Origin of the sequence: Thioclava sp. SK-1, assembly GCF_001705665.1 — a bacterium.
Classification (GTDB): domain Bacteria; phylum Pseudomonadota; class Alphaproteobacteria; order Rhodobacterales; family Rhodobacteraceae; genus Thioclava.
On record NZ_MDHA01000051.1, the window covers coordinates 1 to 55,541 of the forward strand.

General features: G+C 55.6%; 56 protein-coding genes, 1 tRNA gene, 1 pseudogene and 1 other annotated feature (1 of these 59 running past the window's edge). Of the genes and pseudogenes, 32 read left to right on the plus strand and 26 right to left on the minus strand.

All coding sequences use genetic code 11. The features are described 5' to 3' along the window. Positions 1-344 (minus strand): annotated as a pseudogene (locus BFP70_RS12230) (IS3 family transposase); the annotation flags it as partial. A gap of 23 nt (positions 345-367) precedes the next feature. On the opposite strand from BFP70_RS12230, the gene BFP70_RS12235 reads away from it, so the two are divergent. Then, positions 368-697, plus strand: a complete 330-nt coding sequence (locus tag BFP70_RS12235) for an integrase core domain-containing protein (protein WP_083217488.1) — start codon at positions 368-370, stop codon at positions 695-697. A gap of 246 nt (positions 698-943) precedes the next feature. Here the strand turns inward: BFP70_RS12235 and BFP70_RS12240 are convergent, their stop codons facing one another. From BFP70_RS12240 to BFP70_RS12265, 6 genes are all read right to left on the minus strand, one after another. Continuing rightward, positions 944-1,768, minus strand: a complete 825-nt coding sequence (locus tag BFP70_RS12240; protein WP_066011913.1) for a DUF1217 domain-containing protein — start codon at positions 1,766-1,768, stop codon at positions 944-946. Then, positions 1,765-2,172 (minus strand): flagellar biosynthesis repressor FlbT, encoded by a 408-nt coding sequence (flbT, locus tag BFP70_RS12245; protein WP_066011915.1) that lies wholly within the window; start codon positions 2,170-2,172, stop codon positions 1,765-1,767. The genes BFP70_RS12240 and flbT overlap by 4 nt, the downstream gene beginning before the upstream one ends. After that, entirely contained in the window at positions 2,169-2,546 is a 378-nt protein-coding gene (gene flaF, locus BFP70_RS12250) for a flagellar biosynthesis regulator FlaF (protein WP_066011917.1), read from the minus strand. Before flaF ends, flbT begins: the two co-directional genes overlap by 4 nt. An 85-nt stretch (positions 2,547-2,631) precedes the next feature. Then, entirely contained in the window at positions 2,632-3,456 is an 825-nt protein-coding gene (locus BFP70_RS12255; RefSeq protein ID WP_066011918.1) for a flagellin, read from the minus strand. Between the two features lie 228 nt (positions 3,457-3,684). Continuing rightward, a complete protein-coding gene (locus BFP70_RS12260) occupies positions 3,685-4,029 on the minus strand; it encodes a hypothetical protein (RefSeq protein WP_066011920.1) in 345 nt (114 codons plus the stop codon). Further along, a complete protein-coding gene (locus tag BFP70_RS12265) occupies positions 4,026-4,328 on the minus strand; it encodes a rod-binding protein (protein WP_066011922.1) in 303 nt (100 codons plus the stop codon). Before BFP70_RS12265 ends, BFP70_RS12260 begins: the two co-directional genes overlap by 4 nt. 112 nt (positions 4,329-4,440) lie before the next feature. Between BFP70_RS12265 and BFP70_RS12275 the strand changes: the two genes are divergently transcribed. Continuing rightward, on the plus strand, positions 4,441-6,492 hold the full coding sequence (locus BFP70_RS12275) for a flagellar hook-length control protein FliK (RefSeq protein WP_083217489.1): 2,052 nt from the start codon (positions 4,441-4,443) through the stop codon (positions 6,490-6,492). A gap of 12 nt (positions 6,493-6,504) precedes the next feature. Next, the gene (locus BFP70_RS12280; protein ID WP_066011927.1) at positions 6,505-7,191 is read left to right on the plus strand and encodes a flagellar hook capping FlgD N-terminal domain-containing protein; all 687 of its coding nucleotides are present in this window, start codon (positions 6,505-6,507) and stop codon (positions 7,189-7,191) included. Between the two features lies 1 nt (position 7,192). Here the strand turns inward: BFP70_RS12280 and ubiB are convergent, their stop codons facing one another. Both ubiB and ubiE read right to left on the minus strand, forming a co-directional pair. Beyond that, the gene (ubiB, locus tag BFP70_RS12285) at positions 7,193-8,719 is read right to left on the minus strand and encodes a 2-polyprenylphenol 6-hydroxylase (protein WP_066011929.1); all 1,527 of its coding nucleotides are present in this window, start codon (positions 8,717-8,719) and stop codon (positions 7,193-7,195) included. A gap of 1 nt (position 8,720) precedes the next feature. Next, a complete protein-coding gene (ubiE, locus tag BFP70_RS12290; RefSeq protein WP_066011930.1) occupies positions 8,721-9,473 on the minus strand; it encodes a bifunctional demethylmenaquinone methyltransferase/2-methoxy-6-polyprenyl-1,4-benzoquinol methylase UbiE in 753 nt (250 codons plus the stop codon). A gap of 84 nt (positions 9,474-9,557) precedes the next feature. Between ubiE and mutM the strand changes: the two genes are divergently transcribed. The 9 genes from mutM to gyrB all read left to right on the plus strand — a co-directional run bounded on the left by mutM (position 9,558) and on the right by gyrB (position 19,482). Then, entirely contained in the window at positions 9,558-10,403 is an 846-nt protein-coding gene (mutM, locus tag BFP70_RS12295; RefSeq protein WP_066011933.1) for a bifunctional DNA-formamidopyrimidine glycosylase/DNA-(apurinic or apyrimidinic site) lyase, read from the plus strand. 84 nt (positions 10,404-10,487) lie between these two features. Beyond that, on the plus strand, positions 10,488-11,264 hold the full coding sequence (locus tag BFP70_RS12300) for an enoyl-CoA hydratase (RefSeq protein WP_066011935.1): 777 nt from the start codon (positions 10,488-10,490) through the stop codon (positions 11,262-11,264). 175 nt (positions 11,265-11,439) lie between these two features. Next, positions 11,440-11,706 carry a 30S ribosomal protein S20 gene (gene rpsT, locus BFP70_RS12305; protein ID WP_066011936.1) on the plus strand — a complete coding sequence of 89 codons (267 nt, stop codon included), beginning with the start codon at positions 11,440-11,442 and terminating at the stop codon, positions 11,704-11,706. Positions 11,707-12,196: 490 nt separating this feature from the next. Then, entirely contained in the window at positions 12,197-13,564 is a 1,368-nt protein-coding gene (gene dnaA, locus BFP70_RS12310; protein ID WP_066011937.1) for a chromosomal replication initiator protein DnaA, read from the plus strand. A 125-nt stretch (positions 13,565-13,689) separates the two neighbouring features. Further along, complete coding sequence (dnaN, locus tag BFP70_RS12315) at positions 13,690-14,808, plus strand: DNA polymerase III subunit beta (protein WP_066011939.1); 1,119 nt, start codon at positions 13,690-13,692, stop codon at positions 14,806-14,808. Between the two features lie 31 nt (positions 14,809-14,839). Continuing rightward, the gene (gene recF / locus BFP70_RS12320) at positions 14,840-15,898 is read left to right on the plus strand and encodes a DNA replication/repair protein RecF (protein ID WP_066011941.1); all 1,059 of its coding nucleotides are present in this window, start codon (positions 14,840-14,842) and stop codon (positions 15,896-15,898) included. Then, positions 15,895-16,335 carry a VOC family protein gene (locus BFP70_RS12325; RefSeq protein ID WP_066011942.1) on the plus strand — a complete coding sequence of 147 codons (441 nt, stop codon included), beginning with the start codon at positions 15,895-15,897 and terminating at the stop codon, positions 16,333-16,335. Before recF ends, BFP70_RS12325 begins: the two co-directional genes overlap by 4 nt. Continuing rightward, positions 16,332-16,952, plus strand: a complete 621-nt coding sequence (locus BFP70_RS12330; RefSeq protein WP_066011944.1) for a LysE family translocator — start codon at positions 16,332-16,334, stop codon at positions 16,950-16,952. Before BFP70_RS12325 ends, BFP70_RS12330 begins: the two co-directional genes overlap by 4 nt. 79 nt (positions 16,953-17,031) lie before the next feature. After that, positions 17,032-19,482 (plus strand): DNA topoisomerase (ATP-hydrolyzing) subunit B, encoded by a 2,451-nt coding sequence (gyrB, locus tag BFP70_RS12335; RefSeq protein WP_066011945.1) that lies wholly within the window; start codon positions 17,032-17,034, stop codon positions 19,480-19,482. A 400-nt stretch (positions 19,483-19,882) separates the two neighbouring features. On the opposite strand, the gene BFP70_RS12340 is transcribed toward gyrB, so the two are convergent. Both BFP70_RS12340 and BFP70_RS12345 read right to left on the minus strand, forming a co-directional pair. Further along, a complete protein-coding gene (locus BFP70_RS12340) occupies positions 19,883-20,737 on the minus strand; it encodes a universal stress protein (RefSeq protein WP_066011947.1) in 855 nt (284 codons plus the stop codon). An 11-nt stretch (positions 20,738-20,748) separates the two neighbouring features. Further along, positions 20,749-22,236 (minus strand): SulP family inorganic anion transporter, encoded by a 1,488-nt coding sequence (locus BFP70_RS12345; protein WP_066011949.1) that lies wholly within the window; start codon positions 22,234-22,236, stop codon positions 20,749-20,751. Between the two features lie 67 nt (positions 22,237-22,303). After that, positions 22,304-22,361 (minus strand) — a sequence feature (sul1 is cis-regulatory element that is thought to sense ions involved in sulfur or methionine metabolism; They are found in Alphaproteobacteria). A gap of 183 nt (positions 22,362-22,544) precedes the next feature. Here BFP70_RS12345 and BFP70_RS12350 point away from each other — a divergent pair. After that, positions 22,545-23,393 carry a YihY/virulence factor BrkB family protein gene (locus BFP70_RS12350; RefSeq protein ID WP_083217490.1) on the plus strand — a complete coding sequence of 283 codons (849 nt, stop codon included), beginning with the start codon at positions 22,545-22,547 and terminating at the stop codon, positions 23,391-23,393. Positions 23,394-23,426: 33 nt separating this feature from the next. Here the strand turns inward: BFP70_RS12350 and BFP70_RS12355 are convergent, their stop codons facing one another. After that, positions 23,427-24,260, minus strand: coding sequence for a methyltransferase domain-containing protein (locus BFP70_RS12355; protein WP_066011951.1), 834 nt, complete (start codon positions 24,258-24,260; stop codon positions 23,427-23,429). Here BFP70_RS12355 and BFP70_RS12360 point away from each other — a divergent pair. The 6 genes from BFP70_RS12360 (at position 24,259) to BFP70_RS12385 (ending at position 27,456) form a co-directional block, all read left to right on the plus strand. Next, positions 24,259-25,029, plus strand: a complete 771-nt coding sequence (locus tag BFP70_RS12360) for a ComF family protein (protein WP_066011952.1) — start codon at positions 24,259-24,261, stop codon at positions 25,027-25,029. The two genes, BFP70_RS12355 and BFP70_RS12360, sit on opposite strands and share 2 nt — an antisense overlap. Before the next feature lie 89 nt (positions 25,030-25,118). After that, the gene (gene grxC / locus BFP70_RS12365) at positions 25,119-25,376 is read left to right on the plus strand and encodes a glutaredoxin 3 (protein ID WP_066011953.1); all 258 of its coding nucleotides are present in this window, start codon (positions 25,119-25,121) and stop codon (positions 25,374-25,376) included. A gap of 38 nt (positions 25,377-25,414) precedes the next feature. Further along, the gene (locus BFP70_RS12370) at positions 25,415-25,873 is read left to right on the plus strand and encodes a MarR family winged helix-turn-helix transcriptional regulator (RefSeq protein WP_066011956.1); all 459 of its coding nucleotides are present in this window, start codon (positions 25,415-25,417) and stop codon (positions 25,871-25,873) included. Positions 25,874-26,006: 133 nt separating this feature from the next. After that, positions 26,007-26,082, plus strand: a tRNA-Thr gene (locus tag BFP70_RS12375). A gap of 187 nt (positions 26,083-26,269) precedes the next feature. Then, positions 26,270-27,004 (plus strand): monofunctional biosynthetic peptidoglycan transglycosylase, encoded by a 735-nt coding sequence (mtgA, locus tag BFP70_RS12380; protein WP_066011958.1) that lies wholly within the window; start codon positions 26,270-26,272, stop codon positions 27,002-27,004. 140 nt (positions 27,005-27,144) lie between these two features. Beyond that, on the plus strand, positions 27,145-27,456 hold the full coding sequence (locus BFP70_RS12385) for a hypothetical protein (RefSeq protein WP_066011960.1): 312 nt from the start codon (positions 27,145-27,147) through the stop codon (positions 27,454-27,456). A 25-nt stretch (positions 27,457-27,481) separates the two neighbouring features. Here the strand turns inward: BFP70_RS12385 and kdsA are convergent, their stop codons facing one another. Next, on the minus strand, positions 27,482-28,315 hold the full coding sequence (gene kdsA / locus BFP70_RS12390) for a 3-deoxy-8-phosphooctulonate synthase (protein WP_066011961.1): 834 nt from the start codon (positions 28,313-28,315) through the stop codon (positions 27,482-27,484). Between the two features lie 24 nt (positions 28,316-28,339). Then, positions 28,340-29,293, minus strand: a complete 954-nt coding sequence (locus tag BFP70_RS12395) for an SIS domain-containing protein (protein WP_255356695.1) — start codon at positions 29,291-29,293, stop codon at positions 28,340-28,342. Between the two features lie 163 nt (positions 29,294-29,456). Between BFP70_RS12395 and BFP70_RS12400 the strand changes: the two genes are divergently transcribed. Beyond that, the gene (locus BFP70_RS12400) at positions 29,457-30,467 is read left to right on the plus strand and encodes a DUF2793 domain-containing protein (RefSeq protein ID WP_066011965.1); all 1,011 of its coding nucleotides are present in this window, start codon (positions 29,457-29,459) and stop codon (positions 30,465-30,467) included. Positions 30,468-30,645: 178 nt separating this feature from the next. Next, complete coding sequence (locus BFP70_RS12405) at positions 30,646-32,394, plus strand: sugar phosphorylase (RefSeq protein ID WP_066011967.1); 1,749 nt, start codon at positions 30,646-30,648, stop codon at positions 32,392-32,394. A gap of 19 nt (positions 32,395-32,413) precedes the next feature. On the opposite strand, the gene BFP70_RS12410 is transcribed toward BFP70_RS12405, so the two are convergent. Next, on the minus strand, positions 32,414-33,634 hold the full coding sequence (locus BFP70_RS12410; RefSeq protein ID WP_066011969.1) for a glycosyl transferase: 1,221 nt from the start codon (positions 33,632-33,634) through the stop codon (positions 32,414-32,416). Then, positions 33,635-34,411: a mannosyl-3-phosphoglycerate phosphatase gene (locus tag BFP70_RS12415; RefSeq protein ID WP_066011971.1), complete on the minus strand. Its 777-nt coding sequence runs from the start codon at positions 34,409-34,411 to the stop codon at positions 33,635-33,637. A gap of 276 nt (positions 34,412-34,687) precedes the next feature. On the opposite strand from BFP70_RS12415, the gene BFP70_RS12420 reads away from it, so the two are divergent. Further along, a complete protein-coding gene (locus BFP70_RS12420) occupies positions 34,688-35,275 on the plus strand; it encodes a YfbR-like 5'-deoxynucleotidase (RefSeq protein WP_066011976.1) in 588 nt (195 codons plus the stop codon). A gap of 1 nt (position 35,276) precedes the next feature. Here BFP70_RS12420 and BFP70_RS21070 read toward each other — a convergent pair whose 3' ends face one another. Beyond that, positions 35,277-35,441 carry a hypothetical protein gene (locus BFP70_RS21070; protein ID WP_176715560.1) on the minus strand — a complete coding sequence of 55 codons (165 nt, stop codon included), beginning with the start codon at positions 35,439-35,441 and terminating at the stop codon, positions 35,277-35,279. Positions 35,442-35,537: 96 nt separating this feature from the next. Here BFP70_RS21070 and BFP70_RS12425 point away from each other — a divergent pair, with 96 nt between their 5' ends. The 3 genes from BFP70_RS12425 to BFP70_RS12435 all read left to right on the plus strand — a co-directional run bounded on the left by BFP70_RS12425 (position 35,538) and on the right by BFP70_RS12435 (position 38,527). Further along, positions 35,538-36,452: a LysR family transcriptional regulator gene (locus tag BFP70_RS12425; protein WP_066011978.1), complete on the plus strand. Its 915-nt coding sequence runs from the start codon at positions 35,538-35,540 to the stop codon at positions 36,450-36,452. 255 nt (positions 36,453-36,707) lie between these two features. Next, positions 36,708-37,544, plus strand: a complete 837-nt coding sequence (locus BFP70_RS21400; RefSeq protein WP_066011980.1) for a hypothetical protein — start codon at positions 36,708-36,710, stop codon at positions 37,542-37,544. Positions 37,545-37,645: 101 nt separating this feature from the next. Then, positions 37,646-38,527 (plus strand): endonuclease/exonuclease/phosphatase family protein, encoded by an 882-nt coding sequence (locus BFP70_RS12435; protein ID WP_369820205.1) that lies wholly within the window; start codon positions 37,646-37,648, stop codon positions 38,525-38,527. Here the strand turns inward: BFP70_RS12435 and BFP70_RS12440 are convergent. Then, positions 38,491-39,447 (minus strand): epimerase, encoded by a 957-nt coding sequence (locus tag BFP70_RS12440; protein WP_141693188.1) that lies wholly within the window; start codon positions 39,445-39,447, stop codon positions 38,491-38,493. The genes BFP70_RS12435 and BFP70_RS12440 overlap by 37 nt on opposite strands. 317 nt (positions 39,448-39,764) lie before the next feature. Between BFP70_RS12440 and leuB the strand changes: the two genes are divergently transcribed. Then, positions 39,765-40,871 carry a 3-isopropylmalate dehydrogenase gene (gene leuB, locus BFP70_RS12445; RefSeq protein ID WP_066011986.1) on the plus strand — a complete coding sequence of 369 codons (1,107 nt, stop codon included), beginning with the start codon at positions 39,765-39,767 and terminating at the stop codon, positions 40,869-40,871. A gap of 187 nt (positions 40,872-41,058) precedes the next feature. On the opposite strand, the gene BFP70_RS12450 is transcribed toward leuB, so the two are convergent. Then, positions 41,059-42,012, minus strand: a complete 954-nt coding sequence (locus BFP70_RS12450; RefSeq protein WP_066011987.1) for a hypothetical protein — start codon at positions 42,010-42,012, stop codon at positions 41,059-41,061. Beyond that, a complete protein-coding gene (locus tag BFP70_RS12455) occupies positions 42,009-42,425 on the minus strand; it encodes a phage holin family protein (RefSeq protein ID WP_066011989.1) in 417 nt (138 codons plus the stop codon). The genes BFP70_RS12450 and BFP70_RS12455 overlap by 4 nt, the downstream gene beginning before the upstream one ends. 305 nt (positions 42,426-42,730) lie before the next feature. Here BFP70_RS12455 and BFP70_RS12460 point away from each other — a divergent pair, with 305 nt between their 5' ends. From BFP70_RS12460 to rnr, 3 genes are all read left to right on the plus strand, one after another. Continuing rightward, complete coding sequence (locus tag BFP70_RS12460; RefSeq protein WP_066011990.1) at positions 42,731-42,904, plus strand: DUF1328 domain-containing protein; 174 nt, start codon at positions 42,731-42,733, stop codon at positions 42,902-42,904. Between the two features lie 276 nt (positions 42,905-43,180). Beyond that, a complete protein-coding gene (guaD, locus tag BFP70_RS12465) occupies positions 43,181-44,455 on the plus strand; it encodes a guanine deaminase (protein WP_066011991.1) in 1,275 nt (424 codons plus the stop codon). Between the two features lie 54 nt (positions 44,456-44,509). Next, the gene (gene rnr, locus BFP70_RS12470) at positions 44,510-46,771 is read left to right on the plus strand and encodes a ribonuclease R (RefSeq protein WP_066011992.1); all 2,262 of its coding nucleotides are present in this window, start codon (positions 44,510-44,512) and stop codon (positions 46,769-46,771) included. On the opposite strand, the gene BFP70_RS12475 is transcribed toward rnr, so the two are convergent. The 3 genes from BFP70_RS12475 to BFP70_RS12485 form a co-directional block, all read right to left on the minus strand. Then, positions 46,763-48,247, minus strand: coding sequence for a phosphatidylserine/phosphatidylglycerophosphate/cardiolipin synthase family protein (locus tag BFP70_RS12475; protein ID WP_176715561.1), 1,485 nt, complete (start codon positions 48,245-48,247; stop codon positions 46,763-46,765). The genes rnr and BFP70_RS12475 overlap by 9 nt on opposite strands. Before the next feature lie 200 nt (positions 48,248-48,447). Beyond that, positions 48,448-49,368 carry a manganese-dependent inorganic pyrophosphatase gene (locus BFP70_RS12480; RefSeq protein WP_066011994.1) on the minus strand — a complete coding sequence of 307 codons (921 nt, stop codon included), beginning with the start codon at positions 49,366-49,368 and terminating at the stop codon, positions 48,448-48,450. Between the two features lie 158 nt (positions 49,369-49,526). Further along, on the minus strand, positions 49,527-50,552 hold the full coding sequence (locus BFP70_RS12485; protein WP_066011995.1) for a TraB/GumN family protein: 1,026 nt from the start codon (positions 50,550-50,552) through the stop codon (positions 49,527-49,529). Positions 50,553-50,856: 304 nt separating this feature from the next. Here BFP70_RS12485 and BFP70_RS12490 point away from each other — a divergent pair, with 304 nt between their 5' ends. From BFP70_RS12490 to BFP70_RS21075, 3 genes are all read left to right on the plus strand, one after another. Then, a complete protein-coding gene (locus tag BFP70_RS12490) occupies positions 50,857-51,144 on the plus strand; it encodes a co-chaperone GroES (RefSeq protein WP_066011996.1) in 288 nt (95 codons plus the stop codon). Positions 51,145-51,206: 62 nt separating this feature from the next. Then, on the plus strand, positions 51,207-52,862 hold the full coding sequence (gene groL / locus BFP70_RS12495; RefSeq protein ID WP_066011997.1) for a chaperonin GroEL: 1,656 nt from the start codon (positions 51,207-51,209) through the stop codon (positions 52,860-52,862). Positions 52,863-53,035: 173 nt separating this feature from the next. Then, positions 53,036-53,185 carry a hypothetical protein gene (locus BFP70_RS21075; protein ID WP_176715562.1) on the plus strand — a complete coding sequence of 50 codons (150 nt, stop codon included), beginning with the start codon at positions 53,036-53,038 and terminating at the stop codon, positions 53,183-53,185. 24 nt (positions 53,186-53,209) lie between these two features. On the opposite strand, the gene BFP70_RS12500 is transcribed toward BFP70_RS21075, so the two are convergent. From BFP70_RS12500 to BFP70_RS12510, 3 genes are all read right to left on the minus strand, one after another. Further along, on the minus strand, positions 53,210-54,133 hold the full coding sequence (locus BFP70_RS12500) for an electron transfer flavoprotein subunit alpha/FixB family protein (RefSeq protein ID WP_066011998.1): 924 nt from the start codon (positions 54,131-54,133) through the stop codon (positions 53,210-53,212). Then, on the minus strand, positions 54,133-54,891 hold the full coding sequence (locus BFP70_RS12505) for an electron transfer flavoprotein subunit beta/FixA family protein (RefSeq protein WP_066011999.1): 759 nt from the start codon (positions 54,889-54,891) through the stop codon (positions 54,133-54,135). The genes BFP70_RS12500 and BFP70_RS12505 overlap by 1 nt, the downstream gene beginning before the upstream one ends. A gap of 166 nt (positions 54,892-55,057) precedes the next feature. Then, positions 55,058-55,541, minus strand: the 3' portion of a protein-coding gene (locus tag BFP70_RS12510) for a cob(I)yrinic acid a,c-diamide adenosyltransferase (RefSeq protein WP_066012000.1). The gene runs 89 nt beyond the window's last position; only the last 484 of its 573 coding nucleotides appear in the window; its start codon lies off the right edge, out of view; its stop codon occupies positions 55,058-55,060.

Genomic DNA, 55,541 nt, shown 5'->3' on the forward strand with positions numbered 1-55,541 from the left:
GGCACCACGGATGCCGATCTGTTTCATCAGGCGCTCCACCGTGCAGCGTGCAAGCGTAAAGCCCTCGCGTTTCAGCTGATGCCACGCCTTGCGGACCCCGTAGACCTGATAATTCTCATCCCAGACACGTTTGATCTCCGGGCGCAGCTCCGTATCCTGCTGATGCCGGGCTGAAGCTTTGGCCGGATCGGCTTGGTGCCAAGCGGTGGTAATATGTTGACGGTGCAAATGGCCGCTATCGCGCCCGCTTGCGTTTCATATGAACCTTGATGTTCAAACACCATCCGGACCGCCCGCGCGCGAACTTCTGGCGAGTAGCGATTTGCCATTTTGCTTTTTGTCATAACCATCATCCTTACTTAAGTTGATGGTCTCCGACAAACTCGGGGCGATTCACACCGATCAAGGATCGCAGTTCACTGGTGCGGCCTGGATCACCACTTTGACTGAAGCTGAAGTCAAAATATCGATGGATGGGCGTGGCCGTTATCTCGACAATATCTTCATTGAACGGCTGTGGCGGTCCCTCAAACAGGAGGCCGTGTACTTGCATGAATTGCACGACGGGTTCCAAGCCAAACGCGTGATTAAAGATTGGATCAGCTTCTACAACATTGAGCGGCCTCACACCGCTCTCGACAAACGATCACCCAACGACGCATTCTTCACAACAGAACAGACGCAAAAGGCCGCATGAAACCAACCAGATTACATCTTAGCTGAGCCGAAAAATTGTCCAAATAAGTGGGACCACCTAATCTCGGCCCTCGGCGGGGCCGAAATCGAGGCCATTACCTGAAAGGTAACAGGAAAGGGGATCGTTCGTCCGATCAGTGATTTACTCAACAACGCCACTTCTGGCGACCCGGAAGACAGGGACGGATTGCTTACACCATACGCCCGAACGGAGGCAGTGTAATTTCAGCTCAGATATCGAAAACATCTAGAATAAAGCTGAAAATGAAGAAGAATTCCCCATGTTTTGCAATAAGGTTAAAGCGGTTGCCCCCTTTGTTGTAGAGCTGTAGCCGCCGCTTTCGATCTGCTCTCGCAGCAAGTAGTACTTAATAAGCTTATCAACTTTTTCGGAATCTGTGAACTGTGCAGGGTCGCTCGACCCGAAGACGGCTTCGGCCTTTTGTGCATAGGCTTCAACTTGCTGATCGACATCCAAACTTGAAACACTCGCAGGCAGACCAAGCCCGGTACGCACAGCAGTTGCCATAGCCTCGTTGCCAATGATTGAAAACCATTTCGTTCTTTCAGAGCTCTCTTCAGCCGCGAGGTCGGGCAATTCACGTTGTAAATTCAAAGCAATTCGCATTGAGGAATCTACCTCACCGATAGCCGTTTCAAAAGATCTCTCTTCATATTTTGCTATGATGTCATCAGAGAACGATGATAATACTGTATTTGGTGGGGTGAAATCAAACCCAAAGGCTTCTGAGAGTTCAAAGTATCTTTTGTCAGACAGCTTATTCGCTAAGCTATCGTCTTCAATGGTACCTTCTTCCAGAACCTTTTGAATAAAGAATTTTGACCCAATGTCATCTTCTAATCCGAATGCGGCTAAGGATACCTTTAGAAGGCGGTAATCCTTCACCAAGTCTTCGGGTGACTCTATGTTGCTTATATTTTCTCTGAAATATGCTTCATCGGATTGAACTTGCGCAGAGGCGGAGAAAGCCGCCTGCTGCGTTTCCATCGTTCGTTCTAAGAATTTCCAACCTGCAAAACCGGCTAATGGAACGATGGGTTGATAGGTCATTGCGCACGTCCTGCAGCTAAAAGACGCTCCTCTCGAGGAAGAAGTGCCCGAAGTGATTTCAAGGCTTGATAGTGCTGATCATCAATTACTGCCTTTGTTGCAGCTGAGAGCTGTGTCCGGCTATCATGATCTGTTAGAACTTGGCTTAGCTGTTCAATACCGCGCAATAGCTGTAGCTTGCTATTTTCTGTGTCAGTATCCCCAGAAAGAACAAGTTGTGCAATGTAGCACACGCGCCTAACTGGCGTGTTCGCTTCTTCCGGATGGATAGCATCACGCAGGCGCAGAATGTTCGCATTTGGCGTCATAATAGCGAGGCGGGAACGACGTTCGCCATTTTCGATAACGGCACCGTTGATGAGCACACGCTCTTTTGGCGCAAGCTTTAAAACAAGTCCGCTCATGCTGCTTCCCCTTTGCGGCGAAGTCCACGCATGATTGCTGTATTGATCTCAATTAATGGATCTACAGAAGCAGATTGCTTTAAAACTTTACCGCTATGCTGTTGCGTAAACTTATTAAGATAGTAAAGGCGAGCTCGTAGAGCTTTCGGCAAGCCATTTTCATCGGATGAAACATCAGCAGAAATAATCGACCATAGCTTGCGATTTTCATAGACTGCTGCTGCAAGTTCGGGAAACCCGTCTTTTCCCTTCGCAGCAGAATTACGCAACCGGCTTGTAATCCGTGCGAAAGCATCGAACTCGATGTCGCGCTCTGTTCGGATTGATTGTGATGGGTTGGCATAGGCCGTTTTGGCCATGGCATAAGCGTTCACTGGAAGCCCTTCCTGTGGCTGTAAACAACATTACGCGGATTTTCCGCGAAAATTGGGGACGCTATGCGCGCCCCCAATCAATTTATTAACGGAACAGCGACAGGAGCTGCTGCGGTGCCTGGTTTGCGATCGATAGTGCCTGAACGCCCAACTGTTGCTGGACCTGCAGGGCCTGGAGACGAGCAGACTGCTCTTCCATATCGGCATCAACGAGCGAGCCAATACCAGAGGTTACCGAGTCACTCAGCTTCGAGATGAAGTCTTTCTGATCAGCGATACGAGCCGCCGACGCACCCAGTGCGGCTGCGCCATTGGTTGCTGTATCGATCAACAGTTCGATATCGTCGATGGATGCTTCTGCGGTGGCCGAGTCGGTCATATCGACCGTGGACAAGTCAAGGCCTGCTTCGAAATCCACCGACGTGACGGTGATGTTCGATGCGGTTACCGCACCAGCAGCGTCACGGTCAATCGATGACAGAACTGTGATATCACCACCGGCGGTATTCAACAGGTTTGCACCGTTGAACTGCGATGCACCAATGATCGAGGTGATTTGCGCTTTAAGCTCGTTAACGTCAGCTTCAAGTTTGCTGTTATCAACGTTTTCACCGGAAGCTGCGACGACCTTTTCTTTGATCTCTTTCAGCTTTTCCACGATCTGTTCGGCACCCGTAGATGCGACGGCAACGGTGGATTCGCCCAGTGCAAGCGAATCTTCTACGGCATTAAAGCCTGCAACATCAGATTCCATCACTTTGGAGATGGCCCAGATGGCCGAGTTATCTTTCGCAGAAGCAATCTCTTTACCGGTCGAGATTGCGCCCTGAGTGGTGCCCAAGTCAGAGTTGATCGACTTGAGCGTCTGCAGGGCAACCATTGCGCCGTTGTTTGTCAGAATGCTGGACATGTTTTGGGTCCTCAGATTGCAGCGCCTTTTGCGCTGAGTTTTCTATAAAGCGCTCAGAACGTCTCTGAGCGAATGGACACGTCCTTTCTGACGCCTGCAGGTTCCGAGTTTTCCGAAATCCGCGCCACCACTGTTGGTGCAAGATGCAATCTGCATCAAATCTCCTAACGGAATCCTAAGGCCGGCACTTTGGCCGGCCTTAGATAGATCAACTTTAATTAAAATGGTTTACGCCCGTTTTTCTACAGATCCGGATTGGCCGGAAATTTTTTGCCCGCGCCCCATTGCGTCATAACTTTGAAAACTGCGTGCAGTTTGCTGAATGACCGAAAGTCGTGACTGCGCGGCGCGAATTCCTTTCAAAGCGGCCTCCAATAACCGCTGATTGGCCAAGGACATTTCCTTTATGTGGCGAATCTTTATTAGCGGAAGCGATCGAATTCCCTCAATCGCCGCTTCTTTTCGCGCTATCAGTATTGCCATTTTCGGAAAGTCAGCGTCGCGGATAGCTGCGCGTTCTTGCCGCAAGATATCAACTACCTGCTCAATCGCAGCATCATCTTTAGTCTTCATGTTTCGATCCTTTTAACCATCGCATTGAAGATTTGTTCTGCAAGCCCAATTCCACCGGCTTGCGCCATTGCCTTCGCCTGTTCCTGCCGAAGGAATGACGAAAATTGCTCTTCCCCGATACCACCAGAAAATTCAGATTCCATTTCGCCCAACCCAGCTTGTTGTAACATTTCCGCCAGAAAGCTGGCTTCAAGGTCGATGGCGGCTTTGCGCAGTTGCTCTAGTTTTTCGGGTGATGCAGCGTCTTGCCGCACCAAAGGCGCCGGAATCGACGATGAATTTATGGGGTAAGAGGTCATAACATCATTCCAATTGAGTGGATTTTTTTCAACTTGCCCCAAGACCGGTAAATATTCCGGTAACCTCAATCTGCCATGTTGAGGAAAATCACAGACAGAAGTCGTGGGGATCATGGACCTATTTAATTTACAAACAGCACAGTCCTTCTTGAACACTCAAGGTAAGCCCGCCGACGCGACCGCGAAAACGCCAACCGCGCCGTTGTCGGAAACGGCGACAAATGCAGAAGATGCATTTTTTGTGAGTGTTTCTGGCACATCAACGCCAAGAGTAGACGCGCGATTTAAGGTGTCTGACCTGCCTTCGGCCTCGTCTACGCCCAGATTCTCTGGCACTGATTTCCTAGCTTGGAGCCATGAGGCCAGTACTGATGATGCCATGGTTGAATATGAACAAACAGGCGAAGACATGCCGCTTGCCGAGGGCGCAGTTGCGGTTCAAATGTCGGTCATACGCGTTCCAGATGCACCGCCAGAGGTCGAAGTAAATCAACAGCTAAATGTAGGCGCCCCAAGGAAAGAATCGTCTAAGGACGAGCCGTCAAAGGGGCGTGAGGCGGACGTTGTGGGGGATAGCGGTACGACAAATAAGCCTGGTATTTCGGCGCAAGTCGGCATCTATGATACGCGTATGGCGGAAGTTGCTGTTGTTGCCCGTGATGTGCCCGGGGCCGTTAATTCAAGTGTAGCCGAGCCTTTATCCGTTTCGACCTCACCGCGTGATGGTCAAAAACCGACCATCACTGATCCTGCCCTGCCGACTCAGGTGACATTCAAGACCGATAGCACCGCGGCGACCGTGGACGAAACATCGCCATCCGTGACGTCGGCGCCGATCTCCAAAGAGGCTATGCCCGCAAAAATGCCTTCAATGAGTGATCGCGAATTTGCGGCACAGGAACCGGCTGCAAAAGCACAGGCTCTGATGACTGGATCGACAGTGCCAGCAGCGCCTACGGCTGCACCTGTTCTGGACGTTTTCCGCAGCGATAATTCTGTTTTGGCCGGATTGGCGCCCAAAGCAGATGCGGCTGCGACTCAACGATTCGTAAGCGCCGTGAAAGCGGAGAGCGCCCAACCCATAATGGGTAAGGCTGCGCAAGATGATGGCGTTGAGCCGCGCGCAAATCGACAGCAATCTTTGGAGGCCACGTTAAAAAGCGTATCACAAGTGTCCATTGGCCAGCAGCCCAATCAGAGTGATCGTCCCGCGACACCACCTGTGACATCGGCTTCGGCTATGACGCCCAGTACCAGCGATTCCACGGCGGCAGTTAAACCAACCAGCTTGGAGCGTAACACTACGGCGCCTGCTCAACCCACCTCCCCGACGCCAGATGCGCCGAAGGCCACGTTGCAAGACGATGCTATGCAAACGCCGCCGCAAGTCAGTCCACGTGTATCTGCGGGCTCGATCACGGATGGCTCACCACGCGTTGATATGCAGGCGGCACCCTCATCCAAGGCCGTTCCAGACAGTCAGGCGGGACAACGCCCACGAGAGCAGGTGCCCGAACAGATTGTCGCGCCGCAAACACAGGCGCAGAATCCGTCAAATGCAGTGACGGCAACCGTTGCAACATCCCAATCCGCGCTTATCACTAAGCTGGCGGCGCCGTTGAATGCAGCGACTGAACTTCAAACGACAACAGCGATGATAGACGAATCGCCATCTGTCGGCTTTGCACTGACCTCCCCTGCAGCGCCCGTTACACATGACGGTGCCACGCACACGGCAACCACCACCCTTGCGCAATCCGTCAGTCAGCAGGTGACCGCAGCTGTAAAAACGCTTCCAGATGGGCCCGTTGAAATCAGTCTGTCACCTGAGGAGTTGGGAAAGGTGCGTTTGGTGCTGCAGTCATCCGACTCGTCAATGACTGTTTTGGTGCAAGCAGAGCGGCCTGAGACCTTGGACCTGATGCGGCGCAATATCGACCAATTAAGCAAGGATATGCGCGCACTTGGTTATTCAGACGTCAGTTTTTCGTTCTCCGATTCGAACCAGAATCGTCAGCGTTCGGCTGAAGGCTGGTCGCGACTGCAAGATGTTGTATCTGCAGGGGCAGGAGATCTTGACCCGCGCCGAGCGAGCACCGCTGACCTACCCACGCAATCCCCGACCCGTGCCACAGGCCTGAGCGGGTTAGATCTTCGTATGTAAGGAGTGTCCAGAATGGCCACCGTTAGCGCGGCAACCAGTGCCGCAACCACTACCACCACCGCATCAAGCACCGCCACAGCAGACGCGACCGAGAACTCTGCCTCTGCAATTACCTCTGATTTTACAACATTTTTGCAGATGTTGACTGTGCAGATGCAAAACCAAGATCCGTTGAACCCGATGGATTCTACGGATTTTGCGGTGCAATTGGCGACGTTCTCTGGCGTTGAACAGACAGTGCAAACCAATCAGCTTTTGGAAACCCTGATTGGGAAAGTCAGCGGATCTGGCATTTCCGAGTTAGCAAGCTGGGTGGGAATGGATGCGCGCACGGATCAGCCCGTCTACTTTTACGGTGACCCGATCACTGTGGCGACGGATGCTGCTTCAGATGCCGATTCGGCAAAGCTGTCAGTTTATAACGCCGGTGGCACCAAGATTTATTCAGCAACTGTGGATGTTACTGAGGATCTTGTGCAATGGGATGGCACGAACAATGCTGGCACTACGGTTGCAGCGGGCAGCTATACGTTCAAATTGGAATCCTATTCCGGGGACGATCTGTTGTCGACAAATACGGCAGAAGCCTATGGCCGCATTGTCGAGGCCCGCGTTGCAGATGGCGGAACCGAGCTGGTGATGGCGTCAGGCGCCACTGTGAACAGCAGCGCCGTGACAGCCTTGCGCAGCCCATCATAGATTACAAGATGGTGCCAACGGCTGCCCCTGCCGCGAACACCGCGACCAGCGCTGCCGACCAAATGACGGGATGCAGCGGCTTTACGGCCGGTGGTGGTGGTGCGGCCGCTTGGCGCTGGATCGAAGCTTTCAAAAGGTCGGGCAATTGCGGGCTAAAATGATGCAGCACTTTGGCAGTGCGTTGCAGATCCCTTAGAACGGCTTTGGGGCCAAGTGTGGTGCGAATATAGGTTTCCACAACAGGGCCGGCCGTTTGCCACATATTAATCGACGGGTTCAGGGATCGCGCGACACCTTCTACCACGACCATAGACCGTTGAAGCAATATCAGCTCGGTGCGGGTTGGCATGCCGAACCGTTCTGTGACTTCAAACAAATAGGACAGCAGCCGTGCCATAGAAATGTGACTGGCATCCATCCCAAAGATGGGTTCGCCCACAGCACGCAAGGCTAGGGCAAATTCGTTCACATCGCGGTCGGCGGGAACATAGCCTGCTTCAAAATGTACCTCCGCAACACGATAGTAATCGCGCTGAATAAAGCCGATCAGGATTTCCGCATAGACACGGCGGGTATATTCATCAATTTGTCCCATGATTCCAAAATCATAGGCCAAAATATCCCCGTTTGACGCTACCTTCAGATTGCCTTGGTGCATATCCGCATGGAAATACCCGTCACGCAAAGCGTGGCTAAGAAACAACTGCAAAACGCGTTCAGAAATTTCCACAAGGTTGTGTCCGGCGGCGGCAATCGCGTCGGGTTCGCCCATCGGGGCACCGTCGGCCCAGCCCATTACCATGACTGTTTTGCTGGACATGCCCCAAACGGGCTCGGGCACATCAAAACCCGCATCACGCGCAGTATTGGCAGAAAATTGAGATGCACGCGCGGATTCCATCCGCAGATCCAGCTCTCCCAACACGGTATTTTGGAAATGATTGACGACATCTGAGGGTCGCAACCGACGTGAAGATGGTGATATGAATTCAATCAGCCCAGCCGCGAAATGAAACGCATCCAGATCTTTGCGGAAAGCTTTTTCGATCCCTGGCCGCAGCACCTTCACAGCAACGCGTTCCCCGGTATCGGCGCGGATTGCACTATGCACCTGTGCGATAGAGGCCGCGGCGACGGGCTCTGAAAACTCCGAGAACAGCTCGGAGATCGGGCGCTCCAGCTCGGCTTCAATCATTGTCTTGGCGATCTCAGTCGAAAACGGCGGCAGCTTGTCTTGCAGCACGCGCAATTGATCGGCCACCTCTACGCCCACCACATCAGGCCGCGTCGATAAGATCTGACCAAATTTGATATATGCTGGTCCAAGTGCCGTGATTGCACGGGTAACCGGCGGCAGCTTGGGATCGCCCTTATATCCCAACCACGCGAAGGGCGCGGACATCGCATAGGCGACAGCGCGCAATCGTGGCGGGGCATTCATCGCGTCCAATGCGTGATGCATCGCACCAGAGCGGATAAAGGTCGCGCCGGTGCGGATTAAACGCCAGATATTATGCGGACCGCGCATCTTAAATCTTCCAACCAGAGTGCAATGCCGCGATGCCCATAGTCATGTTCCGATAGCTTGCCTGTTCAAATCCTGCCTTACGGATCATGCCCAAAAACGTATCCTGGTCGGGAAATTTTCGAATAGATTCCACCAGATATTGATAGCTGTCCCGGTCATTCGCCACAATCTGCCCCATCACGGGGATGATATTGAACGAATAGAGGTCATAGGCTTTCTGCATCAGCTCATTCGGGATCTGGCTAAATTCCAGGACCATCAACCGACCTCCGGGTTTCAATACGCGATAGGCCTCGTTCAGCGCATCTTGCACGCGGGTCACGTTTCGGATCCCAAAAGAGATCGTGTAGGTGTCGAAACTATTGCTTTCAAACGGCAAAGCCATCGCATCGCCTACAACCCAATCAAGACGTTGCGCCATATCTTCGGCTTCGGCGCGCTGTTGCCCAGCGATCAGCATCGATTCCGTCATATCGCACACAGTTGCGGTCGCGCCGGGGGCACGGTTAAGGAACCGAAAGGCCACATCGCCGGTCCCGCCCGCAACATCCAGCAGCTTTTGCCCGGGCCGCGGCGCAAGCCAATCCATCATCGCATCCTTCCAGATGCGGTGAATGCCGACGCTCATCAGATCATTCATAATGTCGTATTTCGAGGCCACTTTCGAAAAAACGCCATGCACCATTCCAGCTTTGGCATCTTCATCCACAGTCTGAAATCCGAAATGCGTCGTCTTGCTTTGGCTGTCGTTCATTTTTTCTACGGCCTCTTGAGGTTTAGCAAACACTCCCCTTCTTATAGGGGCCGTTTTGCCCATGACAATGCGACAGGAGTCACAATGCCCGAATTGCCCGAAGTTGAAACCGTCCGGCGGGGCCTTTTGCCCGCGATGGAGGGCAAGGTGATTATGCGTGCCGACATCAATCGCCCGGACCTGCGATGGCCGCTTCCGTCCCGGATGAAAGAACGGCTGGAGGGGGCGAGGGTGCGTCAGCTGCGGCGGCGGTCAAAATATATCCTAGCGGATCTGGACAGCGGCGAAAGCCTGCTGGTCCATTTGGGCATGTCAGGGCGGATGCTGGTGTCAGGTGTGGCAGTGGGCGATTTCCATTTGGATCACCCTGCGGCGCAAAAGCACGATCATGTTGTGCTGCATATGGAAGGCGGTGGGCGCGTAACATTCAATGATGCGCGCCGCTTTGGTGCGATGGATCTGGTCCGCACCGATCGCGAAGCGGCGCATTGGCTGCTGCAAGGGATCGGGCCAGAGCCGTTTGGCAATAATTTCGATGAAGACTATTTGGTCAATGCCGTGAAAAACCGCGCCAGTCCGATTAAAACCGTGCTTCTGGATCAAAAAGTTGTTGCCGGATTGGGTAATATTTATGTCTCAGAGGTCTTGTTTCGCGCCGGCATAGACCCGCGCAGGCAGGCAAAGAGGATCTCGGCAGCGCGTCTGGCGCGCCTTGTGCCGATTGTTCGCGATGTCTTGTCAGAAGCGATTTCTGCAGGTGGGTCAAGCTTGCGGGATCACCGCCAAGCCGATGGAGAGCTTGGATATTTTCAACATGTCTTTCGGGTTTATGATCGGGAAAGCACGCCCTGTGCCACATGTGCGACGCCGATCAAACGGATCGTGCAATCCGGCCGCTCCAGTTTCTTTTGCCCGACATGTCAAAAGTAACGGCGGCTCACGCCGATGAAAGGTGACTTGATATCTAGGGCCACCCTGATAGGACTCGGCTAACACAAGGAAAGGCACTGCCGCATGGCCTACGAGACCCTGCTCGTCGAGATCGAAGACAATGTCGCCCTGATCCGGCTGAATCGTCCAGAGGCGCTGAACGCCCTGAACAGCAAGCTGCTGACAGAATTGACCGCTGCGTTGGGGTCGCTGGATGCGAATGACAAGGTGCGCTGCATCGTCATCACTGGCACTGAAAAGGCCTTTGCGGCCGGTGCCGATATCAAGGAAATGTCGGAAAAAAGCTTTGTCGACATGTATGCGTCGGATTTCTTCGGCCCAGCGGCTGACAGCTTCATCCGCACGCGCAAACCCGTGATCGCTGCCGTGTCAGGCTATGCGTTGGGTGGTGGGTGTGAATTGGCGATGATGTGTGACTTCATCATCTGCGCCGACAATGCCAAATTTGGTCAGCCAGAGATCAATCTGGGCATCTGCGCCGGTATCGGTGGCACACAGCGACTGACGCGATTCGTCGGTAAATCGAAAGCGATGGATATGCATCTGACTGGCCGCTTTATGGAGGCCGAAGAGGCGGAGCGTTCGGGGTTAGTAAGCCGCATCGTGCCGGCGGCCAAATTGGTGCCTGAAGCCATGGCGACAGCTGCGAAAATCGCGGAGAAATCGCAGATTGCGACGATGACTGCGAAAGAAGCTGTGAACCGGTCCTATGAAACGACCCTGGCGGAGGGGCTGCTGTTTGAACGCCGTGCGTTCCATGCGCTATTCGCCACTGAGGACCAAAAAGAGGGCATGTCGGCCTTCTTGGCTAAGCGCGAGCCGCAGTTCCGCGACAAATAAACATCCCAGAAAAGAGGGGGGCACGCGGTTTTCCTCTTTCCTTTTTTGGCGTTTCCCCGTATTAGAACCGCTGACATGCGCGTGGAGCCCGCTTAGGCTAGAATCATTCCGGTTCACTGGATCCGGGCTTTTGCGCAAATTATTTTGTAATTGACCCGGAAAGTGAGAAATCACCATGGCAAACACGCCCCAGTCCAAAAAGCGCGCCCGCCAGGCCGAGCGTCGCAACGACATCAACAAAGCACGCCGTTCGCGCATTCGTACATACCTGCGCGGCGTTGAAGAAGCTATCACGTCGGGCGAGTATGATGCCGCACGCGCAGCCTTGTTGGCAGCAGAGCCAGAATTGATGCGTGGTGTCACCAAAGGCGTTGTTCATAAGAACACAGCCGCGCGTAAAATTTCGCGTTTGACCGCGCGTGTTAAGGCCCTGAACGTCTAAGTCGATTCGACCTTAAAAATCTAATAAATATTAGGGCGCCTTTGGGCGCCCTATCGTTTTTCTTGAACATATTCAATGCCTTATGTCGGATGTTGTAGTTTTGCTGGCTGTGGACAGATTCGTTTCACGCACATGCGAGTCAAGCGTGAAGTTCTATTGCGACTCGACCACGGACCGGGCTAGCTTCCCCGAGCGAGCTAAGTCGCCTCGGGGGACATGCCGCATCAGTCAAAACCGGAGCAGGTCTAAAAGTCTGCCACGACAACGAAAAAGGACCGAGCACTTCGGTTGCCTGATGCGAATCCGATGACATAGGGGGGCTGCCACCCCCTTTCAACGGCGAATGCCGAACCCGTTTTTCGGGGGCGGTGTTTTGTGTTCTTTAGAAATACACCACCCAAGCTGGGCGATGTTCATCGTCCTGACGAGGGAGTATTTTCGAGTGCGTGGTTTGCGGCAGATTTGGTGTGTGTAAACTGGGCAAAAAAAAATGACCGAAGAAACCTGGGGGCGGGTGTGCAATGAGCTTGAGAAAACTGTTGGTAAAAACAATTACCTGACATGGATCGCGCCGCTGCGCGTCATCACGGTCGACGAAGGCATAGCTGCCTTTGAAGTGCCGACAAAATTCATGCGCGACTGGGTGCAGCGGAATTTTGCGGAATCGATCCTGCGAGAGCTGCGCAAAGCCGGTATCACCGTGGAGCGAATTGACCTGAAGGTGGCGCATGCGCGACCGGCTGCCAATATCGCTGCGCCGCGTTCTGTGCCGCCGCAATCAAACGTCCGCCGCGCGGCTGTGCAAGAAGACGTTGATCTGCCCGGTGCGCCGTTGGATGCGCGGTTTACTTTTGACCGCTTCGTGGTTGGAAAGCCGAACGAGCTGGCGCATGCTGCCGCGCGCCGTGTCGCAGAAGGTGGTCCCGTCACGTTCAACCCGCTGTTCCTATATGGTGGCGTGGGCTTGGGCAAAACGCACCTGATGCATGCCATAGCGCATGAATTGCAGCAGGGCCGCCCGGATCTTCGCGTTTTATATCTGTCGGCAGAGCAGTTCATGTATCGCTTCGTACAGGCCTTGCGTGAACGTCAGATCATGGACTTCAAAGAGATGTTCCGCTCGGTCGATGTCTTGATGGTGGATGATGTGCAATTCATCGCCGGAAAAGATTCCACGCAGGAAGAATTCTTCCACACATTCAACGCGTTGGTCGATCAAGGTAAGCAGATTGTCATTTCAGCAGATCGCGCCCCGGGCGAGATCAAAGAACTGGAAGACCGGATCAAGTCGCGGCTGCAATGTGGTTTGGTGGTCGATTTGCACCCGACGGATTACGAACTTCGTTTGGGCATTTTACAGACCAAAACCGAAAGTTATCGCTTGCAGTATCCGGGATTGGTGCTGGCCGATGGTGTGCTGGAGTTCCTGGCGCATAGGATCTCGACCAACGTGCGTGTTTTGGAAGGCGCACTGACGCGTTTGTTCGCCTTTGCATCGTTGGTTGGGCGCGAAATCACATTGGATCTGGCGCAAGAATGTCTGACCGATATTTTGCGAGCATCGGACCGAAAGGTCACGATTGAGGAAATTCAGCGCAAAGTGGCAGAGCATTACAACGTGCGTTTGTCGGATATGATCGGGCCGAAGCGCGTGCGCACCATCGCCCGTCCGCGGCAGGTCGCGATGTATCTGTCCAAGCAGCTGACCACGCGGTCATTGCCTGATATCGGCCGCCGGTTTGGTGGGCGTGATCACACGACGATCATGCATGGCATCCGCAAGATCGAAGAGCTCAAAGGCGATGATCGGCAACTTTCGGAAGATATTGACCTGTTGCGTCGTCTCCTCGAAAACTAAGACTGTTGCTGCAATGCACTTCGGACCCTTGACGCCTCTGTGAAAGCGGTGAAGGGTCCGAAAAACGCTTGTCGCCGGGGAGGATAGTGTTAAATTCCCACTCCCGGAAGCCGTGAGGGATTGATATGAAAATCAGCATCGAACGCGCCGCGCTTCTGAAAGCAGTGGCTCAGGCGCAATCCGTCGTGGAGCGCCGCAATACGATACCGATCTTGGCGAATGTGCTGATCGAAGCCGAAGGCGATACGGCATCCTTCCGTGCCACCGATTTGGATATTGAAGTGGTGGACAAAGCCGCAGCGGTGGTTGAACGCGCCGGGGCAACGACTGTCTCTGCTGTGTTGCTGCATGAAATCGTGCGTAAATTGCCCGATGGCGCGCTTATCCAGCTGATTGATGATCCTGCAGCCGGGCGCCTGACGGTGGAAGCCGGTCGCTCAAACTTCAACCTTGCGACATTGCCGCGTGAAGATTTCCCGGTCATGGCCAGCTCGGATTATGCTGCGAATTTCACGGCGCAGGCCGGAACGCTTAAGCGTCTTTTTGAAAAGTCTCGCTTCGCGATTTCGACCGAGGAAACACGATATTACCTGAACGGTGTGTATCTGCATGTTGCTACCGGCGAAGATGGTCAGGCCCTGCGCGCCGTGGCAACCGATGGGCACCGGCTTGCGCGCATCGATGCGCCCTTGCCCTCTGGTGCCGAAGCCATGCCGGGCGTGATCGTTCCACGCAAAACCGTCGGAGAACTGCGTAAGCTTTTGGATGATGATGAGGCGCAGATCGCCGTCTCCGTATCGGAAACCAAGGTGCGTTTTGCAACGCCGACCATCTCATTGACGTCGAAGGTCATTGACGGAACATTCCCCGATTACACCCGCGTCATTCCGATGGGAAATACCCGGCGCCTGGAAGTCGATGCCAGCGAATTTGCCAAGGCGGTGGACCGTGTGGCGACCGTGTCATCGGAACGGTCACGTGCCGTGAAGCTGACGCTGGATACTGATAAGTTGGTATTGTCGGTCAATGCGCCCGATGCGGGGGCCGCGGAAGAAGAGCTGGTCGTTGCCTATAATGACGAGCATCTTGAAATTGGCTTTAACGCAAAATACCTTCTGGAAATCGCCAATCAGGTGGACCGTGAAAATGCCGTTTTCATGTTCAACTCCTCGGGTGATCCGACATTGATGCGCGAAGGCTCTGACACGTCAGCTGTCTATGTCGTCATGCCGATGCGCGTTTGATTTCAAACAGTTTTAGACGGAAATTACGCCGATGCTGACCGAGCTGACTCTTTTGCAGTTTCGGTCGCATCGGCGTATTTCATTGGCGCTAGATGCCCGTCCGGTGGCGATTTTTGGGCCTAATGGGGCAGGCAAAACCAATATCATTGAAGCGGTGTCCATGTTGTCGCCGGGGCGAGGATTACGCCGCGCCAACACACAGGAGCTGATGCGCCGCCATGAACAGGTGGGCTGGAAGCTGCGTGCAACGGTGGACGGGCATCAGGTGGAAACCTCTGCCTTGCCCGGTGCCAGTCGTACGGTGCAAATTGATACAAAAACAACGCCGCAAACCGCGCTTGCCCGGCTGATGCGCGTATTGTGGCTGGTGCCGTCGATGGATCGGTTGTGGATTGAGGGCGCCGAGGGGCGCAGGCGATTTTTAGACCGCATGACTTTGTCCTTCGCCCCCGATCATGCAGACGCGGCGCTGGCATATGAAAAGGCCATGCGTCAGCGTAATCGCTTGCTGAAAGATCAGGTGCGCGATCCGCGTTGGTATGACGTGCTAGAGACCCGTATGGCAGAGTCCGGCCTGGCGATCCGCACCAATCGTGCGCAGGCGCTAACGCAGATCGGCATCGCCCAAGATGACGCGCAAACCGCCTTTCCTACCGCGCAATTGTCGATTGGTCAGGATGGGCCAGAGGATCTGCGGGCGGCCTGGGCCCAAAGCCGCAGCCGCGATATGGCCGCCGGACGCACGTTGGAAGGCCCACATCGCGCCGATCTGATGGCGCGCTACGCGGCCAAGAATGTGCCAGCCGCACAATGTTCAACAGGGGAGCAGAAAGCCCTGCTGATCTCATTAATTTTGGCCAATGCGCGGGCGCTGCGCGGTTTGCCGGTTATGCTGCTGCTTGATGAGGTCGCAGCGCATCTGGATGTCACGCGGCGTGCGGCGCTGTATGATGAAATCTGCGCATTGGATGCTCAGGTCATGATGACTGGCACGGATGCAAATCTATTCGACAGTCTGGGGCGACGCGGGCACTATATGGCGGTGTCAGATACGGATGGCACGTCCCAAATTGAGGAAATATCCCGATGACCCTTCCAACGCAGCGGGTGACATTGATTACGCTTGGTGTCGCGGATCTTGAACGTGCGAAACGGTTCTATGGCGCATTGGGATGGAAGCCGGCAGCACAGCAATCTGGCGTGGCCTTTTATCAAATGAACAGTTTGGCCCTGGGGCTGTTTGGGCGCGACGATCTGGCCAAAGATCAGGGCCGCGATGGGGCGACACTGGGCACTGGTGCCATGACGCTGGCGCAAAATTTTGACACCAAAGCGCAGGTTGATGCCGCTTATTCATTGGCGCTGTCCGCCGGGGCACAGCCGCTTAAACCGCCACAAGACGTTTTTTGGGGCGGGTATTCCGGCTATTACGCTGATCTTGACGGGCATGTATGGGAACTGGCGATGAACCCGTTCTGGCCCCTTGCCGCAGATGGGTCGCTGACCTTGCCGAAAGATGATGTATGACACTGACACTCTCGCAGCTCGCACTTTATACCGGCGCGTTATTCGTGTTGTTCCTGACCCCCGGCCCGGTGTGGCTGGCGCTATTGGCGCGCACGCTGACGGGTGGCATGGCAGCGGCCTGGCCTTTGGCAGTGGGCGTCGCGTTGGGCGATGTGTTTTGGTCCGTGTCTGCGATCCTTGGGGTTTCAGTCCTGTTAGAGCTGTATGGCGGGCTGTTGGATCTGCTGCGCTGGGTCGCGGTGATTATGTTCTTGGTGATGGGCGGATTGCTGATCCGCCATGCCGATACGAAAATCGACCAAAATAACCGGCTGACGCGGCCTGGTATTTGGGCGGGATTCATTGCTGGGATCGTTGTGATTATCGGCAATCCAAAGGCCATTTTATTCTATATGGGGCTGCTGCCAACTTTCTTTAATCTGGACCAAATGACCGCCGTTGATATCGGTGTTATCGGGGCGATATCTGCGATTGTTCCGCTGATCGGTAACCTGATGATCGGCGCCTGCGTCGAGCAGATGAGACGGTTTTTCGCCCAGCAGCATGCTGTCGCACGGTTAAATCGGATTGCGGGTGGGCTGATGATTGCCGTTGCCCTGCTGATCGCAGTGACCTGACGCTAAATCTTGTGGCTATCGCGTGACAAACCCGCGCTAAGACACTATAAATCCTGCAACAAAGACAGGATGAACTGGCATGACCGCAGAGCAACCGAATAAATCCGAATACGGCGCAGATTCTATCAAGGTTCTCAGGGGCTTGGAGGCTGTCCGTAAGCGCCCCGGTATGTATATCGGGGATACGGATGACGGGTCCGGCCTGCATCACATGGTTTATGAGGTCGTGGATAACGGCATTGACGAAGCTTTGGCCGGCCATGCCGACTATGTTCGTGTAAAAATTCACGCAGATTCGTCGGTTTCCGTGCGCGACAACGGGCGCGGCATTCCGGTGGGGATCCATGCCGAAGAAGGTGTTTCGGCAGCCGAGGTCATCATGACCCAGCTGCACGCGGGCGGCAAATTTAACAACACCGACGATGATGGCAATGCCTATAAGGTGTCGGGCGGTTTGCATGGCGTGGGCGTCTCGGTCGTCAACGCATTGTCAGATTGGTTGGAACTGACCGTCTGGCGCGATGATAAGATCTATAAGGCCCGTTTTGAAAAGGGCGAATGCGTGGAACATGTGCGCATTGTCGGGGATGCGCCTGGTGAAAAAGGGACCGAAGTCCGGTTCTTGGCCTCGAATAAGCTGACAGACCCGGAAGGCACGTTTTCAAACCTTGATTTCAGCTTTGCGACCTTGGAAAAGCGCCTGCGCGAATTGGCGTTTTTGAACTCTGGCGTGCGTATTCTGATCGAAGATGAACGGCCCGCCGAACCGATCCGCACCGAACTGCATTACGAAGGCGGTGTGCGTGAATTCGTCAAATATCTTGACCGCTCCAAAACCCCGGTGATGGATACGCCCGTCTATATGATCGGTGAGGTTAACGGGATCGGCGTTGAGGTGGCGATGTGGTGGAACGACAGCTACCATGAGACAGTGCTGCCCTTTACCAACAATATCCCGCAGCGCGATGGTGGCACCCATATGGCCGGTTTCCGCGGCGCGCTGACCCGGACGATCAACAACTATGCGCAATCGTCTGGGATTGCGAAGCGTGAAAAGGTCAATTTCACTGGCGATGACGCCCGCGAAGGCCTGACCTGCGTTTTGTCGGTGAAAGTGCCCGATCCGAAATTCTCTAGCCAGACGAAAGATAAGCTGGTGTCGTCGGAAGTGCGACCGGCTGTTGAAAACCTGGTCAATGAAAAGCTGGCCGAGTTCTTTGAGGAAAACCCGGCAGAGGCCAAGCAGATCGTCGGTAAAATCATTGAAGCCGCATTGGCACGCGAAGCGGCCCGTAAGGCGCGTGAATTGACGCGGCGCAAAACGGCGATGGATGTGGCCTCGTTGCCCGGCAAACTGGCCGATTGTCAGGAAAAAGATCCGGCTTTGTCCGAAGTCTTTATTGTCGAGGGTGACTCGGCAGGCGGATCGGCCAAGCAGGGCCGCTCGCGGCAAAATCAGGCGGTTTTGCCGCTACGTGGTAAGATTTTGAACGTGGAGCGCGCACGGTTTGATCGGATGCTATCGTCGGATCAGATTGGCACGCTGATCACAGCTTTGGGCACCGGCATTGGCCGTGACGAATTTAACATCGATAAACTTCGCTACCATAAGATCGTCATCATGACTGATGCGGATGTGGATGGTGCGCATATTCGGACATTGCTGTTGACGTTCTTCTTCCGGCAGATGCCGCAGCTGATCGAACACGGCTATCTGTATATCGCGCAGCCGCCGCTGTATAAGGTTAGCCGGGGCAAGTCAGAGGTCTATCTGAAAGACGAACCGGCACTGGAAGATTACCTGATTGAGCAGGGGATTGATGGGGCCAGCCTGCGCCTTGGCACGGGCGAGACAATCATCGGCCAAGACCTGCTGCGCGTCGTCGAAGAGGCCCGTGTTGTGAAGCGGATTTTGGCCAGCTTCCCAACATATTACCCACGTAATATTCTGGAACAGGCGGGGATCGCAGGCGCGATGGTTCCCGGTGTTCTGGATGGCGATGCGCAAGGCACTGCCGATCGTGTGGCAGAGCGTTTGGATCTGGTCGCGCTGGAATATGAACGCGGCTGGCAGGGGCGTCAGACCCAAGATCACGGTCTGCGGATGACCCGCGTGCTGCGCGGTGTTGAAGAGGTCCGCACCTTGGACGGCGCTGTCATGCGGTCTGGCGAGGCGCGTCGTTTGGCGCAGCACACCGAGACGCTGCGCGAAATCTATAAATCTCCGGCGCAGCTGCATCGCAAAGAACGTCATCAGCTGATCCATGGCCCCTTAGAGTTGCTGGACGCCATCTTGCAAGAGGGCGAAAAGGGTCTGTCCCTGCAGCGCTATAAAGGATTGGGCGAGATGAACCCTGAACAGCTTTGGGAAACCACGCTGGATCCTTCAGCGCGCACCTTGCTGCAGGTGCAGGTGGATGATGTCGCTGAGGCCGATGACATCTTTACCAAGCTGATGGGCGATGTTGTTGAACCCCGCCGCGAATTCATTCAGCAAAACGCATTGACCGTTGAAAACCTTGATTTCTAAGGTTGTGTTGGATCGCGCATATGTTTGCGCGATCCCCATAGGGTCCCGCTCTGGGGACGTCGTGCCGCACTGATGTTCCGAAAAACCCATGTGACTGAGGCGGCGTAAAGCTTACCGCTTTAAGATCACTGTCGTGACCTGCCTTGAAGGGCTGCCAGCGATAAAGTGACGAATGGGATCCGTATCGACGCCGCAGATATGATCATCACTATGCCGTTGGACCCGGCTCTAAGGTTGCCAACCTGCGTATAGCGTTGAGCTGCAAGGGCTTGGCAGCGTTTGCGCGGATAGTGGTTTAGGTGATTACCCTAGGGTGGCACAAAAACAGGATAGGTTCAAAAAAGACCCACCGCGCGATGCGCGACAGGTCTTTTTCAGTTTCATGACTGCTGCGGTGCAATTAGCGCATCAGCAAAATCGGCACGCGGCAGGCCCGGATCATTGCGGTGGTGGTTGATCCGATGATCAGTGAACGGATCCGCGAATGCCCATGCGCCCCCATAACGACCATGTCAAAATTTTCGGCTTCGACAAATTCGCCCAGGGCGGTTTCCGGGTCGCCGGCGATCATTTGCACGCGGGCCTCAATGCCGGCGGCTTTCAGCATTGCCTTGGCATCTTCCAATCCTTTGCGGCCAAAGGACGTTTCGGTTCCTACGGTTACGATATGCACCTCCAGGCCGACAAAGATAGGCGAGCGCGACAGCACATCCATCGCTTTGAGCGCGGATTTACCACCATCATAGGCGATGCAGATCTTTGAAATGGGGCTGAAACCATACGAGGCCACCAAAACCGGCTTCTGTGTCGCGCGTAATACGCGTTCCAGATTGGATCCCAGGTGGCCTTGCGCACGATCATGCTCATCGCCGCGTTTGCCGATCACCACCAGATTGGCATCGCCTTCACGGTCTTTGAGCGTTTCGATCAAATCGCCCTGGCGCAGATGTGTCTGAACCGCCTCAATGGCGCCATCACGCAGGATCTTTTCCGCATCCTCCAAGATGGCGCGGCCACGATGGGCCACCAGCTTGGCGCGTTGCTCATCCAGATCAGATAGCTCTTTCATAAGGGCTGTCCGCGCCCCCAAGGCGATTGATCCAGACAGATCTGCCGATTGCGCTCCGCTATTGCGATCCAGCACATGGATCAGATCGACCGATGCGTTCAGCCGGCCTGCCGCCCAAACCGCGTGATCACAGGTGGACGCCGCATAGGGAGACCCATCCACAAAGGCGATAATTTTCTTATCCATCATCTTGCTCCTTAGTGATCCATCATCGCGTCAAGCGCGCCGGGCTTATCCGCCTGACCGAATTTATCGACCAATGTCTCGGACGCCGCGTTCAGGCCTATGACCTCCACCTGCGCGCCATCGCGGCGGAATTTCAGCACAGCCATATCCAGCGATGAAACCGCAGAAATATCCCAAATATGTGCACGGCTGACATCAATCGTGACACGGTCCAGCACCTCATGAAAATCGAAGGACTTCATGAAGTCCTCGGTCGAGCCATAGAACAGCTGACCTTCAACCGCATAGCTGCGCGCGCGGCCATCTGGCGAAAGGGTGGATGTGACACGGAAATACCGTGCGATTTTTGCGGCAAAGAAGATGCCCGACAGCAGCACGCCGACCAGAACACCAATCGCCAGGTTATGTGTCCAGACCACGACGATCACAGTGGCCAGCATCACCGCGCTAGAGGTTTTGGGATGGTGCTTGAGATCCCGGATCGACGACCAGCTAAACGTCCCGATCGAAACCATGATCATGATCGCGACCAAAGCGGCCATCGGGATCTGGCTGACCCAGGGGCCAAGAACCACACAGAAGATCAACAACATGACGCCTGCAGCGAAGGTGGACAAACGGCCACGGCCGCCGGATTTCACGTTGATCATGGACTGACCAATCATCGCGCAACCCGCCATGCCGCCGATAAACCCGGTAGCAGTATTGGCCAGACCCTGACCGATGCATTCCTGATTGCGGTCTGATGTTGTGTCCGTCAGATCATCAATCAGGTTCTGCGTCATCAGGCTTTCCAGCAGGCCAACAACGGCCACGGCCAGCGCATAGGGGAAGATGATCGCCAATGTTTCAAAATTCAGGGGGATATCCGGGATCAAGAACACTGGCAGCGTGTCGGGCAATGCGCCCATATCGCCCACCGTGCGCACATCCCACCCCAATATCATTGAGGCAGCTGTCAACACGATGATCGCCACGAGTGGCGATGGCACGGTTTTGGTGACACGTGGCAATAGATATATTATCGCCAAAGCGGCCACGATCAGCGGATAGGTCAGCATTGGCACTGCGGCCGGGTCCATCTCTGGCAATTGTGCCATGAAGATCAAGATGGCAAGCGCGTTTACAAAACCGGTCATGACTGATTTGGACACGTAGCGCATGACGAAGCTGATCCGGCTGATCCCGACAGCAATCTGGATCAAACCGGCTAGAACCGTGGCCGCCAATAAATATTGCAGCCCGTGATCGCGCACCAATGTCACCATCAAAACGGCGGTTGCCGCGGTCGCCGCGGAGATCATACCGGGACGTCCCCCCGTGATCGCGCAAATCACCGCAATTGAGAAACTGGCATATAGCCCCACTTTGGGATCAACGCCCGCAATGATTGAAAAGGCAATCGCTTCGGGAATGAGCGCAAGTGCCACGACCAGACCTGACATCAAATCCGGGCGGATATTGCCAAACCATTGTTTGCGATAAGTATCGAAATTCATGTGATGTTATTTCCTGTCCGTAAGCGTCGGAGCGGGCCTACCGGACCCTTTTTGACTGACGTTTGTCGGTTTTCCGGCGGATCGGCGGCCGGACTAGCCTTCTGGGAGTCACACCCAGAACCTTGTGATTGCGTATTGATTACGCAACCGTGACCAAAAGAGCAATCCTACAGCCGCGCTGTGGCAGCGATCACAAGGGTCGATATGCCTTGCCATTTGTAATAAGTATCACATTTGATAACAGATGGGCGAGTTTTAGGCGCCACAAACAGGACCACCCGTTGAGTCGCGGGGAGGATGGGGGTTGCGTGAATAAGCTTTTCAAATTTGGGCTGGGGCTAATGGGGCGCTTGGGTGATGCCAATATCGGGCTGACTGCAGCTGGCGTTGCGTTCTATTCCATGCTTGCGGTATTTCCCGGCATTTCCGCCGTGATCGCGATTTGGACGGCCTTTGCCGATCCCGCGGGTATTCAGGCCTATCTGGCTGTAGCGGATGATTTCATTCCACCAGAGGCCTATCAAATCTTGAATGAACAAATTCAGATGTGGCTGTCACAGCCCGATACCTCGATTGGGTTCGGAACTGTGGTGTCACTGGCCTTCACGCTGTTTTCAGCCCGTGCCGGTGTTGGTGCATTGGTGCTGGGGTTGAATGTGATCCATGGCACTAAGACGCGCAATACGATCTGGTCGATCCTTTTTGCATATTTTATGACGTGCTCGTTGGTCGGGGTCATGCTGACCGCGCTGGCCACGATTGTCATTGTGCCTGTGGTGGTGAATTTTCTACCGTTTCACGCGGTGACCGATCTGATGCTATCAGGCTTGCCCTGGGTGGCGATGTTGCTGCTGATGCTATCAGCGTTGGGTATTTTGTACCGCTATGGCCCGAACACCAAAACGGAAACCCGCGAGCCCTTCTTCACCTACGGTGCGCTTGTGGCCGCGTTGGCATGGGGTGTGGTGTCATTAGGGCTGACATTTTATCTGTCGAATTTTGCAAATTATTCGGCGGTGTACGGTTCTATCGGGGCCGTTATCGCGCTGTTGATGTGGCTGTATCTGTCGGCGCTTGCTGTTCTTTTGGGCGCAGCCTTTAACGCCCAGCTTGCCGAACACCGGGCGCAGTCCAATTCGGCCAACACTACCAAATAGCCTGAGGCTGGTGCCGTCCTGCATGGGCGTCCGTCAGATGGGGCGCTCTCCGCTAGGGTATTCTTGTGTGCCCAACGCATCGGCCAATCGCTGCTGAGCAGAGCCGGGGCGGAGCGGCTTTTGTTGGCTGGTATGGGGTTTCCAGCCAGTCAACCACACCATATCAAAGGTGGCTGTGACCCTACCTTGGTCATCACAATGGGCATCGACATAGCGTTGTAAGGCCTCGATCAGCACCGTTCGGCGGGTGAAATGTCGGATACGGCCGTTCAGCGCGTTACCTTCCCCCATATGCCGCAAATCACGCAGCAGCGTCATCGGATCGCTATATTTCACATGGCGGGTCACGGTATCGGCTACAGGCAAAGCCAGCCCAACACGCTGAATTAAGGCGCCCAATTCGCGGATTTCACCCATTGGCAATACACGCGGGCTTAGCCCGCCGCTGACGGCAATCTCGGCCTCTGCGAGGCAGGCGCGCAGCTCGGACAGGGTCCGCCCGCCAAACATCACGCATAAAAACAGCCCATCTGGTTTCAACGCCCGGGCGGCTTGCACCATTTGTCCGACGGGATCATTGGCCCAATGCAGGCACATGGCATGAACAACAAGGTCATGCGCCCCGTCCTCCAGATCTAGCCGGTCTGTATCGGCCACCACTTTGGCACCGGGCAGCACATCTGCGAAAACAGATGGGAAAGGGGTGATTAGGGCTGGAGATGTAAACTCCTTATTAACCTCAAGCAGTCTTTCCTGAAGCTCGACCGCCGCATCCTCGTGCAAGAACAGTTCCGGCCCGGCGCGTAATGCGCGGGCGCGTTGGCGGGTCAGCATATCTCGATCTGATAGAAGCGGAGGCTGTGACATGATAGGGGGCGACCTTACACTAAGTTCCAACGCGCTGCGGCACAGGGTGCGTCGTGGCATCCAAACCGGGCTTAGGCTGATTTACCCGCCACGTTGCATGGCTTGCAATGCCCATGTGACCCAAGACGGCGCGTTATGCCCGATCTGCTGGACCCAGACGCCGTTTCTGGCCGGGCTTGGCTGTGACGCGTGTGGTGCGCCACTGCCGGGCGGATCAGATCGTGCAGAGCTGTGTGATGATTGCCTTATGACACCGCGACCTTGGTCGCAGGGGCGCGCGGCATTACGCTATGATGGGCCCGTAAGGCGCATGATTTTGGCATTCAAACACGGGGATCGCACGGATCTCGCGCGGCCCTTTGCGGCGTGGATGGCGCATGCAGGGGCTGATTTGTTCACCGCTGATGCGGTATTGGTGCCGATCCCACTGCACCGGCTACGGCTGATTCACCGCCGCTATAATCAGGCTGCGCTGCTTGCCGCGGAATTGGCTGGGATGGCTAAGATATGTCATATGCCAGACCTGTTTACCCGCCGCCGCACAACCACCCAAGAAGGTAAAAACCGCACACAACGCTTTGCCAATCTGACCGGGGCGATCCAGCTACGCCAAAATCGGCAATTCAGCGTGGTGGGGCGGCACCTGATTTTGATCGATGATGTGATGACCTCTGGCGCGACGTTTCATGCCGCAACCGATGCAGCCCTTGAAGCCGGTGCTGCGCGTGTCGATATCCTAAGCCTTGCACGCGTTGCCAAGCCGGGCTGACTTCGTATAGTTCCACATGAAACATTCCGTGCTTACCGCAACAATTTTACAATGCGATAAGCGGCACGCCCCAGAATAGGATCACGAAGATGACCACTCTTGAAATCTATACCACCAAAACCTGCCCATTTTGCGTCGCGGCCAAGCGGTTGCTGGACAAAAAAGGCGTCACCTATACCGAAATCGATGTGGGGGCGGCGCCTGAAATTCGTCAGGCGATGACCAAACGCGCAGGCGGTCGCACATCTGTGCCACAGGTGTTTGTCGGCGATATCCATATTGGCGGATGTGATGATCTGCACGCGGCCGAAGACAACGGCACGCTTGAAAAGCTTTTGGCTGCTTAAGGACGGACCCCTTATGCCCCGCGCGCGCGAAAACTGCCATGAATGATTCCGTTGATCCGTTAGCCGGTGCATTGTTCTCTGAGGTTTTTATGGCCGACCAGTTGGCACGAAACCTGGTCAGCCGGACCTTGCCCAAAGGGATGGAGATCTCCCATTTTTCTGTGCTGAATCATCTGGCGCATTATGGGGAAGAACGCACACCGGCCCAATTGGCGGCGGCGTTCCATGTCACGCGCGGGGCGATGACAAATACTTTGTCCAAACTGGTTTGGGCCGGGCATGTGCATATCCGGCCTGACTGGGATGATGCCCGGCGTAAATTCGTAGCAATCAGCCCGGCAGGCCGGGCGGCACGTGATACTGCCGTGGCTGCGTTCATGCCGGCAATCACCGAAATCGTGCGTGATATTGGCTCTGATAAGATAAAGTTGGCCTTGCCGGTTCTGCGCGAATTACGGCTTAAGCTGGAAAATTCGATGCTGGTGAATACGCGCTGATATCGTGTCAGTTTTTCTCTTGCGCGGTTATGGCAGAGCCTTTAAAGACCGTTTCGCATAGTCCAATCGACTCAGTTCTGACCGGCGTATGAAAGCCGTGTTGCGATCGGGCGTAGCGGCCAATGCACAGGATGCCGGTGTAGCTCATCAGGTAGAGCACATCATTCGTAATGATGGGGTAGTAGGTTCGAGTCCTATCACCGGCACCACTTTTCCTTAGGCGTCAAGTTAATCCATTGCGATATAACGATATTACCCTGTGATGTCCCTGCCAGATGCATCTGTTTTCGGCCGGGCACCTTGCGTATGGCGGGGATTGTGCCGTGCATCCTTCACATTTCAACACGTGGCGTTGCGGGGCTTGACCCTCCCCCCCGTGCCGTGACTTATACCGCTATGGCGATACGAACAGGCAAGAAAAAGAAGGCGGCACAGCGCAGCAAAAAGCCCCCGATGCTGGTGCGTTGGGTGGATTGGCTGTGGCATTGGGCATGGCGCATCGGGCTGGGGGTTGCGGCAGCGATTTTGGCGCTTGTGGTGTTGTTCAACGTGATCAACCCACCGATTACATTGACAATTTTGCACGAAATACGCCGCCTTGGCAGTGTGGATCGGCAATGGACTGCCGTGGATGAGATTGCGCCAGTGATGCTGCGTTCTGTCGTGGCGGCAGAGGATGCGAATTTTTGTCAGCACTGGGGATTTGATATGGGCGCGATCCGGCAGGCGATTGACACTGGGTCATCGCGCGGCGCGTCGACTTTGTCGCAGCAGGTCGTGAAGAATGTGTTTTTGTGGCAAGACCGTAGTTGGCTGCGCAAGGCGCTAGAGGCGGCGATTACCCCCGTTGGTGAAGCGATTTGGTCCAAGCGCCGTATTTTGGAGCTGTATCTGAATATTGCAGAGTTTGATGAAGGCGTGTTCGGAATTAATGCGGCAGCGTTTCGATATTTCAGAACCACGCCAGATCAACTGACACCGCGCCAAGCCGCCCTTTTGGCGGCGATTTTACCGGATCCCAAGGGACGAAATGCGGCCAGCCCGTCGGGCTTTGTGTCTCGCCGTGCGGCTGCGATCATGGATGGGGCAGAAACCATCCGCCGCGATGGCCGTGCGGATTGCTTTGAATAAACGCAGGCTTTATGTGGCAGTGCTGGAATGCGTCGTGTGACGTGTAAAATTGCAATAACTCTCCTTTTGGTTGTTAAGGTTTCGTTTTCTCACCCTCCTTAGGTTGTTGTCAGGGACGCATTACAGCACAGGAGGTTGGGATGAGTATGGAACGCCCAGAACGCGGCCAAACACAAGGCGATAATGTGATGGACGCCGCGACCACGGCATCGACGGCAGCTTCAACCGCTGCGGCAGCGATGACGGCGGACGAATTCTATTTTGTTAGCTTCGACGAGGCCCCAAGCATGGCAGAAGATGCTGCTTTTTGGGAAGCCATCGCCATGTCGACGGAAGAACCGCCAAATGAACTGGATGCGATTTTCGAGAATTATTCCAGCCATCCAGAGGATTTCTCGATGGATGACGCGGTGGAATATAGCGAAGTGTCAGAGGGCGATCCGGGGATGTAACCCCCCGGATTGCCACTTTGGATGGTCAACCTTGTGCCTTACGTAGGGCATCAAATGCGGCAAGGTCTGAAATCAGCGCCTGCATCTGTGTGATCGGGATCATATTGGGACCATCGGAGGGCGCATTATCCGGGTCTTCGTGGGTCTCGATAAATAATGCTGATACACCAACGGCACAGGCTGCCCGCGCCAGTACCGGCGCGAATTCACGTTGTCCGCCGCTTGTGGTCCCTTGTCCGCCCGGCTGCTGTACCGAATGCGTGGCATCAAAAACTGTGGGATATCCGGTCTGTGCCATGATCGGCAATCCGCGGAAATCCGACACAAGCGTGTTATAGCCAAAGGATGTGCCGCGATCGCAAAGCATGATCCGTTCGTTCCCGGTGGAAGCAATCTTTGCGGCCACATTGCCCATATCCCAAGGTGCCAGGAATTGGCCCTTTTTCACATTGATCGCACAGCCGGTCTTGCCCGCCGCCAGCAACAGATCGGTTTGCCGACATAGGAACGCGGGAATTTGAATGACATCGACAGCTTCGCCAACGGCGGCGCATTGACCAGCATCGTGAACATCGGTGATCACCGGAACGTTAAATTCGCGCCCGATCGTTGACAGTACGTGCAGCCCTTCGTCCATTCCCATGCCGCGCTGTGTCCCCAAGGAAGAACGATTGGCCTTATCATAGCTGCCCTTAAAGATAAATTTGATGCCCGACGGCGCGCAGGCTTCGGCAATTTTCTCGGCCATCATCCGGGCGTGATCCAGGCTTTCCAACTGGCAGGGTCCGGCAATCAAGGCAAAGGGCTGTTGCCCGCCTACACGAATATCGCCAATTTCGATGATTTTTTGATCGGTCATTTTTGCTCCCCTTTACAGGTCAATTTACATTACACCGCTGCGCAGGAAATCATGAACATGCAGCACACCAAGCGGCTTGCCTTGATCCGCCACCAGCAAGGCCGTGATTTTCTTTTGGTTCAGGATCGCCAGCGCTTCGGCGGCAAGCATGTCAGGACCCACAGTGATGGGTGTTTTATTCGCAACCTGTCCCGCACTCGCCTGCATCAACCCATCCATATTGCGCCGTAAGTCACCATCTGAAATGACGCCGAACAAAGCCCCATCTTGCATGACGATCGCAAGCCCCAAACCTTTGGATGTCATTTCCAGCAGCACCTCGCTCATCGGGGTGCCCGTTTCAACAAAGGGCAAGGATGCGCTGCCATGCATCATTTCAGACACGCGGCGCATCTGCGCACCCAGCTTTCCGCCTGGATGAAACACGCCAAAATCGGTGCTTTTAAAACCACGTTTTTCCATCAGCGCCACGGCCATCGCATCGCCCAGCGCCAATGTCAGAGTTGTCGAGGTTGTGGGGGCCATGCCAATCGGGCATGCCTCTGGCAGCTTTGGCAACGCCAATTTATAGGTGGCTGCTTGCATTAAAGTGCTGTTGGCATTCGATGAAATGGCAATCATCGGGATTGAAAATCGCTGCGTATGGTAGATCATATCGCGCAGTTCCGCCGTCTCGCCAGAGTTTGAGATCAGAACGCACATATCGGCCTCGGTCACCATGCCCAAATCCCCGTGGCTCGCCTCGGCGGCATGGACAAAGAAGGACGGCGTGCCGGTCGACGCAAGCGTTGCCGCAATTTTGCGCCCGATATGACCTGATTTCCCAATGCCGCAAATGATTACACGGCCTTTAATCCGCAAAATATGCTCCAAGGCAGGAACGAAATCTGCGGGCAAATGTGTTGCCAAATGCGTCACCGCTTCTCCCTCCAGGGTCAGGACATGGCGCGCGGCAGCTATCATCTGATCATCGGTCATCTTGGGCCTCATCGTGATCTGTGTTGCGCCCGATTACCACGGCAACGCGGGCAAAGCCATCGACAGACGCAGGAAAGCCGCAACACAGCGCACGCCCGCGCGACGTCTTGCTAATGCATCGCAGCCTAGCGTCACACGATCCCTTAACCTGGAGCCAACACCGATGCCCGATCGCTCAGATAACCTATCGCTGCCGTATATTCAGCCCTCACAAGCGCAAAAACATGTCACTCATAATGAGGCCGTTCGCCTGCTGGATGCGCTGGTTCAATTGGCTGTTGAAAGCCTTTCATTGTCCGGCCCGCCGGCCGTGCCGCAAGCGGGCCAACGGTTTATTGTTCCAGCAGGTGGCACGCAGGCCTGGGCTGGTCAAGACCACAGGATTGCGATTTGGCAAGACACGGCATGGGCATTTTTGACCCCGTCAGAGGGCTGGCAAGCCTGGGTCGTCGATGATGGGGCGGTTGCGGTGTATCATGACGGGCAGTGGCAGCCGGTTACCGCGCGGTTAAATGTGTCGTTACTGGGGGTAAATACTGCCGCTGATGCCACAAACCGTCTGGCCAGCGCGGCTGATGCGACCTTATTAACCCATGTTGGGGCTGGCCATCAGCTGAAGCTGAACAAAGCGACGGCGACTGATACGGCGAGTTTGCTGTTCCAATCTAACTGGGCGGGGCGCGCCGAAATGGGGCTGACCGGTGGCGATGGCTTTACGGTAAAGGTCAGCGAAGACGGTGTGGCGTGGCATGATGCAATGACCGTCGATCCGGCCTCCGGACGCCCTGCGTTTACGCAAGGTGCGCAGATCCTTGGACCGCTGACCGGGCCGGGGATTGTCGGTCCGCAGGGCAGTGATGCAGTGATTGAACAGGGCGAAAATGCGAATGGCCGCTTTACTCGTCTGGCAAGTGGTTTGCAGATCTGCGAAAGCCCAGACATTCCTTTGACGCAAGTAAATGCTGCATATGGGGGGGTGTTCGGATCTGAAACCCAGACATGGGGTTTTCCTGAAGCATTTGTCGCGCCGCCCTCAGCCACGGGCAGTTGCAGCACAGACGTCTGGCTGACGCCAAGCACAACCCAAACCGCATGTGTATTCCGCGCCCTCAGCTATGCGGTGCAGCCCCTTGGTGATGTGGCGCGGCTGGTAGCGATTGGGCGTTGGAAGTGATCTGCCTAATCCACTTGCATTGCGTTGCGATTAAGCCCGGTGAATAGGCGGGGTTTAGGCTGTAGGTCACTGTGAGTTCATGTGTCAAACTTTCCCCCCAGGACCGCTGGACCCGGCGTGATGGCCAGCCTAAGCTTTGGGAAATACCAGATATTTTCAAGCCGGAAAGCCAGCCTCAATGTCCAAGACGCATGGATCGCTAAGTGTTCGCCTGTCGCAACTGCTCCGCCAAGTCTACCCGGAATTCGACAGTGATGTGATGGCGAGCAAGGTTATCGAATGCTTTTGGCCCGAGGGGGCATCCCGGCGCAAACGCCCCCGTGCGCCGGGGAATAATCTGTGGTCACAGCGTGATGCGATGTTGATCACCTATGGTGATTCTATCGTAGATGGGTCGCATAAGCCGCTTGATTTGTTGAATGATTTCCTGCTCAGCTATATGAAAGGGGTCACCAACGGCGTGCATATTTTGCCGTTTTTTCCCTATACCTCTGACGATGGTTTTGCGGTTACAGATTACACCAAGGTGAATTCAACACTGGGGGATTGGCCGGATATTTCGCGGATCGGGTCGGAATTTCACCTCATGTCCGATTTGGTGTTGAACCATGTGTCCAGCCAGGGCGTGTGGTTTAACGCCTATCGCCAAGGTCAATCGCCCTTTGATGGGTTCTTTTTTGAGGCCTCTCCCGATGACGATGTCACCATGGTCACCCGCCCGCGCACAACGCCACTGCTGCAATCGGTTGAGACAGCGAATGGTGAAAAACACGTCTGGTGCACATTTAGCCATGATCAAATCGATCTGAATTTCAAAAATCCCGAAGTTCTGTTTGAGATTTTGCGGATCATTCGCCTGCATATTGACCAAGGGGTGCGGGTGCTGCGCCTGGATGCGGTTGCGTTCTTGTGGAAAGAAATCGGCACCAATTGCATCCATCTTCCCCAGACCCATACGATCATCAAATTGATGCGCGTTCTGTGCGACTATGCGTCCGAGAACGTTATTCTATTGACGGAAACGAATGTGCCAAAGGCCGAGAACCTGTCATATTTCGGTAATCAGGATGAGGCGCATGCGGTCTATAACTTCCCGTTGCCGCCGCTTATTCTTCACGCGATGATGTCGGGGACGGCGAAATATCTGCTCAATTGGCAGCGCACGATGCCGCCCGCGCCGCTGGGCTGCGCCTATCTCAATTTTACCGCCAGCCATGATGGCATCGGGATGCGCCCGGCGGAAGGGTTGCTGCCCGAGGATGAAAAAGCCCGCGTGATCGACACTATCCGGCAGGTTGGCGGCCTTGTTTCAATGCGCTCCATGCCCGATGGCAGCGAAAGTCCATATGAGCTGAACTGCGGCTTCTTCGCCGCCATGTCACGCACATTTAAGGGCACAGATGATTTGCATATTCGCCGGTTCCTGTGTTCGCAAACCATCGTCATGTCGCTTGAAGGTATTCCGGCATTCTATATCCATTCCCTTCTGGCGACCCCAAATGATCTGGAGGCGGTGGAGCGTCGGGGCATGAACCGGGCGATCAACCGGCACAAATGGCATTACCCAGAGCTGCGCGCGAAACTGGCCGATTATGAAACCGATCAGGCGCGTGTTCTGGGCGCGATGTCAGAACGGCTGCGATTGCGGTCGCGCCAGCCTGCGTTGCACCCCAATGCGACACAGTTCACGCTGCAACTGGATCCCAGGATCTTTGGCATTTGGCGCCAATCTTTGGATCGCGCGCAGTCCATTTTCGCGCTGCATAATGTGTCGGGTGAAGAGGTGATGCTGCCGCCGGGAACATTGAACCTGATTGACGGACAAAAATGGTTCGATCTGCTTTCGGGTGAAGATATGCTGGGTGGGGCCGATGACGGGTTGGTTATGGCCCCCTATCAATGTCGTTGGATTACCAACCGGGCGTGACCCGGTTGGCCATCGCGCGTTACTGATATTCTGCCTCATCCGCGGCAACCGCCTTGCGGAAATCTGACAGGAAATTGGGGTCGGCTGCGTGGACGCGGTTCCATGTGGGGATGAAGGGCGTTTCTTCTGGGTGTTCGATAAATATATGCCCGGCCCGCACCAGATTTTCCGCAAACATTTCGATCGTTTGCTCTTCTGTATGGCGGTCGAATTTCAGCCCGTTCATCTGCGCATCATTGTAATAGCATTCCAGCAGATCCAGGGCGCGGCGGTAGTATGTCGCCTTCAAAGAGCGGAACGTATTGGGTGTGAACACCGTGCCATCGGCGGCCAGCTTGCGGAATACCGCTTTGCAAATATCGGTCGACATACGGTTCAGCCCGGTTGCGGCGTCTTCTTTTGATGTCTCTTGATGTTTGTGATCATAGCTGTCTGCGATCTCAACCTGACAGACCTGTCCCCGGCCAAGATTGCGCCATGCCTCTGATAGAACGCCGATTTCTAGCCCCCAATCCGACGGGATGCGCAAGTCTGGCAACATCTGGGTGCGCATCGCAAATTCACCTGACAGGATGTAGCGGAAGCTGCGTAGAAAATCGATATAGTCGCGGTCCCCGATCACCCGCTTCAGCGCGATCAGCAACGGGCTGACCAGCAGCCGCGTGACCCGACCGTTCAACTTGCCGTCCCCAACGCGGGCATAATAGCCTTTCGACAGCTGATATGGGAAAGAGGGATTGGCCACAGGATAGACCAGACGGTCCAGCATCTCGCGTTTATAGGTGACGATGTCGCAATCGTGAATCGCCATTACGGCACTGTCCGCACAGGCAATCATATAGCCCATGCAGCCCCACACATTTTTGCCTTTGCCTGGCTCTTGCGGTGCCAACCCCAGCTTTTGAAGCCGTTCGTTTAGCTGCAGCATCCGCGGGCTGTCATTCCAGATCACGGTGGTTTGTTGCGGCAAGACCGAGAAAAATTGACGCGCATGGCGATACTCGGCCTCTGATGCGCGATCCAATCCGACAATAATCCGGTGCAGATAGCTGACGCTGCTCAATTCTTGCAAAATATTCGCAAGGGCCGGTCCCTCCAGCTCAGAATACAGGCTAGGAAGAATCAGCGATATTTTGCGATTTTGTGCATAAGTTTCAAGCTCATAGACCAGCTCATCGTTTGAGCGAACCCGCAGATTATGAAACTGCGCGATGTTCCCGTTTTGTTGGAAATCGGCCATTTAGCTCTCCTGCTGAGGGATATTGTTCAAAATATCCATAATTTCTTCGTTCCAGCCCGCAGGGCCGGGCAATCGGCTTCGGCGGATTTTACCATCGGCTTCGCCCGCCAATTGTGGCAACCTGGGGCTGTGGTCATTGTGAATGACGACGCCGATATCCGCCGCTTCCAACATTTCAACATCATTGGGGGCATCGCCCAGCGCGATTGTGACATCCGCCTGATATTGCGCGATAATCTGCCGCATCTGATCCGCTTTGGTTCCCCCCAGAGAGAGGGTCAAAAAACGCCCACCGCGCCGCGCATGAATGCCATCCTTTTTCAATACCGATAGAAACTCCTGCAGCTGGGCATCTGTTCCTGACCAAAGCCCAGGTTCACTAAAACACCGTTTACGGGCATTTTGTGCCGCCACGAGGGGCAGGCCTGTGGCATCGGCAATATCGGCATCCGACATGTCCCCGAACCCGGTAAAACACTGCCGCAGCTCTGGTGGCAGTGTCGAAAGGCGGTGACGAATGGTCGCGTAGCTGTGTGTTGTGCCGGCACCCTGTCCGGGCACCAGGATATCCGCCCCGTTTTCCACAATCGCAGGGGTGTCCCCCAGCCCAAGCTGCGCATGAATTTGCGCCATCTCTGCCCCGGTTTTAGAGCTGGCCAGGATCAGTGGAATTTGACGCGTGCGCAACGCCGTCAAGGCAGGCATCGCGGGCTGAAAGCTGTAAGTCGCGTGGTCCAACAACGTCCCGTCAAGATCGGTGAATACCAATAGCTTCATTTCAACCCCATGACTGCGCGACATATGCTCTGCGCAAACAGTAGACACATTTCGCAGGCATATGAAACCGGCACACAGTATTTTGTGCATTTCCGTAGGGTTGGCCGTCACGTGGCGGGTATAGAAGCGGCGTTTTTCAGCAAGAACAGCCCGCAGAACTGCCGGTTGCAGCGGATATATACGCCCCGCCGTTCCCGGTCTGTCCGCGATACGGTTGGCCCTGGGCAGGAAACCCGCTAAATCCTATTGGGCAGCGATTGGGATAAGGAAACGGCGATGAAACGGGCGTGGCAAAGAATGCTTTCGGGACGCAGGTTGGACCTGCTGGACCCGACCCCGATGGATGTCGAAATCGAAGACATTGCGCATGGGTTGTCCTTTGTCGCGCGTTGGAACGGGCAAACGCATGGCGATTGGGCCTATTCCGTTGCTGAACATTCGATCCTTGTGGCAGATATTTTTCATTTGACGGACCCGGTAATCGAGCCGAAATGGCAGCTTGCCGCGCTGCTGCATGATGCGGCTGAATATGTTCTGGGCGACATGATATCACCCGTCAAAGCCGCGATTGGACAAGATTACGGTGTCCTGGACGCCCGGTTGACGGCGGCAATCCATCTGCGCTTCGGGCTGCCAGCGGTGCTGCCGCAACATATCAAACGTAAGATCAAAAAGGCGGATATTATTTCTGCCCGGCTGGAGGCAGAGCGCCTTGCAGGATTTTCGACACAGGAGGCCGACAGGATTTTCGGTAAAATCGACCCGGAACTGTCGCAGAAATTGGATTTGCATCTGCGCCCGCCTATGCAGGTGCGCGCCGCATTCACCGCGCGTCACCATAAGCTGCTGCACCTGATCGGCTAGGTCACATCATTGGCCGCTTCAGGCTGGTGCGAAGCAGTTCCAGCTCTTGTTCAGCGCGCCGTTTGCGTTCTTCGTGAGCGTGTCGGTTGAAGCCCTGGTGATGTGATGGCGCCGTTCCGTGATACCCGGTGGCGGTTTTGATGATCTGATTCATAATCCCAAACATGTCATCTCTCCTGTGATGCGATGGGATAAGATTGGCACTGCAGTGTAGATAAAAGCGACTCTTGAAAACTTGACGCTTGTTAGGCAGACTTACAATATGGATTGGAAAGAGATACCTTCGCTTGCGGCGTTGCGCGCCTTTGAGGCTGCGGCACGCAATGCCAGCCTGTCCGCAGCTGCGCGGGAGCTAAACGTAACCCATGCCGCTATCGCGCAGCACATCACGGGCCTGTCCGCCCATTTCGGTGAGGCATTGCTGCAGCGGCAGGGCAACCGGATGGTGACAACCCCAACCGGCCAGATTTTGGCACAAGGTCTAAGCGCAGGATTTGGCCAAATCGCGGAAACCGTGCATATGATCAATCAGACGAAATCCAATGCGCCGTTAAAAATCACCACCACCGCTAATTTTGCAGATTTCTGGCTGATGCCGCGCCTGCCGGGGTTTTGGCGCGATCACCCTGATGTGCCTTTGTCGATCGAGGTCACCAATACCGTGGTGGATCTGCGCCACTCCACCGCTGATCTGGCCATCCGCTTTGGGCAAGGGAACTGGCCCGGTGTCGACAGTAAGCAGGTCTTTCCGGTGGTCTTGACCATCTGTGCCGCACCAACAATGCTGCAGGCCCACCCGGAAATGGTCTCTGGCGATTTCAGTCAGGTGGAATGGGTTCTTGAAGACAATTTTGCCGAAGGCGAGAATTGGTTGAAAGACAACGGAATGATCGGGGCCGATAGCATGGTGCGCCGCGTCCCCACACAAGGCAGCGCGCGCGCGCTGGTCAAAGCGGGGGCTGCCGCCTCTATCCTGTTTGACGGAATGATTGAAGAAGAGCTCTCGTCCGGGAGCGTTGTGGCATTGGGGAAAAGCCGAATCGGACGCTTTGGCTATTACACCGTGACGCGCAAAGGCACGGTGTCAAAGCAACGTGAGATCTTTGTAAAATGGCTTACAAAATTGGCGAAATCTGCCAATGCGCCCAATCAGTTCCACAAAGGCACGGGGCTATAGGTGGTGGTCAGGTGCGAACCGCTACATGTGGTTGGCTTTTCAAGTTTGCCTAAAATTCACCACAGTTTTTGATGCAAACCCGCACCAGTTTGCCCCAGAACTGGCGCAATCAGGGGTGTAAATGTTAACGGAAGATTGCCAGCGCAAAGGAACTTGGGCAAATTTAAGGCAAGAATGAGGCAAGCCGCCTAAAGCGGCACAGTCCGGAACAAGGCCCCAGATAGAATTGGCCACCCGAGACGAGAGGAAAGCGCAGTGTTGTCACGTTTAGCGGGTGCGCTTTTGCGCGCGGTTTTGGTTGTATTGATTTTGACGTTGCCAGCCATGCTGGTGCCGTCAGTCTCTGCGGATACTGCGCAAATTGTGGCGTTGATTGCGATTTTTGCAGCGGCCCTGACCTTCTTTGAATATGCGTCGGTCTATCCCGGATTGATCGAATTTCGTGATGCGCCGCCCTTTAACCGTATCCGTTTCCTGTCCCTGCTGGCGATTGTCCTGCTACTGTCGCTATCCGCACAGGCACGAATTGCCCCAACCACGTTAACCCAGTTGATTGAGGCGCTGGGCTCTGCCGTTGGGCGGATGATGGATTTTCCTTACAGTCCGATACGTTTGCTGCGCCTGACCTTGCCCACGGATGCCAGCTTCAACCAGGTGACTTTGCTGCGGGCAGCCGCCGGGCTGTCATTTTGTATCTCTACGATTATGCTTGTGGCGTTTTATTGCGCGATGCGCATTGGTGGATGGCCCACGGGGCGGGGCAGCTTTAACGTCTGGGTGAATCTGCCAACATTCGATCCGACCGCAGGCGGGGATGTTATTGAACGTCTGCGCCGTGATGCATTGTATAATATCAGCCTTGGCATTTTGCTGCCCTTCGTCATTCCTGCGACGATCAAAGCAATCTCGGTCGGGATTACCGATATTGCGCCGCAAAGCGCACATACGATGATTTGGGTGGTCACAGCATGGAGCTTCATTCCCGCAAGCCTGTTTATGCGCGGTATGGCGATCAATCGCATCGCCCAAATGATCGAAGACAAGCGCCGGACCACCGATGCCGATCCTTATATGTCGGCGCATTCGGCCTGATCTTCACGGGTATTGGCGCTGCAGCCAATGCCGATATCACGGTGGCAAGTTTTGGGGCAGAACTGTCGCGGCAAGGGCCGGGGCTTTTGTACCGTGATATTGTGTCAGGGGATGATCCACAGGTGCAGGCCGCGATTGCAGTGATTGCGTCGCAAAACCCGGATATTTTATTGCTGACCGGATTTGACTGGGACGCGCAAGGTTTGGCCTTGGCGGCGTTTCAGGCGCAATTGACCGCTGCGGGCAGTGACTATCCGTATCATTATGCGCCCCGTCCCAATAGCGGCATGGACAGCGGGCATGATTTGGATGGCGATGGGCGTGATGGCGGCCCACGGGATGCACAGGGTTATGGCCGTTTTTCGGGCGATGGGGGGATGGCGCTGCTGTCCCGTTTCCCGGTTGATCAGGCGCATAGCCGGGACTTTTCGGATCTGTTATGGGCGGATCTGCCGGAGACCAAGTTGACGTCAGAGGATCCCGGCTGGCAGGTGCAACGGCTGTCCTCGGTCGCGCATTGGGACGTTGCAGTCAGGGTGCACGAGACGCCGCTACATCTATGGGCAATGTCGGCCACCCCGCCTGTCTTCGATGGTCCCGAGGATCGCAATGGTCGGCGCAACCATGATGAGCTGGCCTTTTGGTCACGATATCTGGATGGCCGTTTGCCATGGGCGCCAGTGCCGCAGCCTTTTGTATTATTAGGAGATTTCCAAATTGATCCCGCCAAGGGGCAGGGACAAACGGCCGCGATTGACACTTTGTTGGCGGATGCGCGTCTGCAAGACCCGTTGCCGGGCGCCAATACCGTGCAATATGATCCGGCAGGGGTCGGCGCGCTGCGTGTGGATTACGTCCTACCCAGCCGCCAGATCACGGTGTTGGATGCCGGCGTGATCTGGCCAATCGATGGGCCATTGGCCCAAGCTGCACAGCAGGCATCGCGTCACAAAATGGTTTGGGTCAGCATCGCCTGGCCATGAGCGGCAAGTCGGGGTGCCTCACGTGCGGCTTGTCCCTGTGGCACGACCTTCATGCCCCGGAAATACAGATGTTCAAACACGATGCGCTGCAGCGATTTGACGCGATGATCAGGGAACAGAACCCGGAACACCGTATCATCCACCGCATGGGGCATTTTATACAGGTAGCGGTTTGCCCGCATCTGCCGCGCCTGCACAGAGAAGGGTGCACATAGCGCGTCCGTCCCCCAGTGATAGCCACGCAGATTGATCTTGCGGTTCAGCTGCTCTTCCAGTTCGGCTGCCAGATCCTGGGCCGAGAAACGGGCGCCGGGATAGGGCACCTCCAGAAAGCCGGAATGGCGGTCTGCTGTTTCGGCCAAAGACACGGCGATCTGCGTCATATCTTCCAGATCCGCGTGAATATGGGGCACGGACGCCGGGCCCAGCGCGGTGACATAGCCTTTGGACAGGCCCGATAAAATTACACGGTTCATCAAGGTATTGCGCGCGCCTGGCATGACGAAATCACCCGCACGCAAAATCACGATCGCGCGTTCGCGGTCGATGGCATCGCGGTAGCGCGCTTCGGCTTCGGCACGAAGATGACCGCGCTGCGTGACCGGTGCAGCAGCCATGTCAGGGCCCCATGGCGCAGGCTGACGGCCGTAGATCAGGAAATTCCCCGGCACCATGATAGAGGCACCGGAATTGCGCGATGCCGCTATGACAGCCTGTGTCAGCTCGGGCAATTCGCGTTGCAAATCCGCGGTTGCGGGCGGGTTCATCGCATTGACGATCCATCGGGCCCCGCGTGCGGCGACGGACATATCTGAGCCACGTCTATAGCGATCCACGTCCCAGCCAGCCGCACGAAAGGCGCGAGCACAGGCGGCACCAAACAGCCCCCCCATACCCAAAATCAGAATCCTGCGTGACATTGAATTATCCATTTCTGCTCATTTCCCCCATCATGCAGGTCGCATCGGTAATGCGCGACCGTCTCGACTTCACGAATGCGAAACATTGCCCATACCCTTGCGGCAGGTGGCGGGTGTTTGCCGGTCTTGCGATCTTTGCCGCGGGTGGCATGCGCTTTGGTCCTTGGAAACAGGAGACTCCTGAAAGGTTAAGGATCCATTAACTACATTTAGTGGTTTGAATGTGTTTGGGCACAATTCATGCAGCGCGGAACGCTTGACCCGGCATCTCCCTTTGGCTACGCCGCTTACGACCCTTTTTCTGCGGGAGATAACGCATGTCTAACCCCTCCATTCTCATCTTGGCCGGTGACGGCATTGGCCCCGAAGTCATGGACGAGGTGAAGAAAATCATCACCTGGTTTGGTGCCAAGCGCGATCTGGCGTTTGATGTCAGCGAAGATTTGGTGGGCGGCGCCGCCTATGATGCGCATGGCACGCCATTGACCGACGCCACGATGGATAAGGCGCAAAACGTTGACGCCGTTCTTTTGGGCGCAGTGGGTGGCCCGAAATATGACGTTCTTGATTTTAGCGTGAAGCCAGAACGTGGGCTGCTGCGTTTGCGTAAAGAGATGGATCTGTTTGCAAACCTGCGCCCGGCACAATGTTTCGATGCGCTCGCCGATTTCTCGTCGCTGAAAAAAGACGTGGTCGCCGGTCTGGATATCATGATCGTGCGCGAATTGACCTCTGGCATCTATTTCGGTGAGCCGCGCGGGATCATCGTAGAAAATAACGAACGCGTCGGCATTAACACGCAGCGTTACACGGAATCGGAAATTGAGCGCGTGGCACGTTCCGCGTTCGAACTGGCCAAGCGCCGTGGCAACAAGGTCTGCTCAATGGAGAAGGCCAATGTGATGGAATCGGGGATTTTGTGGCGCGAAGTCGTGCAGAAAATCCATGATGAGGAATATCCAGAGGTCGAGCTGTCGCATATGTATGCCGATGCCGGCGCGATGCAGCTGTGTCGTTGGCCCAAACAGTTCGATGTTATTGTGACCGACAACTTGTTCGGCGATCTGCTTTCGGATGCGGCGGCAATGTTGACAGGGTCGCTTGGCATGCTGCCTTCTGCGTCGCTGGGCGCGCCGATGGCGAATGGCCGTCCCAAGGCCATGTATGAGCCGGTGCATGGCTCTGCCCCCGATATTGCGGGTGAAGGCAAGGCAAACCCGATCGCATGTATCCTTAGCTTCTCGATGGCGCTGCGCTATAGCTTCGATTTGGGTGCCGAAGCGGATCGTCTGGAAGCCGCGGTTGAAAAGGTTCTGGCCGATGGTGTGCGCACCGCGGATCTGCTGGGACCGGAAGATGGTACACCCGTGTCGACCTCTGAAATGGGTGACAAGATCATCGCCGCGCTTGACGCATCGTTATAATCCACAAAGGTCGGCGCTTTTTTACCGCGCCGACCTGTCTTCGGTCCCTGATATGGTTGATGAACACATCGCTGCAGGTGCATTGGTTTTGCCGGTGTAACAAAAACGCTGCCACCCAGAGGATCTGAGCAGCAGCGACAGGCCTGACGTGTGCCGCCACACAGGGCAAGCATTCCCAAAGGTTTAATTAATGCGCATGGCCGTTTGCATGCATGTGGCTGCGTAGGTTTTTCACCGATGCGCTTGCTTGTGCGGCCAATTCTTCTGCAATCCGGTCACCCAATTGCTGACCTTCCTTTTCCGCCTCACGCAGGACATCTTTTGCCGATGAGGTGGCCTCGGCTTTCAGCCGTGCTGCCAGCTCTGATGCGCGCTGCTTTTCTTCGGCGTAAACTTTGCGGGCCTCATCCAGAACGCGGTCGATCTGTGGACCCATCGCGCTGTTGCGAATCTTATCCTTTGGCAGGGCCGCAACAATCGCCGCACCGACTGCCAAACCCAAGATCGCTGCGATCATCGGGTGTTCTTGCACCAAACGTTTGCTTTCGCTGCCAGCCTTACGTGCATGATCTTGGAACTTGATCTTTGCAGCATAGGCTTGTTCACGCGCTTCCATCACGCGGCGTTTCGATTCAACGGACAGATCTTCAAGGCCGGTTTCCAACTTTAACCGCACCTGTGCTGCGAAATCAGACACCATTTCTGCACGATCTTTCGCGATGTCACGGCCGGCCTCTACGCTGTTGTCAGCGCTTTCTTCCAGTTCGCGCAGCCGGATTGTCGCAGACGCGCGCAGACGATCGATTTCTTCGGACCAATCTTCCTCACTGGAGGACATCTGATCTTTCAACGCAGCGGCACCGATGGCCTCTGGCTCTGCTGTGGCGTCTTGTGATTTGCGACCCAATAGCAGCCATGCCAGACCTGCGCCCGCCAAGGCAAATGCAACCGGGTTTTCGCGGATCGTTGCTTCGGCGCGTTTTGCATAGGGCGTGGCGTTTTCTTGCACGAATTTCGACACATGCTCTGCCAGCAGCGAGGGTGCGACACGGCCTGTCAGATCGGCAAGCGTTCCCGCAAGATCGGATTTGTCTGCGTTCAATTGGCGTTCGATTTCTTTGATTGTGTGGGACTCAGTCATTTGAAAATCTCCTTCAGGCTCCGCACATCGGCGGAGAATTTATTGAGGATTGTTTTGGGTGCGGTGGCCGCGCGTTTCGCCAATGTGAAACCGCGCCAAACAAAACCGCCCGCAACGACAAGAAGCACGCCAAATGCAATGGCAGAGGACCAAAGAGGTGTGATGCCCCAGCTTACCAGCGACATGCGCAACAGATCATCCAGCGCACTAAGGACCGCAATTCCACCGGCCAATGCGATTGCAAAATATACCGCAGCTTTGCTGATTTGGCGCAGGGCCAACCGCAGCTCGGTCTGCGCGAATTTCATCTCATCACGGCCCATTTGCCGACCTTGATCGAACAGATCATGGGCCAGTTCTGGCAAAGGCTTACGGGCGGAATTGTCCGTATTTGCCTGATTGAGATGATCCATACTCGCCTCCTGCGTTACGAACCATTCGTTCGCATCATGGTGGAAACGCACGCGCCACCGGATAAGTTCCCTCGTTCTGCGCGAAGATGGTTGCACCACTCGCTGGATTTGATTGGGCCGAAGTGTAAGGGCACTGTCAGTCATCCAATCTTCTCTTCGCGGGCGCGAGGCGCGCGCGCGAACGCGCGTCCGGGCGGGCGGGTTCCCAATTTATCGGCGCGAAATTTGGGGAACTTCCACCGGGCTGCTCCGTTATTTGATCAGCAGGCAGATGATGCCACACACATTCCAACGGAGGTTTCCCCATGCTTGGCTGGGCTCTTACATTTCTAATCGTCGCACTTATTGCAGCAGCACTAGGTTTTGGTGGTATTGCGGGGGCTTCCGCAGGTATCGCACAAATCCTGTTTGTGATTTTCTTGGTTCTATTCGTCATCGCGATGGTGGCGCGCGCTGTGCGCGGTAAACCGCCCGTATGATCGGCGCGATAACATTTCACGCCTGACGGCTTGGTCAGGCTGTGCCTAAAAACCCCCTGCCGCGCAGATCGCGGCAGGGGGTTTTTTATGCTTGAAACCTGCGGCATGCAGCAGGGTATGTGCCGGCATGGTGTGGCCGTGCGCATATCGCGCGGCCCCTGATCCCCGGCCCCTGATCCGGGTGCATGGGAAACAGGCTTGCGATCACGCCATCTGCGCCGATACTGATGGCACCACAGCACACAGCACAAAGCACGCGGGCGCAAAGGACATCGCATGAAAGTTTTGACGGGGCAGTTGATCCGGTTTGATGCGAACCCATTCGTTGAAGGGCCAGCGGCCGCACAGTATTTGCGCCGTGGTGCCGTGGTCGTCGATCAGGGTAAGATCGTCGATCTGGGCGAGGCGGACGTAATCGTGCCTCGTTATCCACAGGCGGTGCGCCACGATTATGGAGATCGGTTGATTTCCGCAGGGTTCGTGGATGCCCATGTGCATTATCCGCAAACCGCTATCATAGCCAGCTGGGGCAAGCGGCTGATTGATTGGCTTAATACCTATACATTCCCGGAAGAGACACGCTTTGGCGATGCGGCCTATGCGGATGCGGTCGCGGGCAGGTATCTGGATCTTGCGTTAGAACACGGCACGACATCTATGTGCAGCTTTTGCACCATCCATCCCGAAAGCGTGGATGCATTTTTCAACGCGGCGCAAGAGCGCGGCATGCGCGTGTTTGGGGGGAAAACGTGTATGGATCGAAATGCGCCAGAAGGACTGCGTGACACTGCGCAATCTGCCTATGATGACAGCCAGCGCCTGTTGACCCGGTGGCATGGGCATGGGCGCGCGTCTTATGTGATCACCCCGCGCTTTTCGCCGACCTCCACGCCCGAGCAACTGATGGCGCTGGGCACATTATGGGCAGAATATCCTGACTGCCTGATGCAAACGCATCTTAGCGAGCAGACCGATGAAATCGCCTGGGTCAAAAGCCTGTTTCCACAGGCCCGCGATTACCTGGATACCTATGAAGCCTTCGGCCTGCTGGGCGCACGCGGCCTGTATGGCCATGCGATCCATCTGGAGCCGCGTGAAATTGATCGGCTGACCGAGCTGGACGCAGGTGTCGCGCATTGCCCAACATCGAATATGTTTATTGGCTCAGGCCTGTTTGATATGGCAGCGTTGGCAACCCGGATGCGAGTTGGTTTGGCGACAGATACGGGAGGTGGTTCTAGTTTCTCAATGTTGCGCACAATGGCTGCGGCTTATGAAATCAGTCAATTGCGGGGCGCACCGATTCATCCCAGTGCACTGTGGTGGCTGGCCACCCAAGGGGCGGCGCGCAGCTTGCGCGTCGAAGATAAGATCGGAAATCTAAGCGTGGGCCAAGAAGCTGATCTGGTGATTGTCGATCTGCATTCCACCCCTGCGATTGCACAGCGCGCCGCACAGGTGACGGATTTTTGGGAGCTTTTGTTCGCAACCATCATGATGGGCGATGACCGCGCAATCCATCAGGTGTGGATCAATGGCTGTCCGCGGTAGGTCCGTGCGCATTTTCTTCGATGACGCCGCCGTTGGCGCGTGATAGGCAAAGTCATGACCCAAATCCCTTCCCGTGAACAAATCCTCGATTGGCTTGCCGATCATCCCGGTGCTTCGTCCAAGCGCGATATTGCCAAGGCGTTTGACGTCAAAGGCGCCGCCAAGATCGAGCTGAAAAAAATCCTGCGCGCGATGCAAGACGAAGGCGTCATAGAAAAACGACGCCGCAGCTTCCGTGACCGCAGCACATTGCCGCCGGTATCGGTATTGGAAGTGCTGCGCGCTGACAGTCTGGGCGATCTTTGGGCGCGGCCTGTGGAGTGGGATGGTGACACAGCCGAGCCGCTGATTTTGGTGATTTCCAAACCGGCCGATGCGCTGGGCGCAGGCGATCGAATTTTGGCGCGCGTTGCCCCGACACCGGATGCGCAATATGATTATGAGGCGCGACCGATCCGTAAGATCGGGGTGGCACGTCACGCCATCGTCGGAATTTTCCGCAAAACCGCCGAAGGCGGGCGGATCATGCCGATCGATAAGAAAAGCTCGGATAAGGAATGGCGGGTGCCGGCCGCCGCAACGGATGATGCCCGCGACGGTGAATTGGTCGAGGCAGAGCAGACCGGCCCCAAAGGCCGGATGGGCCTGCCTCAGGCACGCGTGATCGCCCGTTTGGGGGATCCTTCTGCCCCCAGGGCAGTATCGCTGATTGCGATCCATCAGCATGATATACCTGATGATTTTCCAGACGCGGTGGTCGCAGAAGCCGATGCTGCGCAGCCTGCCGACCTGACCGGGCGCGAAGATTTGACCCATATGCCCTTCATCACGATTGATCCCGCAGATGCGCGCGATCACGATGATGCCTGTTTGGTGGAATATGATGATGATCCCGACAATGAAGACGGGATGTTGATCTGGGTGGCGATTGCCGATGTGGCGCATTACGTCACGCCCGGATCCCAATTGGACCGCGAAGCGCGTAAGCGCGGAAACTCGTCCTATTTCCCGGACCGGGTTGTGCCGATGCTGCCCGATGTCTTGTCTGGCGATCTGTGCTCTTTGCACGAAGGTGTCACCCGTGCAGTGATTGCTGTGCGGATGAAAATCGACGCCGATGGTAATAAGATCAATCACCGTTTCTCGCGTGCGTTGATCCGCTCGGCCGCATCGCTAAGCTATGAACAGGTGCAGGCCGCCCAGGACGGTGCGCCAGATGCGCAATGTGAACCGTTGATGGATGACGTTATCGCCCCCTGCTATGATGCGTTTGCCGCATTAAGCCGCGCGCGTGTGATACGCCAGCCGCTGGAGCTGGACCTGCCAGAGCGCAAAATCGTTTTATCCGATGATGGCAAAGTGGCCTCGATCCAATTCAAAGACCGGCTGGACGCGCATAAGCTGATCGAAGAATTCATGGTTTTGGCGAATGTGGCCGCAGCAGAGGAATTGGAGCGGCTGAAACGCCCGCTGCTGTATCGTGTGCACGAAGAACCCAGTCAGGATAAGCTGGAAAACCTGCGGGAGGTCGCAGTTGCCTCGGGTTTTACCTTGGCCAAGGGGCAAGTGCTGAGAACATCGCATCTGAACCACCTGTTGGAACAGGCTGTAGGGTCGGAATTCAATGAATTGATCAATATCTCGACCCTGCGGACGATGACGCAGGCCTATTATTTCCCTAAAAACTTCGGGCATTTCGGCTTGGCGTTGCGGTCGTATGCGCATTTTACCTCGCCCATTCGGCGGTATTCTGACCTGATCGTGCATCGCGCGCTGATTTCGGGCCACCGCTGGGGCGATGACGGGCTAAGTGATTGGGATATCGAAAACCTGGAGGAGACCGCCAAACAGATCTCTGACACCGAGCGACGTTCGATGGTGGCAGAGCGCGATACGACAGATCGCTATCTTGCGGCCTATTTGTCCGAACGCGTTGGCAATGAATTCCGTGGTCGCGTGTCGGGTGTGCAAAAGTTCGGGCTGTTCGTTCGGCTGGATGAGACCGGCGCCGACGGGTTGATTCCGATCCGTTCGGTCGGGCGGGAATATTTCCATTTCGACGGCGACGCGCAGATGTTGATCGGCTCTGAAAGCAGGGTGCAAATTGGGGTTGGCCAGCGCGTGTTGGTGCGCTTGGCCGAAGCCACGCCGGTTACGGGTGGGCTGATGTTGGATCTGCTGGAGCTGGACGGAAAGGCAATTTCCCAAGGCGGGCGCGGTAAAGGCCGTGGCAAGGGCGGACCGCGTAAGATCGGTGCCTACAAGGCCAAAGCCAAGGCAAAAACCCGCACGGTTCAGCGCCGCCGATCAAAGTAGCCATTCAATTGGCAGCCAGCCCCCCATGATTACAACGGCCCTTTGCCACCAGCTGGTATAGGGCTCATGCGTCCAGACCTCATCGTGATCGCGTGTGCTGTTTTGCGCCGGTGCATCCTGGGCGGGGCTGTGCCAATGGATGCGCTGATTGTCGATTGACAGCCGCCATGCTGCGGAGGGGATAACCTTTTGAAAGCTGCTGTGCAGATCTTCTGCCCATTGCTTATCCTCAATCACAACGCCCATTTCAGTGTTCAAAAATAATGATCTGGGGTCAAAGTTGAAGGTGCCGATGAACACGGTCTGCATATCTACGGATAGAATCTTGGCATGCAATTTGTTCCGTGCAAAAGGCGATGTCCCGCGCCTGCGCCGACCAATCAGCCCACGGCGGAATTTCACCTTTTGGTCATTCACAAATTCATAAAGCTCGGCGCCGGCCTTTAGCAGCTTGCGCCGGTGTCCAACATATCCAGTGTGCACGATTGGTTGATCAGATGACGCCAGTGAGTTGGTCAAAACGCGTATCTTCACCCCATCTTTGGCAAGCCGGATCAGCTGATTGCGACCACGGCGTCCGGGAACGAAATAAGGGGAGATGATGTCGAACCGCTCTTTCGGGTTGCCCATCGCCATATGCAGGCTGGGGAACAGAAGTTTGCGGCGTTTTGCCCGGCCCAAAACCTTATTAGGCGGATCATATAATACGCTGACCTTGGCTTGGCGCAAACTTATCTGACCACTGCCCAGATCGGCCAAAACCGGGCTGTTTTTCAGCAGTTTCGCAAATGTCTTGGTGTCACTATGTTCCAGAACGGCCCGGCATTCTTCCTGACCCTTTTCACAGGCTTCATAAAGTTTGGGCGACAACAGCGCACGCGCCGGCCATGCCGGTTCACTGTTCCAGTAGCTTTCAAACTCTTCCTGCGCAGCCTGGGCACCGCTGCCGGCAACCAGCACGTCGAAATCCATGAACAGACCAATTTTCGACAGGTTATTGTAATATTCATTGCCAATGTTGCGCCCGCCCAGGACGGCGGCGCGGCCATCAATCACCAGCGCCTTATTGTGCATACGGCGATTGAGCCGGGTGAAATGCATCAGATAGCTAAGCGGTCGACACCACCGCATCGCGAAAGGATTGAACAGCCGAATTTCAATATTGGGATGGCTGTCTGCCCAAGCGATGCGCTGTTCTAACACTTGGGTGGCGTTATCGTCGAATAGCAGCCGGACCTTTACGCCCCGTTTTGCGGCCTCAACAATCGCGTGGAACATCAAATCGCCGCAGCTGTCCGCGCGCCACAAATAATATTGCGCATCAATCCGGTCCTGTGCCATTTCGATCAGCTTCAGCCGGGCGCCGAACGCATCCAACCCGTCGGGCAATGGGGTCAGGCCGCTTGTGGTGATGTCAGGCCAAAGGCGGGCTGCGGCGGTGTCATCGCGGGGGGCGGCGGCGCGTGTCTTGTCCATCTGCGGATGTCGGGGCAAGCGCGTGCACCAAAAGGCCAGCGCCCATGCTACAATTAGGACGATAAATAATGCATAAAGCATGGGGAACTCTCGGGCTGTGACGGGTGGTCTGAGACAGATCTAGCCCGACACGCCGAAAGAGAAAGCACGCAGTGGCAGAATGTGGCAGGGGGCGTGCACGCCCCCTGCTAAAGGCCAGTTTAGGCTTTTAAATTTGGGATGATCTGTTTTTTCCGGCTCATGATACCGGGCAGCACCACGGTGTCGCCGGTCACGTTGCAGCCGAATGACGCCTCGGCAATGGTTTTGACTGTGTCATTGGGGACCAAAAGCGTGGCTTCTTCGTTTAAAATATCGATAACAAACAGCAAAACCTCATTCGCGCCGTCTTCGTTGGCGACGCCGGGCATGGCCGCCATCAGCGCCTCTTTGCGATCCAGCACCATTTTTGGCGCTGTGGTTTCCAAAACCGAGACCCGCAGACCGGTCGTGCCGACCTTGTATTCCTTGGAATCCATCCGCAGCAGCTCTGTCTCGGTAAAGGCAGAGACATCGGATTTCGCTTCAAACATCTTGGTGGCAAGATCCGCGATATCGATGCCCAGGTCCTTGGCCAGCGCGTTGCATACAGCGCGGTCATGATCTGTGGTCGTGGGGGAGCGGAATTCCAGCGTGTCGGACAAAATACAGGCCAACATCGCACCTTTGATCCCGTCTGGTGCGTCTTTCAGATCGTCACCGATCAGGTCATGCATGATCGTGGCGGTGCAGGCCAATGGACGGATGGTAATGTCGATCGGGCCTTTGGTTTCCAGGCCGCCGACCAGTTTGTGGTGGTCGATAATGGCTGTGATATCAGCGCCATGGATGCCCTTTGGCAGCTCGGCAGGGTTATTGGTGTCAACGATAACAACCTGTTCACCTTCGGCGATATCTGTGATGATCTCAGGCTTGTCCAAGCCGAAATGGGTCAAAATAAACGCAGCTTCGGTGTTGGGTTCGCCCAACAAAACGGGCTGTGCGGGGACGCCTTTTACGGTGTTCAAATACCATGCCCAGATGATCGGAGAGCCGGTGGAATCGGTATCAGGGGCCTTGTGGCCGAAAACTTTCGTGGTCATGCGTGCCTCGAGTAGGAAATATTTTCAAATGGTCTTAGCGTGATAGCCGGGCTTTGTCACGCGGCGGCGCACAGATCGCACCTGTAGAAAGGTCGTGCCTAAATGGGGTCTGCGTGTAACGAAAAAGGCAGCCAATCTGGCTGCCTTGGAACATGAATTCAGCGCGCTTGCGCATATGTATGTGACGGGTCCAGCCCAGGTATCTTAAGCGCCGAGATCTGCCAGCCATCTTCGCGCAGCAGGTTCAGAACACCGTCTTTACCGGGCAGGTGCAGCGCACCCGCGGCCACGACAACCGGCCCCTCCCTCGCGGCGGCATCAATTGTGGCAATCCAGTCATGATTGCGTTTGTTGATCATTACCTCGCGGCCCAGTTCCATCTGGTGATCCACCTTCTCGGGGTCTTCACCCAAATCAAGCGATTGCTGGCGGTTGAATTCCCAGATCAACTGAATATCGCCGCGAGCATACAGATCGGCCATGGTCGCTGTGCCATCTTCGGACACTTCTGCATAGGCGATCGCGCCTTTTAACATGTCAATTTCATCTTCTTGCGGGATTTGTCCGAAGATTTTGAAGATCGTGTCGTATGGCTCTAACGAGCGAATCGCCAGATCGCGGGCCTGCGCCAATTTGATCACTTTTTTATCGACACCGCTGGCCCCGGCCTGCATCTGCGTTACGGCGCATACCGGGATCGAGAGGTTGGCGGCGACAAAAGCAGGCTGCATTTTCGCCAAAAGCGCACTTGGCAAACCGCGATCTTCGCCCAGCTTGCGCAGCGCCTGCCATTCCTCTTCATTCAGCATATCGGGGATCGAACCATCGGCCATAAACATCAATGACGGGTCCGACTGCATGGCGGCGGCCAATGCCTTTTCCTCTTTCGGGGCAGCTTCCACCAAAAGGGTCTTTGCCCGGTCCAGATAGGGTTTCAGCGCGGTAACAACATTGGCTTGGCGCGCATCGGGCACATGGTTGGTGCCCAGAATAGTCAGGAATTCGTCGCCACGTTTGGCCTGCCACAAAATACCCTGTGCATATGGCACGACATTCGCGCGTGCTTTGATGCGTTCTTGCTGGCCGACAGGCATTGCGTCAAACAGGTTGGAACCGTTGCACTTGGCCGATACGGCGGTCATGCCGCCCAGCCAAAGACTGACGATAACCAAAAGACGGATCATGAAAGTTCCTCCTTGGATCGTGTTCGTGGCAGCGTTGCACAACGTTTTCCACTATGGAATAGTTTCGCGCCATGATCGGCAAATTTCCGCGGATCATTGCGTAATACTTATGCGATCAGCACGACAATTCTGTGTCGCAGGGCCAGGGGCATTTCAAATCCACACTGTGCAGATGTATTTGGCGAAATTTTTTCCAACACGATCCTTGACAGACCTAGGGGCCGATGACTAACTCCCCAATCGTTAGCACTCGCCATTACTGAGTGCTAAAGAAATTCAAACCTGATATCTGAAGGTGACCCAAATGGCATTCAAACCGCTGCATGACCGCGTGCTGGTTAAGCGCGTCGAAAGCGAAGAAAAGACCAAAGGTGGTCTGATCATCCCCGATAGCGCAAAAGAAAAACCTGCTGAAGGCGAGATCGTTTCGGTTGGCGAAGGCGCGCGCAAAGACTCGGGCGAACTGATCGCACCGTCGGTCAGCGCAGGCGACCGCATCCTGTTCGGGAAATGGTCCGGTACAGAAATCACGCTGGAAGGCGTGGAGTACCTGATCATGAAAGAATCCGACATCATGGGCATTTTGTCGTAAGCGCCACGCGCCTACGACTGCCTCGATCGTCTTAATAAATATCAAGTCAAGGAGCCAACAACATGGCAGCCAAGGACGTAAAATTCGGCACCGACGCACGCAATCGCATGCTTAAAGGTGTGAATATCCTCGCAGATGCAGTTAAAGTGACGTTGGGCCCGAAAGGCCGTAACGTTGTTCTGGACAAATCGTTCGGCGCACCGCGCATCACCAAAGACGGTGTTTCTGTCGCCAAAGAGATCGAACTGGAAGACAAGTTCGAAAACATGGGCGCGCAGATGGTGAAAGAAGTTGCTTCGCGCACCAATGACGAAGCAGGCGACGGCACCACCACCGCAACAGTGCTGGCACAGGCCATCGTTCGTGAAGGCATGAAATCGGTTGCCGCTGGCATGAACCCGATGGACCTGAAGCGTGGCATCGACATCGCGACCCTCAAGGTCGTCGAAGCGATCAAAGCCGCATCGCGCCCGGTCAATGATTCCTCCGAAGTTGCTCAGGTCGGCACGATCTCCGCCAACGGTGAAGCGTCGATTGGTAAGCAGATTGCTGACGCAATGCAAAAAGTTGGCAACGAAGGTGTGATCACCGTCGAAGAAAACAAAGGCATGGAGACCGAAGTTGAGGTCGTCGAAGGCATGCAGTTCGACCGCGGCTACCTGTCGCCCTACTTCGTGACCAACCCAGACAAGATGATCGCAGATCTGGAAGACTGCCTGATTTTGCTGCACGAAAAGAAACTGTCGTCGCTTCAGCCGATGGTTCCTTTGTTGGAGCAGGTGATTCAGTCGCAAAAGCCGCTGCTGATCATTGCAGAAGATGTTGAAGGCGAAGCGCTGGCGACCTTGGTGGTCAACAAGCTGCGCGGCGGTCTGAAAATCGCAGCAGTCAAAGCACCGGGCTTCGGCGATCGCCGCAAAGCCATGCTGCAAGACATCGCGATCCTTACCGGCGGTCAGGTCATCTCGGAAGATCTGGGCATGAAGCTGGAAAACGTCGGCATGGATATGCTGGGCACCGCGAAAAAAGTCACCATCACTAAAGACGCGACCACCATCGTGGACGGCGCTGGCGACAAAGCGGAAATCGAAGCACGCGTTTCGCAGATCCGCACGCAAATCGAAGAAACCACTTCGGATTACGACCGTGAGAAGCTGCAAGAGCGTGTTGCGAAACTCGCAGGCGGCGTCGCAGTTATCCGCGTTGGCGGCATGACCGAAGTCGAAGTGAAAGAGCGTAAAGACCGTGTCGATGACGCGCTGAACGCAACCCGCGCTGCTGTCCAAGAGGGCATCGTTGTGGGTGGTGGTGTTGCGCTGGTTCAGGCCGCGAAGATCCTTGCCGATGTAACCGGTGAGAATTCCGACCAGAACGCAGGTATCGCCATCGTTCGCCGCGCATTGGAAGCACCGCTGCGTCAGATCGCTGACAACGCCGGTGTGGACGGTGCTGTGGTTGCAGGCAAAATCCGCGAGTCGGATGACCTGAACTTTGGCTTCAACGCACAAACCGAAGAATATGGCGACATGTTCAAATTCGGCGTGATCGACCCTGCCAAAGTGACCCGCACCGCGTTGGAAGATGCGGCCTCGATCGCAGGTCTGCTGGTAACCACCGAAGCAATGGTTGCTGAAAAGCCTGCCAAAGAAGGCGCAGCCGGTGGCGCACCTGACATGGGCGGCATGGGCGGAATGGGTGGCATGGGCGGCATGATGTAATCATCCGCTCCCACCTTCCGGGAGGCTTCGTGACCTCGGGCGTTGGTTGATCTGTCGCCCGATCCATCACGGGGCTGAAGATAGGGCCTGTCATGCGTTTGCGTGGCAGGCTTTTTCATTTGTATGATGTGCTGCAGCGGCACAGCCCCCATTGCCGTATTTAGGGGCAGGCCATGCGAAAACCCGCCTTGGCGGTGGCAAAGGCGGTGCATGAGATGAATATGCGGGTGAGGGGGCGGAGGCTGCTGTTGATCCGCGATCTGGGGCGGCTGGCTCAGCGCTGTCGCATTCGGTCCGGCGCAGGTGCTGAACGCGGCCCCTGATCGGTGACCGCGTCCAAGATAGTCTTACGACAGTTTTTCAGTCAGTTCTGGCACGGCATCGAACAGATCGGCAACCAGCCCGAAATCCGCGATCTGGAAGATCGGTGCTTCTTCGTCCTTATTGATCGCGACAATGACCTTGGAGTCCTTCATCCCGGCCAAGTGCTGGATCGCGCCAGAGATACCGCAGGCGATATACAGATCAGGTGCCACGACCTTACCGGTTTGGCCCACCTGCCAATCATTGGGTGCAAAGCCGGAATCGACGGCGGCACGCGATGCGCCAACAGCCGCACCCAATGTGTCTGCCAATTTTTCGATGATCGCGAAATCTTCTTCGGATCCAACGCCACGCCCGCCCGACACAACGATCTTTGCCGAGGTCAGTTCGGGGCGATCCGATTCTGCCACACGGTCTTCGACCCATGAAGACAGCGCCGTATCAGCAGCGGCTGCGCCTGCCTCAATCGGGGCTGCGCCGCCTGCCTGGGCGGCATCAAAAGATGCGGTGCGCACGGTCAAAACCTTGGTCGCATCTGCTGACTTGACGGTTTGCACTGCGTTACCCGCATAGATAGGGCGTTCGAACGTGTCGGCATCCACCACGGCGGTGACATCAGACAACACCATCACATCCAGAAGGGCTGCAACGCGCGGCAGCACGTTCTTGGCGCTGGCGGTCGATGGGGCCACGATATGGGTGAACCCGGTCGCAACCGAGACGATCAGCGCGGCCAGCGGCTCTGCCAACCCATGCGCATAGGTTTCATCATCTACATTGATGACCTTGGCAACGCCGTCAAGCGCGGCCACAGGCGCGGCATCCACGCCCACACCGGCCACCAGAACGGTGACATCGCCAATCGCTTTGGCGGCAGTCAGCGCCTTTGCGGTGGCGTCCAGTGCGACGGTCGCACCCGAGACTTCAGCAATCAGAAGAACAGACATTATACGGCCCCCGCTTCTTTGAGTTTCGCGACCAGCTCATCAACCGATGCGACCTTGATCCCGGCCGAACGGCCTTCGGGCTCTGCCGTTTTCACGACCGACAGGCGCGGCGTGACATCGACGCCGTAATCTTCGGCGGTCTTGCTGTCCAAAGGCTTTTTCTTTGCCTTCATGATGTTGGGCAGCGACGCGTAACGTGGTTCATTCAAGCGCAGATCTGCGGTGACAATCGCGGGCAGCTTGACCTTGATCGTTTGCAAACCACCGTCAACTTCACGGGTGACCTGGGCCTCATCGCCCATCACCTCAACCGCCGAGGCGAAGGTCGCTTGCGACCAGCCCAGCAATGCAGAAAGCATCTGGCCGGTTGCGTTCATATCGTTATCAATGGCCTGCTTTCCGGCCAAGATCATGCCAGGCTGTTCTTCTTCGGCAATTTTAGCAAGGATTTTCGCAACGGCCAGCGGCTCAATATCCTGATGGATATCCTCAGCGGCAACCACAAGAATCGCGCGGTCTGCACCCATCGCAAGGGCGGTGCGCAGCACATCCTGCGCTTGTTTGACGCCGATCGACACAACGACGATCTCTGACGCCGCGCCTTTTTCCTTCAGACGGATCGCTTCTTCTACAGCGATTTCGTCGAATGGGTTCATCGACATTTTGACATTGGCAAGATCGACACCGGAGCCATCCGCCTTGACGCGGACTTTCACGTTGTAATCGATCACGCGCTTGACGGGGACGAGTACCTTCATCAGCGTGTTCTCCCTTAATTTCGGGCCTCAAATGACCCAGAATTCGTGCTCTCGGCAATTTTGTTACAATGCCGCAGCTGCAAAGGACAGGGCAAAATCGACCCACCTTGGTCTTACAACGTCACGTTTGACGGTTGAATCGCGCCCTGCGATGATTTTTTGCGCCTTAACGATTGGCGCCCGGAACCCAAAGCACATCAGATGTCCCTAGGTCATTTGCGATCCGGCTTGCGGCAAACAGCCAATCCGACACGCGGTTTAAGTATTTGACGGCCCAAGGGTTAATTTGTTCTGCAGCCTGTAGCGCGACCGCATGGCGTTCTGCGCGCCGTGCCACCGTGCGTGCCAGGTGCAAATGCGCAGCCAATGCGCGGCCACCGGGCAGGATGAAGCTGCGCAACGGATCGACCTGTGCGGTCATCGCGTCGATTTCATCCTCCAACCGGCGGGTTTGCGGTTCAATCATGCGCAGCACCGGGTAACCGGCCTCGTGATCTTTGTCGATATCGGGCTTGGCTAAATCCGCGCCCAGATCGAACAGGTCGTTTTGGATGCGCGTGATCTGATCGAACAGGGTGCCATCGGCGTGCAACCGCGCCATGCCCAATGTCGCGTTCAGCTCATCCACGGTGCCATATGCCTCGACCCTT

What these genes read in the sequence shown, in the direction of transcription:
- BFP70_RS12370 (WP_066011956.1), top strand. Translation starts at nt 25,415, where the DNA reads ATGAATGATTCCGTTGATCCGTTAGCCGGTGCATTGTTCTCTGAGGTT.
- BFP70_RS12325 (WP_066011942.1), top strand. Translation starts at nt 15,895, where the DNA reads ATGACCCTTCCAACGCAGCGGGTGACATTGATTACGCTTGGTGTCGCG.
- BFP70_RS12420 (WP_066011976.1), top strand. Translation starts at nt 34,688, where the DNA reads ATGAAACGGGCGTGGCAAAGAATGCTTTCGGGACGCAGGTTGGACCTG.
- BFP70_RS12235 (WP_083217488.1), top strand. Translation starts at nt 368, where the DNA reads ATGGTCTCCGACAAACTCGGGGCGATTCACACCGATCAAGGATCGCAG.
- BFP70_RS12400 (WP_066011965.1), top strand. Translation starts at nt 29,457, where the DNA reads ATGCCCGATCGCTCAGATAACCTATCGCTGCCGTATATTCAGCCCTCA.
- mutM (WP_066011933.1), top strand. Translation starts at nt 9,558, where the DNA reads ATGCCCGAATTGCCCGAAGTTGAAACCGTCCGGCGGGGCCTTTTGCCC.
- BFP70_RS12260 (WP_066011920.1), bottom strand. Translation starts at nt 4,029, where the DNA reads ATGAAGACTAAAGATGATGCTGCGATTGAGCAGGTAGTTGATATCTTG.
- BFP70_RS12255 (WP_066011918.1), bottom strand. Translation starts at nt 3,456, where the DNA reads ATGTCCAGCATTCTGACAAACAACGGCGCAATGGTTGCCCTGCAGACG.
- BFP70_RS12460 (WP_066011990.1), top strand. Translation starts at nt 42,731, where the DNA reads ATGCTTGGCTGGGCTCTTACATTTCTAATCGTCGCACTTATTGCAGCA.
- ubiB (WP_066011929.1), bottom strand. Translation starts at nt 8,719, where the DNA reads ATGCGCGGTCCGCATAATATCTGGCGTTTAATCCGCACCGGCGCGACC.
- BFP70_RS12240 (WP_066011913.1), bottom strand. Translation starts at nt 1,768, where the DNA reads ATGACCTATCAACCCATCGTTCCATTAGCCGGTTTTGCAGGTTGGAAA.
- kdsA (WP_066011961.1), bottom strand. Translation starts at nt 28,315, where the DNA reads ATGACCGATCAAAAAATCATCGAAATTGGCGATATTCGTGTAGGCGGG.
- BFP70_RS12500 (WP_066011998.1), bottom strand. Translation starts at nt 54,133, where the DNA reads ATGTCTGTTCTTCTGATTGCTGAAGTCTCGGGTGCGACCGTCGCACTG.
- BFP70_RS21075 (WP_176715562.1), top strand. Translation starts at nt 53,036, where the DNA reads ATGCGAAAACCCGCCTTGGCGGTGGCAAAGGCGGTGCATGAGATGAAT.
- guaD (WP_066011991.1), top strand. Translation starts at nt 43,181, where the DNA reads ATGAAAGTTTTGACGGGGCAGTTGATCCGGTTTGATGCGAACCCATTC.
- gyrB (WP_066011945.1), top strand. Translation starts at nt 17,032, where the DNA reads ATGACCGCAGAGCAACCGAATAAATCCGAATACGGCGCAGATTCTATC.
- dnaA (WP_066011937.1), top strand. Translation starts at nt 12,197, where the DNA reads ATGACCGAAGAAACCTGGGGGCGGGTGTGCAATGAGCTTGAGAAAACT.
- ubiE (WP_066011930.1), bottom strand. Translation starts at nt 9,473, where the DNA reads ATGAACGACAGCCAAAGCAAGACGACGCATTTCGGATTTCAGACTGTG.
- BFP70_RS12505 (WP_066011999.1), bottom strand. Translation starts at nt 54,891, where the DNA reads ATGAAGGTACTCGTCCCCGTCAAGCGCGTGATCGATTACAACGTGAAA.
- BFP70_RS21070 (WP_176715560.1), bottom strand. Translation starts at nt 35,441, where the DNA reads ATGTTTGGGATTATGAATCAGATCATCAAAACCGCCACCGGGTATCAC.
- BFP70_RS12300 (WP_066011935.1), top strand. Translation starts at nt 10,488, where the DNA reads ATGGCCTACGAGACCCTGCTCGTCGAGATCGAAGACAATGTCGCCCTG.
- BFP70_RS12405 (WP_066011967.1), top strand. Translation starts at nt 30,646, where the DNA reads ATGTCCAAGACGCATGGATCGCTAAGTGTTCGCCTGTCGCAACTGCTC.
- BFP70_RS12355 (WP_066011951.1), bottom strand. Translation starts at nt 24,260, where the DNA reads ATGTCACAGCCTCCGCTTCTATCAGATCGAGATATGCTGACCCGCCAA.
- BFP70_RS12485 (WP_066011995.1), bottom strand. Translation starts at nt 50,552, where the DNA reads ATGATCCGTCTTTTGGTTATCGTCAGTCTTTGGCTGGGCGGCATGACC.
- flbT (WP_066011915.1), bottom strand. Translation starts at nt 2,172, where the DNA reads ATGAGCGGACTTGTTTTAAAGCTTGCGCCAAAAGAGCGTGTGCTCATC.
- groL (WP_066011997.1), top strand. Translation starts at nt 51,207, where the DNA reads ATGGCAGCCAAGGACGTAAAATTCGGCACCGACGCACGCAATCGCATG.
- recF (WP_066011941.1), top strand. Translation starts at nt 14,840, where the DNA reads ATGCTGACCGAGCTGACTCTTTTGCAGTTTCGGTCGCATCGGCGTATT.
- BFP70_RS12450 (WP_066011987.1), bottom strand. Translation starts at nt 42,012, where the DNA reads ATGACTGAGTCCCACACAATCAAAGAAATCGAACGCCAATTGAACGCA.
- BFP70_RS12475 (WP_176715561.1), bottom strand. Translation starts at nt 48,247, where the DNA reads ATGGACAAGACACGCGCCGCCGCCCCCCGCGATGACACCGCCGCAGCC.
- rnr (WP_066011992.1), top strand. Translation starts at nt 44,510, where the DNA reads ATGACCCAAATCCCTTCCCGTGAACAAATCCTCGATTGGCTTGCCGAT.
- BFP70_RS12330 (WP_066011944.1), top strand. Translation starts at nt 16,332, where the DNA reads ATGACACTGACACTCTCGCAGCTCGCACTTTATACCGGCGCGTTATTC.
- BFP70_RS12395 (WP_255356695.1), bottom strand. Translation starts at nt 29,293, where the DNA reads ATGACCGATGATCAGATGATAGCTGCCGCGCGCCATGTCCTGACCCTG.
- BFP70_RS12415 (WP_066011971.1), bottom strand. Translation starts at nt 34,411, where the DNA reads ATGAAGCTATTGGTATTCACCGATCTTGACGGGACGTTGTTGGACCAC.
- grxC (WP_066011953.1), top strand. Translation starts at nt 25,119, where the DNA reads ATGACCACTCTTGAAATCTATACCACCAAAACCTGCCCATTTTGCGTC.
- BFP70_RS12340 (WP_066011947.1), bottom strand. Translation starts at nt 20,737, where the DNA reads ATGGATAAGAAAATTATCGCCTTTGTGGATGGGTCTCCCTATGCGGCG.
- BFP70_RS12280 (WP_066011927.1), top strand. Translation starts at nt 6,505, where the DNA reads ATGGCCACCGTTAGCGCGGCAACCAGTGCCGCAACCACTACCACCACC.
- BFP70_RS12385 (WP_066011960.1), top strand. Translation starts at nt 27,145, where the DNA reads ATGAGTATGGAACGCCCAGAACGCGGCCAAACACAAGGCGATAATGTG.
- leuB (WP_066011986.1), top strand. Translation starts at nt 39,765, where the DNA reads ATGTCTAACCCCTCCATTCTCATCTTGGCCGGTGACGGCATTGGCCCC.
- BFP70_RS12410 (WP_066011969.1), bottom strand. Translation starts at nt 33,634, where the DNA reads ATGGCCGATTTCCAACAAAACGGGAACATCGCGCAGTTTCATAATCTG.
- BFP70_RS12345 (WP_066011949.1), bottom strand. Translation starts at nt 22,236, where the DNA reads ATGAATTTCGATACTTATCGCAAACAATGGTTTGGCAATATCCGCCCG.
- BFP70_RS12440 (WP_141693188.1), bottom strand. Translation starts at nt 39,447, where the DNA reads ATGTCACGCAGGATTCTGATTTTGGGTATGGGGGGGCTGTTTGGTGCC.
- BFP70_RS12455 (WP_066011989.1), bottom strand. Translation starts at nt 42,425, where the DNA reads ATGGATCATCTCAATCAGGCAAATACGGACAATTCCGCCCGTAAGCCT.
- BFP70_RS12480 (WP_066011994.1), bottom strand. Translation starts at nt 49,368, where the DNA reads ATGACCACGAAAGTTTTCGGCCACAAGGCCCCTGATACCGATTCCACC.
- BFP70_RS12360 (WP_066011952.1), top strand. Translation starts at nt 24,259, where the DNA reads ATGATAGGGGGCGACCTTACACTAAGTTCCAACGCGCTGCGGCACAGG.
- mtgA (WP_066011958.1), top strand. Translation starts at nt 26,270, where the DNA reads ATGGCGATACGAACAGGCAAGAAAAAGAAGGCGGCACAGCGCAGCAAA.
- BFP70_RS12275 (WP_083217489.1), top strand. Translation starts at nt 4,441, where the DNA reads ATGGACCTATTTAATTTACAAACAGCACAGTCCTTCTTGAACACTCAA.
- BFP70_RS12425 (WP_066011978.1), top strand. Translation starts at nt 35,538, where the DNA reads ATGGATTGGAAAGAGATACCTTCGCTTGCGGCGTTGCGCGCCTTTGAG.
- BFP70_RS12490 (WP_066011996.1), top strand. Translation starts at nt 50,857, where the DNA reads ATGGCATTCAAACCGCTGCATGACCGCGTGCTGGTTAAGCGCGTCGAA.
- BFP70_RS12265 (WP_066011922.1), bottom strand. Translation starts at nt 4,328, where the DNA reads ATGACCTCTTACCCCATAAATTCATCGTCGATTCCGGCGCCTTTGGTG.
- rpsT (WP_066011936.1), top strand. Translation starts at nt 11,440, where the DNA reads ATGGCAAACACGCCCCAGTCCAAAAAGCGCGCCCGCCAGGCCGAGCGT.
- dnaN (WP_066011939.1), top strand. Translation starts at nt 13,690, where the DNA reads ATGAAAATCAGCATCGAACGCGCCGCGCTTCTGAAAGCAGTGGCTCAG.